Genomic DNA, 57671 nt, shown 5'->3' with positions numbered 1-57671 from the left:
CGCCATTACCGGGCTTGACGGCTCGGGCTTCTCCGGCATCTCGCTGGCCGGTTCGATCGCCCACCTGTTCGCGGCCGCCATCGGCTCCGGCATCGCCACGTTGACTGCTCTCGGCCAAATTGCCGCCATATGGGTCGGAGGCGGTACGCTCGTGCCGTGGGCGCTTATTCCGGCGGCGGCCATTTGCGGCATCGACCCGTTCGAGCTCGCGCGACGGAATTTGAAGCCTGTCGTCATCGGTCTTGCCGTAACCACGATCGTTGCCATGTTTCTCATCTGAGGAATCGGGTGGAAGCTCCGGTTTATCGCCGGAGCTTCTTCGTTTCGTTTCCGAACAATTTGTGTACTAAATAATGAATCCAACCGCATATTTAAATAGTAAGACGAGCTCTCCCGCCGCTTGCGCGTCATACCGGATTTGCAGCCGTATGAGGGTCAAGCTCGCAAAGGAGGAATTCGAATGTGGTGGTACTCGTTAATCGTCTTTCTGGTTACATATTGCCTCTTCGCCTTACCCGGATTGTTGTGGCCGATTGACCGGACGTGGTATGCAGGCTTGAACAAGCCTTCCTGGACGCCGCCGGCAAAATGGTTCGGCATCGCCTGGAGCGTGCTCTACGCGCTTATTGCGGTTGCGGTTGCGCTCGTGTTCGTCGGCACGGATTCCTTTCAAGACGTTTCCGCTCCATGGTTGTTCGCCTTCGTCCTCAATTATGTACTGAACCAAGCGTTCAATTACTTCGAATTCAAGCAAAAAAAATTGTTTCTCGGCTTTCTCGACAGCTTTGCCATAGCGATTACCGCCTGCTGGCTGCTGATCGAAACCGTCCCCTATTCCCTCGTGGCCGCTTGGTTGCTCGTACCCTACCTGCTGTGGAGCAGCTTCGCCACATTGCTTTCATGGACGATTTTTATTATGAATCGGGACGACGGCGAGGCCGATTGATTGTCACCGATCATTTCTCCGGCAGCGCCAGGTCGCCCATGATTTTCGCGAGCATGGCGTCGCAGCTTTCGTCGACCATATCGTACACTTCTTCGAAATTGCCGGTATAGTACGGATCCGGTACGTTTTCGAGCTGTTGCGCCGGCACGAAATCAAGCAGCCTGTAAAGCTTCGGGGCAGAGCCGTTCCCGAGCTCCCGGGCCATCGACTGCAGATTGCCCAGATTGCTGTTGTCCATGGCCACGATATAATCGAACTTCCGCAGATCTTCTTTCGCTACTTGTCGCGCCTTGATCCCTTCCCAAGAAATCCGCTTCTCGTCCAGCAGCCTGCGCGTCCCTTCGTGCGGCGATTTGCCGATATGCCAGTCGCCCGTTCCGGCAGAATCGATGACGATCCGATCGTCCAGCCCGGCCTCCCTCACTTTGTGTCGCAGCACCGCTTCGGCCATCGGCGAGCGGCAAATGTTGCCCAAACAAACGAACAGTACCCTTATCATAGCTACAGCCCCTTTATTATTCGATTCCACATTTACAAAACATAAAGCCGCTCTCGAAGCACGACGACGTCCGCAGGCGTCTCTCCTCCGAATTCCCCGTCGGCATGTATCGTCATCGGTGCCGTGCCGACGATCCGGATCTTGCTTCCCGACAGCATATGGACAGCGGGATGCTCCACATGGGTTCCTTTGAACACCCGGGGAAAAAAGCGCAGGAAATGGAGCCGTCCAATGTTTTCAACCAAACACATATGCAGCGTTCCGTCATCGTCCCGGGCATCCGGACAAATTTTCATTCCGCCTCCGTAATAGGGCATATTGGCGACCGCAAGCAGCCATACGTTTTTGTAGGACGTCATGATGCCGTCGACCTCCAGCCGGACGTCGCAAGGCCGGTACGTTACTAGCAGACGCAAGACGGTCACGACATAGGACAAGCTGCCGGCCCCGATCCGGTTCAACCATCGCTTGTACCAGGACCCGTTCGTTATTTTGGCAACATCTCCGTCGAAGCCGATCCCGCTCGAGATCACGAATATTTTTCCGTTAATGACTCCCGTATCGATCGGTCTGCTCTTCGATGCAAGCACCCGCTCCAATGCGGATTCCCAACTTTGCGGAATCGACAAACTGCGGGCATAATCGTTGCCCGAACCGGCCGGTATGCAGCCGAGCGGCACGGCGGTACCGGCAAGTCCTCCGGCAACCTCGTGAACGGTGCCGTCTCCGCCTACCGCAACGACGGCGGACGTATTCGCATCTCCGGCCAATTCCATCGCAAGCTCCCGGGCATGGCCTTGCCGTTCGGTGAACGTGCAGCCGTATACCACGCCTTTATCGCGAAGCGCCCGCTCGACTTGCTGCCATACCGCTTCGCCTCTGCCATTTCCCGAATACCGGTTGATGACAAACTTTATCATGCGCCAGGACGCCTCCTCGCCAATCATCTCGCCAAAAAAAATACAATGCTTTACGACGCCGATTGCCATCGTAAAACATTGTACACCGTTATACGCGTCCAGGTCACTTCCGTTTTTGCGGGCGTGTCAATCGCTGCAGTTGCTGTCAGCCTCGACAGCGGCCTGCTCCACCTCGATTTTATCCGAGACCGTATCGCGAATGACGCCGACGATAAGCTGCAGCAAGTAGTTGATATCTTCCTGGGCCTGCTTGAACTGGGTGACGATCGGGTAACCGTCGAGCTTGTCCTGCAGCTCTTCGATTTCTCCGTTGATTTTCGTTACCATTTTCTCGTTTTGGAACGACTCGAACGCAACCGCTTCTTTTTGTCGTTTTTTGATCACCTTGATCAGATCTTGGATTTCGCTGTTGCCCTGCACTTGCTTTTCGGCTTTTTGGTAAAACCGGACCTCGTCAGATGTCGAAATCAGAGCCGCAAGCTCCTTCGCTTTTTCCATAATGTCGGCCCGGACGATCAGTTCCGTCGCCGTAAATTTCTCCATATTGCGATGCGTATCGCAATCGTGTCCATGCTCATGCCCATGGTCGTGAGCGTGCGCTCCGTGTTGACCTGCCATCATCGATTCACTCCCGTATATTCCGTCTCTTCGAATTCGAGCCATTCCCGGTTATACCACTTTGGCAGGCTGAGCCGTGACGAGTTGGCCTTTCAGCACCCACGTTTGCGGTTCCGTAATCGTTACATGGACAAACTGGCCGGACAGCTCCTTCGAGCCCTGGAACAGAACCAGCTTGTTCGTTCTCGTCCTGCCGGACAGCACATCCGGATTCGTCTTGCTCTCGCCCTCGACGAGAACTTCGACCGTTTGCCCCCGCAGCAGCTCATTTTGCTCTCGGCCGATCTGTGTCATCAGATCGTTCAAACGTTTCAAACGATCCTTCTTCACGTCTTCCGGCACGTTGTCGTCCATACTGGCGGCCGGGGTGCCGTCACGCGGCGAATAGCTGAACGTATACGCCGAATCGTAGCGGACCTGGCGAACGAGCGACAGCGTTTCCTGAAACTGCTCTTCCGTCTCCCCCGGAAATCCGACGATAATATCGGTCGTAAGCATCGCGTCCGGAATGGCCTGCCGGATTTTGTCCACCAGCTCCAAATAATGCTCGCGCGAATATTTCCTGCTCATCCGTTTCAATACCTCGGTGCTGCCCGATTGTACGGGCAGATGGATGTGCTCCACCAAATTGCCCCGCTTGGCCAACACGTCGATCAGACGGTCGTCGAAATCACGCGGATGGGACGTCGTAAACCGGATGCGCGGAATGTCGATTTTACGCACGTCGTCCATCAAATCGCCGAACGAATACGCAAGATCGGTAAAGTCTTTGCCATACGCGTTCACATTTTGGCCCAGCAGCGTAATTTCTTTGAAGCCCTGTCTCGCCAAATCGCGGATTTCCGCAAGAACGTCCTGCGGACGGCGACTCCGCTCCTTACCGCGCGTATACGGCACGATACAATACGTACAAAACTTGTCGCAGCCGTACATGATATTGACCCATGCTTTCATGCCTTCGCGCTTTTTGGGCAAATTCTCGATGATGTCGCCTTCCTTGGACCACACCTCGACGACCATCTCTTTGCTGTAATACGCTTCTTTCAGCAGCATCGGAAGCCGGTGAATATTATGCGTCCCGAATATGATATCGACGAACGCGTGCTTCTTCATGATCCGGTTGACGACGGATTCCTCCTGCGACATGCAGCCGCAGACGCCGAGTATGAGTCCCGGCTTTTCCTGCTTCAGCGTCTTCAGATGGCCAAGCTCCCCGAACACTTTGTCCTCGGCGTTTTCCCGGATGGCGCACGTGTTCAGCAGGATCATGTCGGCCTCCAGCTTGTCTTCCGTAGACTCGAAGCCCATATCCTCCAGCATGCCCTTCATCACTTCGGTATCATGCTCGTTCATTTGGCAGCCGTAGGTCCGGATAAAGTATCGCTTCCCGACGCCGATCGCCTTCATATCATCCGGAATCGCCGATTCGTAATGGACGGAAATATCTTCTTTGCCGCGTTTTTTCGCATCCTTCAAGGAAGGCGGTTGGAAATATATCGAATAGTCCTTGTCGGACTTCGCTTGTTTCTCATCCATAATAGGCAATTCTTTTTTCATTCGCTGCACTTCCTTTCCGCGTTCAGTCATTCCTTCATTATAGCATCGAACCTCCCCGCCTGACAAAAAAAATAAGGCCGACGCGCCGTTAAAATGATGAATTTGCCCGATTTTCGGACAAAAAGCCGACACTGATTTCTCTAAGTTACTTATCCAGAATAACGGCGGTATCGCCGGAAGCAACGCCGGCCGCGTTTGCTTCGTCCGTATCGATATGCATGTCCAGCGCAAACTGGTCGGACACGCGGGCAATCACATCCTCGAATACGAGCGGCCTTTCCCCTTGTACGCGCACGCGAAGAAGCTGCTTGTCCTCGATTCCCCATTCGGCGGCTTCCTTCGTATGAAAATGGATATGACGGGCTGCGACGATGACTCCCCGCTCCAATACGACTTCTCCCGCCGGTCCTTGGATCGTTATGCCCGGCGTATTGTCGATGCTGCCCGATTCTCTCACGGGCGGACGGACGCCCAGTTGAAACGAATCGGTTTTCGATATTTCAAGCTGCGACGCTTTTCGGGCCGGACCCAAAATGCGCACTTTATCGAATCTGCCCTTCGGACCGATAACCGCTACCGTCTCTTCCGCGGCGAATTGGCCCGGCTGCGAGAGCGGCTTCAGTACGTTCAATTCATAACCTGATCCGAACAAGATGGCGATATGCTCTTCGGTTAAATGGATGTGGCGGGCGGATACGCCGACCGGTACGTTTTTCTCGTTCATAGTCTCGCTCCTTTTCCGATTCCTTCGGTCTATGTAATGTTCAGTTTCGGGACTACACGATACAATTATAACCTACAAACAAAAAAAGTTCGATCCGCGCAGCATGCTGCATCGAATCGAACGCCCGTATCATATAGCTGGTCTGGGAAAAGGAAGCTCGAGGCTATCCGGCGAATTGTGCCGGGTCCGTTTGAAACAAATACTTTTGAATCGCCTTCGCCACTCCGTTACGCTCATTCGTATCCGTGACCCCGTCGGCGGCAAGCTTCACGTCTTCGTCCGCATTGCCCATCGCTATGCCGAGTCCGGCCGAAAGCAGCAGCTGCAAGTCATTATGGTGATCGCCGACCGCCATAACCTGGTCCATCGTAATGCCGAGCAGCTTGCATACCTTTTGTACGCCTGACGCTTTGCTGATGCCCGACAGCGATATTTCCATGTTGATGTCCGCGGATCGGGTAATCTCCAGGTGCCCCCAGCTCCGAACTTCCTCGCGCAGCTTCCGAATGACCGCAAGATCCTTGTGACTGATGCCGAATTTCATCCAATCCCGGTTGAACATGTCCTCGTTCCAATGCCGGTTGTTCGTCAAGCTTTCCACGCTGTAGCCCCAGTAAGACGCTCCCGCATCGACTGCCAGTCCGTGGAGACGGCGTATATCCTCTCTTCCGAGATATACCCGTTCATGCAGGCGACCCGGCCCCTCCCATATTTCCGCCCCGTTCAGCAGCACCATCGGGGATTGCAGGCCTAGCTCATCCCAAAACGATCCGGCGGTCTGCATGCCGCGGCCCGTCGCGAATATGACCTTGACGCCCGCTTCCTCCGCCAGCCGAATCCAACGGCGCGTTTCCTCCGTTATTTTCTTGTCGTCGGTCAACAACGTACCGTCCATATCCAGTGCAAGCAATCGATAAGCTGTAATGCTTCCCTCTCCTTTCGTTGTCTCCCTTACGGAACGATTTCCCATTCATCCGGGACAGCCGTGCATGCCGCACCAGCAGTCACCGGTCAGCTTCCAAGCTCTTTGGCTTGCGTCCCGACTTTCCTGACTGCGGCTCCCATCATCTCGCCGGGGGCTTGCCGCAGCGCCTTCTCCAGCCAAGGCAGCGTCAGACGGAAAGCGCGAATTTCCTGAAACGTGATCCGCCACTGCCCGATAACCTTCATCGGCTCGCGGTTGGCATAAAAAAATGCCGGCATGTCCAAGGCGTTCATAATATATTTCATGCGCCGGATATGAAAGGAATTGGAGACGAGCAGGCAAGATTTCATGCCGTGCCGCTCCATCAATATTTTGCAATTGACCATGTTTTGAACCGTGTTGCGCGACTTCTGCTCCAGAAGCAATCGTTCCTCCCGTATGCCGTTCCGGATCAAATAGTCCCGCATAATGTCAGCCTCGCTCCGACTGGAGGCCACCGCTCCGCCCGACAAAATCACGTATCGATACCGGTGCCGCTCCATGAGCCGGATCGCCGTATCCAATCTATCCTGAAGCAGAGGATGAATCTGCCCTTGATCGCATCGATACCCCAAAATGATTAACGCATCCGCGTCTCTTTCCCGCAGACGGGAAGCATGCATCCATATAAAATATACAGCCGGCACTGCCAATACTACCATACCCGCCAAGCTTATAGTAACGTACAATTCGAACTTCCTTTCATGACGACTTTGGGGCCCCCGACAGGAGCCCCTTGCTTCTACTTTAAAACGTCCACGGCTTCTTATCTCGCTTTTACTTCGTCGATATATTTATTCGCTTTCTCATTGGCCGTACGCAGCGCGCTGTTGATGTCCACTCCGTTAAAAATCATGTTCTCTGTCGCTTCACGCAAATACTTGTAGTTCTCATTGTCGTAATCGGACGCAATCGGCGCCTCGGCCGGCTTGACGGAAAATACGCCCGCCAAATTTTTTCCTTTGAAGATGTCCGTGTTCGAGGAAAATTGATTTTTCATCTCCGACTTGTTCAATATGGTCAAGTTGCGGTCTTTGTTCATGACCGACTGCGACTGTTCCCCGATCATCGTGAGAATGACGCGATAAGCGGCTTCTTTGTTTTTCGCGGTCGGCGGCACCATGAGCGATTGAAATTCGATTTCTCTGCCGATACCCGGTTTGTCCGCGAACACCGGATGCCCCGCGACATCCCAATCAAATGCTTGCCCGGCTTCTTCGACCGCCTTCAGACGGCTTGTAATCGCCGCGAGCCAGGAAGGAAACATTGCCAGCTTCTGGTCCTTGATCAAATAATCTACGCCGTATGTGTATTTTTTGTTATCCCCGATCATCCCCGGAATATCGTACACGTTCTTCATCAGAGTCAATGTTTTCTTATAGCCGTCCGAATCGAAGGCAGCCTTTCCTTGACTATCGACGGTGCCGAGCGAATATCCGCGGGCCAACGTTCTGTCCGTACCGAGGTCCAGGCCGATAAATTGCGTCCCGCTATCCATACGGGTCACGCGTTTGCCGAGATCGATCGCTTGCTCCCAGGTCATGCCATCCTTCGGATACGGGACTCCGAATTTGTTGAAAATATCTTTATTGTACAGCAGCACCCCGTAATTCAACGTATAAGGAATGCCGTACAACTCCCCTTTTTTACCGTAGCTTTTCACCGCATTGATCGCTTGGGGCTCGAACTGCGCCAGATCGACTTTGTATGTTTTGACGAACTCGTTCAAATCGCCGGCAACACCCAGCTGGAGCAGTCCGTTCATATAGAAGTGGGTAGTCGCCACCAGATCGGGAACTTCGCCGGCCGCTATCATGTCCGTAAGCGTAATGCCTTTGATCAGCTCGATTTTAATGTTCGGGTGCTTTTCGCGTACGGTGCTGAACAGCGCCTGAAGATCGTTTTCGTTGTTGATCGCCGCATAGTGCGAGTACAGCTTCACGGTTACCGGTTCCGTAATCGCAAGCTCGGGTACAGTCGTCTGGGAAGCTCCGGCTTCCGATGCTCCGGTTGTCGGCGCGCCTCCCTTATCGCTTTGGCCGCCACAGCTTGTAAGCGCAATCACGGCAGCTAACGCCATCGAGCCATACATTGCTTTCTTCTTCTTTGTCAAACTCAATCACTCCCGATCCTTATTAATCAATTTGATTTATTAAGATAATAACGAATTTTACCCGATTTCGCAATACAAAAGTTTTCCTTGCGAAGACGACACCCCCGGCGGATCATCGTCTTCGCTATGCTCAGAGAGACAGTTGCTCCAGCGGAACCTCGAAAAACTCGTTTATGACAAGCCCCGCCGCGGAAATAGACTCATTCGGGGTCATCGGCAAAACGATCAGCTCGACGCCCTTGCACGTCTCCGGAACGGTAATTCCGATCCGTTCTCTCAAGACGGGCAGCAGCTCATCCTTCAGTTCGTCGACGAGCGCACCGGTCAACAGCACATGCTCCGGATTTAGAAACGTAATCACGTTACTTAGCGCAAGTCCTATCGCATCGGCGATGTGATTGAATTTGGCCGCCGCTTCCGGCTCCTGCTCCCTCACGCCGGAGCGCAAAGCTTCCAGCTTCCAGTTGGCGCGACGCAGGCCGCTGATCGAAGCGATCGTCGTCAGGCAACCTTTGGCGCCGCAATGACACTTTAGAGCTCTCTCGCCGGTCTCGACCTTGAAATGGCCAAATTCGCCGGCTACATGATTGGCACCCGAGCAAAGCTGACTATTGACAACGATCGCGCCGCCGATGCCGTAATCGAACTTGAGTGTAATATTGTTTTGCGATGCGGCCAGCGTACCCTTCAAATTTTCCACCAGCGCAAGCAAGTTCACGTCGTTCTCCAGAGAGACGGGCAGCCCATACGCTTCCTCCAGCCGGTCCCTGAGCGGATAATTGCGGAACCCGAGTCCCGGAGAGTAAATGACCGTTCCTTGACTGGAATCGACCAACCCCTGGATGCTGCAGCCTATTCCTTTCAGCCGGCTTCTGTCCGGGACGTGCAGCAGCAATTCGTCCACGGCTCCGATGATGTAGTTTAACGGATAGCCCTCGGGCCCTTCTTTCCGCTTCGTCACTTCATGGATTCGATTGTTCTGGAAATCCATTAATGAGCCGCGCACATATTCGACGGCCACTTCGACGCCGATGGCGTACATGCTGCTTCCGTCAATGACGAGCGGAACCGGTTTGCGTCCGCCGCTGCTCGCTGCCGGAGCCATCTCCAGAACGATATCGTCCTGCAACAGACGATTTACTATATTCGTAATCGTCTGCTGGGTCAAGCCGGTTTTATCCGCAAGCTCCACTCGCGAAATAGGGCCGTCCGTGTAAATCAGGCGCAGCACCTTTTGCTGGTTAATCGATTTCAACAATTTGTTGCTGGTCGGTTTATTGGCCTGCATAGATTCCTCCGGTTTGGTACAGCTTTTCTGTATTATAAATCAAATGATTTGAATAAGAAAGGCTTCAACCGGAAGAGGATGAACATCCTACTGATTTTTCAAAAAGTCCGGAGGATCCTGCCACTCTTTCTCGGTGAGCACGTTCATCCGCTCACCGTCGAACGCAAGCAAAATATTGCCGTGCTTTTCCGTAATGTACACCTTCGTTTTCTGTGCATCGTACAATCGGAGCAAATCCCAGTTTTTGAAATGGTTGTTGCTGATAATGGCTGCCTGCGGCTTTACGGCCTGTATAAAAGCAAAGCCGGACGAGGTCGTGCTTCCGTGATGGGGAACATGCATCGCCAAGGAGTGAAGCTCCCCTCCCATCGACTGGATCAGCTCCAGTTCTCTGTCCTTATAAATGTCGCCGGTAAAAAGGAACGATTGTCCCTTATAGTGCATCTTCAAGACGAGGGAATGTGAGTTCACTGCCGGCAAATCGGACGGATTTACCTTGCCCGGGAGCGCCCCCTTCGGAGGATTAAGAACCTCGAACCGGACCTCGTCCCCTAACTGGAACGTATCCCCTCTTTCCAAAAACTTGATCGGTATTTGTTTGCCCTCGAATGCTGCAACCGCTTTCTCATACGATTGGGAGCCTGCATAAGGCAAGTTTTCCATGTAAAGCTGACCGACCTGCAACATATTCGCGATAGCCGCGAACCCCCCGATATGATCGGTATGCGGATGCGTATTCAACGCGATATCGATCCGCTCGAGTCCGAGCTTTTTGGCATAAGCCACAACTTGCCCGCCTGCGCCGGGAAGCCCTCCGTCGATGAGCATCGACTTTCCGTCCGGCGTCTGGATCAGGATACTGTCTCCCATAACCTCCTTGCCCGTCAGATGTAGGTAACGGATCCGCAGCACATCGTTGTAACGGTTGCGGTCGAATAGATGGTCCGTTCCCACTGCCGTGCTTTTTGAGTACGAGCTCTCCGGATTCGCCCCGTTCTCAGGTGTCGACCGCTTCTCGACGCTGCCCGATTGACCTGCAGCCGCTCCCGTGCCAGCAACCGCATTCCGGCTATCCGTCGAGCATGCCGGGAATATCGCCAGTGCGAGCAGGACGAGAACAAGTACCGCGGCAATTCGCCGCCTATTGAGTTTGCCCATGGAATCACCTCTTGTGGTAGTATCTCCTCTGTGGTAAGGAATAACGACCTCCTTATTCTTAGTTAATCAATTTGCTTTATTAAGTTACATCTTTATTGTATATGAGTTTTGTTAAATTACAATGCCGTATTTATCATCGCTGTGTAAATTTTTTTGGCCTAACGTTTCTCAAAATCGTATCTTGTGCGGATTTCAATTTCAATTCTTTATATTCCTTGACAAGTATATTCCAGTTAAGGTATATTCGAATCAAGACAAACGGGTTCAGTCCATGAAAACACCAAACCTTGGGAGGAATGTAATAATGAAAAAGATTAACGTATTGTACTGGAGCTTTACCGGGCTGTTGTCAGCCTTGATGGTTCTCGGCTCGATCCCGGATATTATTCTCGTTCCCGACGCAGTCGCCTTATTCGAGCATTTGGGTTATCCGACTTATCTGCTGCCGTTTCTCGGGATTGCCAAATTGCTCGGGATCGTGGCGATACTCGTGCCCGGATTCCCCAGAATCAAGGAATGGGCTTATGCCGGGCTGTTCTTCGATTTGCTCGGCGCCATGTACTCCAGCATTGCTGTAGGCGATCCCGCCAGCCAATGGCTGCTGTTCCTGATCGGATTTGTATTGATAGGCGGCTCGTACACGTTTTATCACAAAAAAAGGAAAATCGTCGCAGAGCTCTCCCATGAAACTACTCAACGGCAATCTGTGCTGCCTAACGTATAAGAAAGTGCTATTGCGCCAAAACGGCTCAAAAAAAACCTCCATCACCACGTTCATTCGTGGGCATGGAGGTTTTCGCTGCTATTGTACCAATTATCTGAATTCCGCTACCAGCTTCTCGAATTCGGCTTCGGTAATTTTGAGGTCTTGTTTCGCCAGCGCTTCCTGCTTGAAGCCGGGAACGAGCTGCTCGTAGCTTTGTTTTTCTTTGTTTTGGTAAATGATCCCGGTCAGCATGCCGTTCGTTTCCATAATTTTCGTCATCGCCATTACCCGGTCGTTCGGATTGTAGTCCGGGAACTCGTCGAGATCGACGATGTTTTCCTTGAACCACTCGTACGTGTTCGTCTTGTTGAACGTCACGCACGGGCTGAAAATATTGATGAACGAGAAGCCTTGATGCTTCATGCCTTCTTCGATAACCATCGTCAATTGCTTCAGGTTGCTCGAGAACGATTGGGCTACGAACGTAGCTCCCGCGGCAAGCGCCATTTCAAGCGGAGCCAGCTCGGTCTCGATTGAGCCTTGCGGCGTATACTTCGCGTTGACGAATCCTTTCGCGCTGCGCGGGGAGTTTTGCCCCTTCGTCAGCCCGTAAATTTGATTGTCCATAACGATGTAAGACATGTCGATATTGCGGCGGATTGCATGCATCGTATGTCCGAGTCCGATGGCGAAGCCGTCGCCGTCGCCGCCGGATGCGACTACCGTAAGCTCGCGGTTGGCCATTTTCAAGCCTTGCGCGATCGGCAGCGAACGGCCGTGGATACCGTGGAAGCCGTAACAGTTAATATAGCCGGAGATACGGCCGGAACAACCGATACCGGAAACGATAGCCAAGTTTTCAGGCTCCAAACCGACGTTGGCGGCCGCTCTTTGGATGGCGGCTTGTACGGCGAAATCGCCGCAGCCCGGGCACCAGTTCGGTTTTACATTATTTCTGAAATCCTTTAATGTAGCCATCTTATTTCAGCCCCTTGCATTGAGAATATACTTCCGAAGGCAGGAACGGCGTTCCGTCATATTTAAGCATGCTGACGATTTTGTCGTGTCCGACATGCAGCTTGATTTGATCGGCCAATTGTGCGGTGGCGTTATTTTCCACGACAAGCACTTTATCGGCTTTTGCGATTTGGGCGGCGACTTCTTCGGCAGGGAACGGATGGATCAGACGTACCGTGACGTGATTCGTCGTGATGCCGTCTTTATCCAGTCGACCTCTTGCCTCGTCGATCGTTCCGCCTGTCGAGCCCATGCCGATAATCAGCAAGTCCGCTTGATCGTGCGGCGCGTCCGCTACGATCGCGTTAGGCAGCTTCAAGCTTTTCAGCTTGGCCAGACGTTTATCCATCATTTTCTGACGGTTGATCGGGCTCTCGGAAGGGCGTCCGGTCTCGTCGTGCTCTACGCCCGTAACGTGATGGAGACCGCCAAGCTCGCCCGGCAGCACGCGCGGAGAGATACCGTCTTCCGTAAATTCGTAACGTTTGAACAGCTTGCCGTCTTCGATCTTCTCCGTACCCGTAACAAGGTTGCCGCGGTCGATCACGATTTTGTCATAATCGAGCAGCTCGGACGATTGCTTGCCGAGCGACAGCTGAAGGTCGGTCATCAGAATAACCGGGCATTGGAACTTCTCGGCCATGTTGAAAGCTTCGATCGTATCATAGAAGCATTCTTCCACGGTGCTTGGCGCGAGGACGATTTTCGGGATTTCTCCGTGAGTTCCGTATACCATCGCGTTCAAATCGCTTTGCTCCTGCTTCGTAGGAAGCCCCGTGCTCGGTCCGCCGCGCTGCGTATTGACGATGACGACAGGCGTTTCCGTCATTCCCGCGAGACCGATCGCTTCCATCATGAGAGACAAGCCGGGACCCGCGGATGCGGTAAGCGCGCGTACGCCGCCGTAGTTGGCGCCGATCGCCATCGTGACTGCCGCGATTTCGTCCTCGGTTTGGATTACCGTACCGCCGAATTTCGGCAGCCGTTTGATCAAATACTCCATAATCTCGGATGCCGGCGTGATCGGATACGCTGGCATAAAGCGGCAGCCTGCGGCCACTGCGCCAAGACCGATCGCATCGTTCCCGATGATGAACAGCTTTTGTTTGCCATCGGCAGGAGCAAGCTTGAACTCTTCCAAAGGACCGCCGGCAAGCTCGATGACGTAGTCGGCCGCGCGTTTTACCGCTTCGACGTTTTTCTCTACGACGGCAGGACCTTTGCGTCCGAATTCTTCCTCTACCGCTTGGTTGAACACTTCAAGCGGCAATCCGAGCAAAGCCCAGGATGCGCCCGATGCGGCCATATTTTTAAACAGCGCCGTTCCCAGATCTTCGGCAATCGCCGTAATCGGCACCGGGAACAAACGTGCATCTATTCCTTCGGGTAAGGTCGGATTGAATTTCGCGTCTGCAACCACGACTCCGCCGGGACGAAGCTCATGCGCGTTCAAATCGATTGTTTCTTGGTCGAAAGCGACCAAAATGTCCAGGTCGTCGGATATCGCTCTCTTAGGCTTCGTGCTGATACGGATTTTATTGTTCGTATGTCCTCCCTTGATCCGGGAAGAAAAGTGTCTATAGCCGTACAGATAGTAGCCAAGACGATTTAGGGCTGTAGAGAAAATGCGGTCCGTACTCTCGACACCTTCCCCTTGCTGCCCCCCGACTTTCCATGACAATTGCTCGATCACAACGTCCACTCCTTTGAACTGTGTCCTAACATTTTGAACGTTACAGAAAGTGTTGCATTCTTTAAAGCATGAAAGCGTTTTGCGTCCGCACAGCAAAAAAACTCCCGCAAGCAAATGGGCCCCGCGAAGCAATTAGGAATAATCTTCAAACCTATCGTTCACTTTTTTGGGGGAAAGCTGCGGTGTGCCTCTCGGAAATAAAAGCTGCTGGTTGTACAAATACGCATAACTCTTCATAATTCCTTATCATTCCCTACGATTTTATGCTTTCGCACATGAAAAAGCAAGCGAATTCAAAACTTTTAAACATAGTTATTTTAGATCGAACCGTTCTCAAATATAGATTGATTTTTATTCTAGTATTCTGATTTCGGCAGCTCCGTCACAAAAAATTCATACCAGTTCCGATATAGTATCCGCTCGACCTGGTCGTCCGAGAGCCTTTTGGCCAACGCTTCGCTCAATCGGGCGATCCCCGCCGGATCTTCCAGGCCCTCCACTTTTTTGCCGATCCCGTCGAAATCGGACCCTAACGCGACAGCGCGCTCACCGCCCCACTCGCACGCCTTCTCGATATGTCGGACAACATGATCGATTGTCGCATTGGCGTCCGAACTCAGGAACGGAGGATAGTAGTTGATTCCGATTACCCCTCCCCGTTCGCCGATCCGGGCTATTTGCCGCTTGTTCAAGTTTCTCGGATGCCCGCACAATTCCAGCACGTTCGAGTGGGACGCGATGAAGGGCTTGTCGCTGAGTTCGTCCAACTCCCAGAAGCCGCGCTCGGCCAAATGGGATACATCCATTATTATTCCCAAATGATTGCATTCTTTAACAAGCCGTCTTCCTTTCACGGTAAGTCCGGCCTTCCTGGGCTCCGCAACGCCGTCAGCCGCCCAATTGGCGTAATTCCACGTCAGGCCGAGACAACGGACTCCTTGCCGGAACAGCGTCCGCAGATGATCCATGCTGCCGTTTAGCCCGTCAGCGCCCTCGACAGTCAGGAGTGCCGCCAACTGCCCATGCTCGATCGCCGACCTCAAATCCTCGGCTGTCCGCACGCCTTTCATTCCCGCCTGTCCCGCGATCCGTTCCCAAAAAAGCTCCACCCCGGAAAGCAAATGCTTCATCCCCGGATCATGGACCGTTTCCGGAATCCAGATAGCGAAGCATTGCATCAATGCCCCGGCTTGACGAAGCTTTGGCAATGTCACGTCGAGCCCCGATTCGTTCAAGCCGAAATCGAGCCCCGGGTCAAGCATCAGCTTACTCAGCACATCGCAGTGCCCATCTATAATGCCGCTCATCGTCACCGCTCCTTATTTCCGACGCATATATGAAAGTACAGCAAAAAAGCTCCTTTCGGGAGCTTTCATCCGTTCATTCGGTAATCGTGGAAATCGATCCGCCTATTATCGAGGTTCTACAATCAATTTGATTGCAGTCCGGTCTTCACCGTCAATGACGATATCGGTAAATGCCGGGATGCAAATCAAATCGACGCCGCTGGGTGCTACGAACCCTCGTGCGATCGCTACTGCTTTAATTGCTTGATTCAGTGCACCTGCGCCGATGGCTTGCAGCTCAGCCGCCCCGCGTTCGCGCAAAACGCCGGCCAATGCACCAGCTACGGAGTTTGGATTGGACTTTGCTGAAACTTTTAATACTTCCATGGCAAGACCTCCTCGGGAATGTTGGATGAATTCCACTACTACACTATTCGTGCAAGCGTTGAATAATTCCTTCTTCCCGAACGCCGTTCGGACTATTATTTTCGAAAGTTTCAGTCAATTCGCACAATTCCGCGCAAGTTTCCGGTTCCGTACGTACCTTTTTATTCGAAAACGGCTTCCGTCTCAAATCTGCGGATAAGCTCGATTTTTTTGGTAAAACCCGTATCATTGTCCAGATCGACCACGACAGCATGGAACATCCATTTGCCTTCATCCGCCGTAAAACGGACGGGCAGCTGCGTCTTGAACTTCTGCAGCACCGCATCGCGTTCCATCCCTAGCACGCCATCGCGGGCGCCGGTCATTCCCACGTCCGTCACGTACCCGGTTCCCTTCGGAAGCACGCGCTCGTCATGCGTTTGTACATGGGTGTGCGTTCCGACTACGGCGGATACTTTGCCGTCCAGATGCCAGCCCATCGCGATTTTTTCCGAAGTCGCCTCGGCGTGGAAATCGACGAAAATAAACTTATGCTTTTTTTTGAGCTTGTCCAGTATGCCGTCTATCGTTTGAAACGGACAATCGAGCGGCGGCAGGAAGGTGCGTCCCATCGTGTTGACGATAACGAGCTCTTTGCCCGAGGCGTTTCGCAGCACGGCAACTCCTTTGCCGGGCGTTCCGGGCGGATAATTCGCCGGCCTGATCATCCGTTCGTCCTCGTCGATGAAATTGAAGATGTCTTTGTTATCCCATGTGTGATTGCCCATCGTTATGCCGTGCACGCCTTGATCGTACAATTCTTTGGCGATTTGGGCCGTAATGCCGCGCCCCCCGGCCGAGTTCTCGCCGTTGGCCACGATAAAAGCCGGATCGTATTTTCGTTTGAGCTCCGGCAATAAGGTTTTGACGGCTCTCCGACCGGAGCCTCCGACAATATCGCCGATAAACAGGATGCGTATGGAACTCTCCTCCTCTGGTAAGCCGGTTATTGGCAAAAGCAAGCGAGAAGTGGCTGAGCAGCCACTTCTCGCTTCATTCGAAATCGTTATAACTTATTTTACTTCGCATACTCGACCGCACGGGTCTCGCGTATGACGGTAACCTTGATGTGACCCGGGTAGTCCAGCTCGCTTTCGATCTTCTTCGTAATGTCGCGCGCCAATCGGAACGCTTCCGTATCGTCGATTTTCTCCGGCTGCACCATGACCCGCACTTCGCGTCCTGCCTGTATCGCGTAAGACTTCTCGACACCCTCGAACGATTCGGTGATTTCTTCCAGCTTCTCGAGACGTTTGATGTACGTTTCGAGCGTCTCGCGCCGTGCTCCCGGCCTTGCGGCGGATAGTGCGTCGGCGGCTCCGACGAGCATGGCGATAACCGAAGTAGCTTCGCAGTCGCCATGGTGGGAAGCGATACTGTTGACGACTACCGGATGCTCTTTGTATTTCTTGCCGATTTCGACGCCGATCTCGACGTGGGAGCCTTCGACTTCGTGGTCGAGCGCTTTGCCGATATCGTGAAGAAGTCCGGCGCGTTTCGCGAGCGTCACGTCTTCTCCCAGCTCTCCGGCCATCAGACCGGCCAAATAAGCGACTTCCATCGAATGCTTCAGTACGTTTTGACCGTAGCTTGTACGGAATTTCAAACGGCCCAAAATTTTGATCAGGTCCGGATGCAGTCCGTGCACGCCTGTCTCGAACGTCGCCTGCTCGCCGTATTCGCGAATGCGCTCGTCCACTTCCTTGCGCGATTTCTCGACCATCTCTTCGATCCGCGCCGGATGAATCCGGCCGTCCGCGACGAGCTTCTCGAGCGAGGTCCTGGCAATTTCCCTGCGAATCGGATCGAAGCCGGACAGGATAACCGCCTCCGGCGTGTCGTCGATAATGAGGTCGATCCCGGTCAACGTTTCGAGTGCGCGAATGTTGCGGCCTTCGCGTCCGATGATGCGGCCTTTCATTTCCTCGTTCGGCAAAGCGACGACGGAAACGGTCGTTTCCGCGACATGGTCCGCCGCGCAACGTTGGATCGCAAGTGTAATCACCTCGCGGGCCCGCTTCTCGGCTTCTTCCTTCGCCTGGTTCTCGATATCCTTGATCAATTGAGCCGTCTCGTAACGAACTTCCTGTTCGACGGAGGACAAAATGATATGCTTCGCTTCATCCATCGTCAAACCGGATATACGTTCCAGCTCGGCGACTTGACTGCGGTACAACTGATCGATTTGCGCTTGCGTTTCGTCGATTCGTTTCTCTTTGTTGGCGATCTGTTCTTCTTTACGCTCCAGAGATTCCAGCTTTTTATCCAGCGTTTCCTCTTTTTGCAACAATCGTCTTTCTTGCCGTTGAGTTTCATTCCGACGTTCACGAATGTCTTTTTCAGCTTCGGCGCGAAGTTTATGAATTTCGTCCTTCGCTTCCAGCACCGCCTCTTTTTTCTGAGCGTCGGCTTCTTTCTTCGCCGCCTCGATCAGCTGGCGGGCCGCCTCTTCGGCGCTGGAAATTTTCGCCTCGGCGAGGGACTTGCGGATAAAATAACCAATCCCAAAGCATATTGCGCCAACAACGAGAACGATGACGATCCAGATGAAAGTCTGCATCTTGTTCACCTCCTCGTTGAAGCCTCCAAGGGTTAGCTTGGGATATTCGGTTTTTTATTCCGGTTTTGTTTCGTTTCAATCCAAGTTCCGGTTGTACAGGCCGGATGATCATGCATTTGCGCGGATTTCAGCCGATGCCGCGGTGAAAACTGCAATAAGGAAAAAAGGTGCGAAATCCGGCGAAAACGGAATGTACACACCCATTTTATCGTTTGCAAAAGAGGCTTGTCAAGCAACAAGAAAGCGCTTCGTCATCCGGCTATAAAGTGAGTCTGTCAATCACCATCGCGGCAGCTCCGACGGCCAGCGCATCGTCCGACAGCTTGCCTCGCGTAAAGGTGACCGGATACGCCGGATAATACAACGTATTTTTCAATGCGACCTGCGTGCTGATCTGATAAAACAGCTCGTTCGTCGTAATGAGCGGACCGCCTAATATGACTTTTTCCGGATGCAAAATGTTCAACAAATTGGATAGTCCGATCCCAAAATAAGTCGCGGCTTGGGTAAACAGCTCCGTGACGAGCCGATCATCGGCAGATAAAGCTTTCAGCAATTGCGGAAAGCCGACTTCGTCGGGTTGGTCCACCCATTCGGTCAGCACGCTGCGTCTGCCTTGCTTTAATCGGACGGCCGCTTGCTTCTCCAGCACCGGAATGGATACGAACGATTCCAGGCAGCCGAACACGTGCGGACGTTCTGGATGCGGCGGACCGTCGGTCTGGATAATCATATGCCCGACAGAGCCTTCCATATCGACTGCGCCGTATACGAGCTGACCGTTCGACATCATCGCGGAACGCAAGCCGACACCCGCACGAACGTACAGCAGATGCCTGTACTGCTGGGATCCCGCCCAATATTCGGCCAGAAGCGCCGTATTGGCCCCGTTATCCAGCATGACGGGCACCCCGAGCTCGCGCTCCAGCTTAGGTCCGATCGGCAGCTGACTCCAGCCTTCGGCCGGAAAATACAGCGGGTTGAGCATCATGCCTTTCGCCCGGTCTACCGGACCGACGGCTCCGATTCCCATCCCGAGAATCTTATCCGGTTCAAGCGCATGCTTGGCCGTCATCCTTCTCGTCGCCTGAACGACTTCCTGCAGCAGCAGGTCGGGGGTCATCCGTTCCGTCATTTGCCAAGAGGCGGAATCGATCTTTTCCAGGTGCAGATCGCATAATACAAGACGGGTCGTTGCACGGGACACATCGAGACCGAGCACATAGCCTCTGTCGTGCTTCAACCGGTATAAGAGCGGTCTTCTGCCGCCCGATGATTCGCCCAGTCCGCTTTCCTCGATCCAGCCCGTGGAGGTCAGCTCCTCCAGCATCCTCGTCAGCGTGCTTGACGTCAGCCCGCTTAAATCGAGCAGATCGAATTTCGATACGATACCCCTTTTCCGGATTTCGGCCAATATTTGCTTCGCTTTCCGGTTCGGGATCCATTCTTCCAAATTAGGCATACAAGGCTACACCCACCAGACCGGAAACCGTAATCACCGCCAAAGGATGAACGCGATAGCGCATCAGGGCGATTAAAGCACCGGCGAATATGGCGAGGAAGCTGACCGTTTTCCAATCGATCGCAAAAGCCGTGCCGCCGGTCATCAGCAGCCGGTACGCCGCATAAAAAATCAACGCGGCAACAATCGGCCGCAAGCCGTAAAACGCCGATTCCACCATCGGATGATGTTGAAATTTGGCAAACAGCAAACCTGCCGCGATAACGAGCAGCAGCGAGGGCAGCGTCATTCCGATCGCGGAAACGGCCGCGCCGAGCCAGCCATGCGCATGATACCCTACCATGATGGCGGTGTTCGTGGCAATCGGACCCGGCGAGGCTCCCGCTACTGCAATCATATCAGAAAACGTTTCCCCATTCATCCATCCGCGTGAAATCGCCTCGTGCTCGATGACCGGTACCATCGAATACCCGCCGCCTACCGATACGAAGCCGATCAGCATGAACGTGACGAACATTTCCCATAGCATCCCTCATGCGCCTCCTGCTGCTTTCGTCTCTTCCATTCCTCTGCTAGATGCCGTCTCCGATAAAATAATCGGGATCGGTATAACGGCGGACCGGAGCCGCATCGATGCCGCGCTTATGCTTCCAGCTCCCTATGACGATCCCGGCAATCGCACCGATCACGATAACCGTAATGGGCGAAACGAAATTTTGCAGCAAAAGAAGAGCGGCAATCAAAGAAATCGCAATAGTTGCCTTATCGACAAGCGCGGTTCTCGCCATCCGAAACCCCGCGAATACGATCATCGCGATGACGGCCGGCTTCATTCCTTGCAGCGCTGCGGCGACCTTGGCATTATCGCGGAACGTTAGCAGCAGCGCCGCCAATCCGATCACGATCAGGAAGGTGGGGATCATCATGCCGATTACGGCCGTCACAGCGCCTGCAACTCCGGCTACCCGGTAGCCGACGAACGAGGCGGCGTTAAGCGCGACCGCTCCCGGTATCGTTTGCGAAACGGCAAGCACGTCGGCGACATCCTCTTGTTTGATCCACCGCCTCTTGTGTACCGCTTCCTGCTCCAAAACCGGAATCATTGCATAACCGCCGCCGAACGTGATGGGAGCAATACGGCAAAACGTCCAAAAAATCGGCCACAGCCGCTTCAACTGCGATCTCATGTCGGTCATCCCCATTCTGTCCATTCCATCCATAGTTCCATTATAACCGACTTTAATTCATTTTGGAATAAAGATGTTCGCCTTTTCCGAAAAATAAAAGATGATCATCCGAAAACAAAGAGTATAGCAGAGGTTTTCTTTGTCCTTTAATTCAAAATGATTTTTTATCACATCATTCACATCAATTAACTCGGAGAAAAGTCAAAAAAGAAAAAAGCCGGGATTTCTCCCGGCCGCCAATCCGATATACAGTTTCGCTTGCTCGACTAGTTCAAGGCCGATTGGAGTCATCAACAGGCTCACTTCCATCCGGCTAGATTTCCACTTCCGCTATTAACGCATGCTCGCCAGCTCGTCCATCACTTTGGCCGTACGCAGGGCCGACACTCCCGTACTGGAGCAATTCCCTTTCCCCAGCAGCTCATTCACGATCGTCTGGATAAGCGGCTGCTGGATATGCTTGGGCTGCTCCAACGAATACTCTCCGATACCGTCCGCCGTCGTCAATCGGATCGGTTCGCTGCCGAAGGTGGAGAAGGTCAGCTTCCCCCTTGATCCGACGATTTCGTTTATTTCGCCGCCTTGGTAAGCGGTAAAGCACCAAAGCCCGGTTCCTTGGACACCGGATTCGAACACGTATGTACCGCTGACGATATCCTCCGCCGCGTACGCTTTCCCTTGATTGGACGCCCTGCCCGAAGCATCGCGGATCGGACCGAGCAAAAAGTCGAGCAAATCGAGCGTATGGCTGGCCAGATCGAAAAAGTGTCCGCCGCCCGACAGCTCGGGAATGACCCTCCACGGCAAATTGGCCGGATCCTCCGTCAGCTTTTTCGTATGTACGGTCGTGACGAACCGGATGTCCCCGATCGTCCCCATCTCAAGCAGCTGCTTCACTTTCAAAAACCGCGGAAGCGCCCTTCTGTAGTAAGCAACGAACAGCGGTACGCCTGCGTCCCGGCATGCTTCGATCATATCGACGCATTCCCTTGCATGCAGCGCCATCGGCTTCTCCACATAGACGGGCTTGCCGGCTTTGGCCGCTGCCAATGCGTACGCTTTGTGGGTCGAAGGCGGCGTTGCGACATAGACCGCGTTCACTTCGGGATCGGCGATAAGCGCATCCGCATCGTCATACCACTTCCGCACTTCGTGCCGGCGGGCATAATCGGCCGCCAGCTCCCCGTTGCGCCTCATGACCGCGATCAGTTCCGACCCTTCGGCCAATTGGAAGCCCGGTCCGCTCTTCACCTCTGTAACGTTTCCGCAGCCGATTATTCCCCATTTGATCGTATCCGTCATAACGAATCCCCCGTTCGTCCGAATTAAAGACAATGCCGGCTTATACCGGCATGCCGCTATCATGGCTACGCTTCCGGCCAATCCCACAAATCCGCATCGTCGGTTCCTTCCGATTCTTCCCGGAATGTTTCCGTAACCTTGCGTATGACATTTCCTACGATTTGCGCGGAATAGCCCCTGCGCATCAGGAAGGCGGCCGTTTTCCGTTTTTTATCCATTACGTCTCCCGACGTCACCTTCCACTTTTTCGAGGCAAGCTCGAACGCGAGACGCTGCTCCTCATCGACCGGAACCTGGTTCAATGTTTGTTGGATCGTCGCCGGGGCGACGCCCTTCAGCTGAAGCTCCTGCTTGATGAGCCGGCGCCCCTTTTTCTGCGAATATATTCGTTGCTCCGTCCATTGCGCGGCGAAGTCGGCATCGTCCAAATATCGCTGGTCCTTCAATCGCTGCACGATCCGGTCGATCAGCGGCGGCAAATACCCTTTCCGCTTCAAATATTGGCGGATTTCCTTCTCCGAGCGGGGACGCCGCCCTACCTGCTTCAACGCCTCGGACCAAGCCTTCTGCTGCTCTTCGTCCTCCATCACCAGACGAAGCCTTTCGGGCTCCACTTGTTCCCCTCTCAGCAGCCGGTGCTTGATCAGCACATCCTCGTGCACGGTAAACGCATATTGCCCGTCCACGAAAATGAGATAACGGCTCGCCGTTTTCGGATGCCGCTCTACGGCGGTTATGACGGATTCGGGTGTGCTCATACTTCCTCCCTTGGAACGATTCGAATTCCCCGACAAGCGGAGCCTTCGCTCCATCGCATAATCCGAATACTCGGCGGGGCCCCCGAACAAAACCGAAAGCGCACCTTGTAATCGCAAAGGTGCGCGGTCGATTCGTATCTCTTAGTTGTAATTATTCAAATGCGGCCAATTCGTCTTCGTCCTCATCGTCATCCGAAGCGGCCAAAAGAACTCCGGCGTTCGCCATATTGCTCGCATCGCGAATCTTCTTCTCGATGGTGGAAGCGATCTGCGGATTATCTTTCAAAAATTGCTTCGCGTTCTCCCGGCCCTGACCGAGTCGGTCGCCGTCAAACGAATACCAGGCTCCGCTTTTGTTGACGATATCCATTTCCGTGCCGATATCGACGATGCTGCCCTCGCGGGAAATGCCTTCCCCGTACATAATATCCACTTCGGCTTGCTTGAACGGAGGTGCTACTTTGTTCTTGACGACTTTAATCCGGGTACGGTTTCCGACCATGTCGTTGCCCTGCTTGATCGTCTCGACGCGCCGCACTTCCAGCCGGACCGTGGAGTAGAACTTGAGCGCGCGTCCGCCAGGAGTCGTCTCGGGATTGCCGAACATGACGCCTACCTTCTCGCGCAATTGGTTAATAAAGATGGCGATGACCTTCGACTTGTTGATCGCGCCCGACAGCTTGCGCAGCGCCTGCGACATGAGACGGGCCTGCAAACCGACGTGGGAATCGCCCATTTCCCCTTCGATTTCCGCTTTCGGTACGAGTGCGGCTACGGAGTCTATAACAATGATGTCGACCGCTCCGCTGCGAACGAGCGCTTCGGCAATTTCAAGCGCCTGTTCGCCGGTATCCGGCTGCGACAAAAGCAAATCGTCGATGTTGATGCCCAGTTTGCTGGCGTATAACGGGTCCAGCGCGTGCTCGGCGTCGATAAAGGCGGCTTGTCCGCCGATTCGTTGCACTTCTGCAATCGCATGCAGCGCCACAGTCGTTTTACCGGACGATTCGGGGCCGTATACTTCGATAATTCTACCCCGGGGGAATCCGCCAACTCCGAGTGCAAGATCGAGTGCAAGCGCTCCGGTAGAGACGGCTTCCACCTGCATGTGAGCGGATTCGCCCAATTTCATAATCGATCCTTTGCCAAATTGCTTCTCGATTTGACGAAGGGCCACTTCTAACGCAGCACGGCGATCTGACAACATACTCACTTCCTTTTATCGTTTCTATTTGTAATGATACATCGTTTTCCGCCGTTTGCCAAGTGTTTTTTCGAACATACATTCGCATTTTTTCGCGAAACGGTCGTCCATTCCATTCCGGATATGGCACGAACGGATTCATCCGTTTCCCGAATATGCGCAAACGCACGCGAAGACGGCAAAAGAAGCACCGCTACAAAAGGCATTGCCGGCCAGTTGTAACGGTGCTTCCGTTCCAATAATTTCAGTATAAGCTAAAGGAGGACGCGAGGCAATACGAACTTTCCGCCGTCCTCTCCCCGCATTACTTCAGCCGCTGCCACAGCAAATACAACGCCTGCTTCGCCGCCTTCAAACGGATCGAGCCGCGATTGCCGGAAAGCTGCAGCTTGATCGCCTCCGGGGAACGCCCACGTTCGGCCACCCCGATATACACGAGCCCTACCGGCTTGCCTTCGGACTCGGCCGGACCCGCGACGCCGGTGACGGACAGCCCGTAATCGGAAGAATTCCGCTCCAGCACCCGCTCGGCCAACAGCGCGGCCGTCTCGGCGCTTACCGCTCCGGGTGCGCCCTCTCCCTCCAACAATTCCGACGGAATGCCCAGCAGCTCATGCTTCGCTTCATTCGTGTAACAGACGATTCCTCCGCGAAGAGCGGCCGAGCTGCCCGGAATCGCCGTAATCATTTCGCTCACCATCCCGCCCGTGCAGCTCTCGGCCGTCGCCGCCGTCTTGCCGGAGCGAATCAGCAGCGAGACGATCTCGTGTTCGATCGGAACGTCCCGATCGGCATAGATGTATTCGCCGACCCTGCCGCGGATTTCCCGCTCGGTCTCGGCAAGCTTCCGCTCGGCCTCCTCCGGAGAAGTCGCCCGGGTGGTAAGCCGGATGCTTACCTCGCCTTCCTTCGCATAAGGAGCGATCGTCGGGTCTTGCTGGCCGTCGATCAGGTCGATCAGCCGGTGCTCCAGGCTGGATTCGCCGATCCCGGCGAATTTGAGCATTTTCGAATGCAGAGGCGCCGCTTCCTCTCCCATGACCGAACGGATCCACGGGATGGCGCGAAGGTCGAACATCGGCTTCATTTCTTTGGGCGGTCCCGGAAGCAGCACGTAATGCGTGCCGTCCTTCGTCAGTCCGATGCCGACGGCAAGCCCGTTATCGTTGTCGAGAGGCGTACAGCCTTCCAGAACATGGGCCTGTCTTTCATTGCTTTTCACCATCTCGAGACCGCGCGATTGAAAGACGGACGTTATTTTCTCCATCGACGGCCCATGAATCGACATCGGCAAGCCGAGCAGCTCGGACAGCGCGTCCTTCGTCAGGTCGTCCTGCGTAGGTCCGAGACCTCCCGTAACGATGATGACGTCGGCTCGGGCGGCGGCCAGGCGAAACGCCTCGCGAATCCGCTCCCGGTTGTCGCCGACTACGGTTTGATAATAAACGTTAAGCCCAATACCCGCGCAGCCTTGCGCGATGTATTGGGCGTTGGTGTTCACGATTTGACCGAGCAGCAGCTCGGTGCCGACGGCAATGATTTCTGCTCTCATCCGTGCTACCTCCGCATAGTCGGGGCCGGAATGCCGGCCCGACCTCCGTCAATTGTCGAACTGAATGACGTGCCAGTTTTTCGCAAAATAATCGATACCCGAATAAATCGTAATAATCGCGGCGATCCAGCTCATGATCAGATCGAACGGGATATCGAGAAACGCAAACGGAAAATTGTTGATAAGCAAAGCGATAATGGCCGTAATTTGCGCTGCCGTCTTCCATTTCCCCAGCTTGCTGGCCGCTATCACGATTCCTTCCGCCGCGCATATCGAACGCAATCCGGTTACGGCAAACTCGCGGCTGATGATGACGACGGCAATCCAGGCATCCAGCTTGCCCATGTCCACGAGGGAGACGAGCACCGCCGTTACGAGCAGCTTGTCCGCCAACGGATCGAGCAGCTTGCCCAGGTTCGTTATCAGCTTATGCTTGCGGGCAATATAGCCGTCCAGACTATCCGTACTGGCCGCGATAATGAAGATCAGCACCGCGATGATCTGGTTGTATGTAATGCTGAACTGCTCGATCCGGATCGGGGGAAGATCGAGCTTGACCAGCAGAAAAAACATGATGATAGGCACGAGAAAAATTCTCGCCAGCGTGATCCGGTTGGCCAGATTCATGCTATTCCCTCCCCGGACAGGTCGAATTCGAAGGAATGCGTGATGCGTACTTTTTGCATTTCTCCAATGCCCGCGTTACAGCGGGTCACGAATACTTCCCCGTCTACGTCCGGTGCGTCGAATTCGGAGCGTCCGACATATACATCGTTGCGGCCATCGTAACGCTCGATCAATACGTTCAATTCCTGACCGATTCGTTTGCCGTTCTCCGCGCGGGATATTTCCCGCTGAATTTCCATCAATGATGTTGCCCGATACTCCTTCACGTCATCCGGAATTTGATCCGGAAGCCGCGCTGCCGGCGTATCGTCCTCTTTCGAATAAGCGAACACGCCGAGACGGTCGAACCGCATTTCCTTGACGAATTCGCACAAGTTGGCGAAATCCTGCTCCGTCTCTCCCGGAAAGCCGACGATCAGCGACGTTCTCAATGCTACATCGGGAATGCGGGACCGTATTTTGTTAACAAGCTCTCGCGTATCCCTCTGCCGTCCCGGGCGACGCATCCGCTTCAAGATCGCGTCTTCGCTGTGCTGCAGCGGCATGTCGATATATTTGCATACTTTCGGATTGCTGGCGATCGTTTCGATCAATTCGTCCGTGAAAAAGCCGGGATACGCATAATGCAGACGCACCCATTCGATTCCGGGAACCTCGGTAATTTTGTTCAGCAAGCCAGGCAGCATGAACCCGTCGTACAGATCGGTCCCGTAGTTGGTAGAATCCTGTGCGATCAGACTGATTTCCCGGACGCCCTGCGCGGCCAATTGCTTCGCTTCGGCGACGACCGATTCGATCGAGCGGCTGCGGAATTTGCCCCGCATAAGCGGAATGCTGCAAAACGTGCAAGCGTTGTCGCAGCCTTCGGCAATTTTGACGTATGCCGTATAGCGCGGAGTCGTCATCCTTCGCGGCAGCTGCTTCTCGTAATTGAACGCCGGATTGCCTACCAGAATCGGTTTTCGGCCTGCCAACGCTTCATCGATAATATCGTTGATTTTGTCGAAGTCGCCGGTACCGACAATTCCGTCAATTTCCGGCATTTCGTTCATCAGTTCTTTTTTGTATCGCTGCGTCAGGCAGCCGGAAACGATAAGCGCCTTCAAGTTCGCCGTTTCCTTCAAATCCGCCAAATCCAAAATCGTGTTGACCGACTCTTCTTTGGCCGCATCGATGAAACCGCACGTATTGACGATAATGACGGTCGCTTCCTCCTTGTCGTCCACAAGCGAGTAACCCCGTTCGTGAATGAGACCGGACATGATTTCCGAATCGACCAAATTTTTCTCGCAGCCGAGCGTGACCACTTTTACTTTTTCTGTCATGAATGCTTATCCCCCAAACCCGTATCCTATCCTGTTTATCCACACAAGTATAATATAATCGACTTTGGAGTGTCAAAAATGCGAAAATCCCGCCCTCGCCGCAAACCCGTTTAACGGAAATTGACGAACTGCAGCTCGAGAGGAATATTCGCTTGCCTGAGCAGGTGAATCGCCTGCTGCAGGTCGTCCTTGCTTTTGCCGGTCACGCGAATTTGATCTCCTTGAATTTGGCTTTTGATTTTCAGCTTCGAATCGCGGATGAGCACGTTAATTTTTTTGGCGTTATCCTGATCGATTCCCTGCTTCAGTCCGATGCGCTGGCGTACCGTCGACGAGGCGGCCGGTTCGATTTTTCCGTAATCCAAATTTTTCAGCGCGATGCCCCGCTTGGACATTTTCGAATGCAGCACATCAATGACGTTTTTCAGCATGAATTCGTCATCGGACACGATGACAAGCTCGTTTTTTTCCAGCGTCATGCTGCTTTTCGAGCCTTTGAAATCGAAGCGGCTGCCGATTTCCTTCTCCGCCTGCTGGATGGCGTTATTCAATTCCTGCATATCGATCGCGGATACGATATCGAACGAACTTTCCGAACTCATTGGTTATCCCGCCCTCCTATATTTTCCCTCTCTTATTATAGCAATCGTTTTGATCGAAAAAAAGACATCCGCGGAAGTCGCAGATGCCCCGTTGCTGTCCATGAATCCGGAATCGGGCTCTAAACCGATTTTTGCAAATCGATTTGGATGCGCTTGACGTCTTTTTTGGTCCCTAGCGAGATCGGGATGCCGTTTACGATCAACTCGGCGGCAGGAGGGAAGCCTACCGTCAAATATACGCTCGAGTCGGAAGTCCAGTCGCGGGCATCGCCTTTTTTGTACAGCTTCTCTTCGATCACTTGCCGCTCCTGCTTGCGGTTTTCGGTTGCCGGGACGATTTTGTCGATACGCAGCCAGCATTCCTCGCCGGGTATTTTCAGCTGTACGCTGAGCTTGTCCGCGTTCGTCGCAACATAGTAGTCTATGTTGTTCTCCGTTCTGGAGAGCGTCACGACCGGGACCATCGCCGGCGGCTGCACGGCGGATTGTCCGGACTGCTGCGACTTGTCTCCGTCGATCTTATTGCCGGCGATCGTCTCGCCGGGCTGCCCTCCCGCCGCGTTCGCGGGGTCCGGCAATTTATCGGTTATTTTATCGCTCGGATTGACTTCATTACCCGCGTCTCCGTTGTACGAATTGCCGATAAAATAATAGAGGACCCCGAGTATGAGCAAGACGAACGACAGCATTAAAATGGTGGATGCCCATTTGCTCAATTTCTCGGTCGTGCGCGAATCGTTCCGCTTCCGCCTCCGGATCGGCTCCGCCACGGTTTCGACGGCCGGCGCCGGGATGGCATTTCCGTATAGCCCGAGCACTTCGTTCGGATCCAGCCCCACGGATTCCGAATAGCTTTTTATAAAGGCGCGCACGTAGAAGCTTCCCGGCAATATTTTATATTCGCCTTCTTCGATCGCTTCCAAATACCGTTTCCGAATTTTCGTCATTTCCTCCAGCTGATCCATCGATATTCCTTTATCCAGACGCGCTTTCTTCAACACCTGCCCCAAATCCGACACTGTTCAATCACCTCCCGGTGTGCGTAGCGTAACGATCGCTGCGGTTCAAAACTTGTCGCCGTCGAAGTTGGTAAACGTTTCGTACGTTATTTCCTCGTCCGGAGAATTGCGAAGCTCGATGATGACGTTAAACGTATCGTATGTATATTCCGATTCCCGGATGAAAATATCCGGATGCTCGATTACTTTCGTGGAAGGCATAGCCATAATTTCGCGAAGCAGCATATGGTGCTTTTCATTGGAACGCATAGTCGAGACGATCCCGTCAATAATAAATACGTTGTTCGGACTCATCTCGTCCTCGGACATTTGGCTCCGCACCGTCTGTCTCAGCAAAGTGGAGGACACGAACGTCCAACGTTTTTGCGCGCATACGCTTCCGGCGATAATCGATTCGGTTTTGCCGACTCTCGGCATCCCGCGCAGGCCGATCACCTGATTGCCTTCCATCTTGCAAATCTCGCCCAAAAAATCGACCAGAAGTCCCAATTCGTCGCGAGTAAATCGGAACGTCTTCCGGTCGTCGGAATCGCGTTCGATGTAACGTCCGTGCCTGACGGCCAATATATCGACAAGTCTCGGCGCGCGAAGAGCCGATACAGTAATATTATCCACTTTTTTCAGCATCTTACCCATCAATTCTATTTTTTCGTCGTCGTTCGTCTGCAGCAGCATGCCGCGCGTGCGGTCCTCGACGCCGTTGATGGTCAAAATATTGATTTCCAGCATGCCCATAAGAGACGCTATATCACCGAGCAACCCCGGACGATTCTTATGTATTTTGTATTCCATGTACCACTGCTTCGTTTCCATCTGATCTCACCTTTCGCGTAGTTGGCCCGATAACGATTAATTCTACAATATTCGCCATTATCCTCCTTGCTTCGCTTAAAAAGTTGCTCCACGTCGCAAAAGCCCCCTGCTTGAGGAGGCTTTGAGAAATCGCATCTGAAAGGATACGGTTTTCGTCGGTCGGTTTGCTTCGCGATTATTTATTCTTTGCTTACGAGCTTCACCATACAGCGGGCGAGCGTTTGTCTTTCTTGCTCGTCGGCCACGTCCCACAGCTCTTTCAGGACGCGTTCTTCATTATTCTCGGGATCGATTTTGTCGGCCAAATATTCGCCGACTTGCGCAGCCAGCTTGGAAATCGTTTCGTCACTCATGCCGACTTTATGAGCTTGCTCCACACGCTCGGACAAAAATTGTTTCCAACGCTCGAAACTTTTCAGTACAGTTGCCATCAGAGGTTCCTCCTTGTCGGTATGGGGTAACAACAATTGTAGGATGTGCCGATTGAGTACCCGATATGCGGAGGAACCGTCTCCAACTTCAGGAAGGAGCATGCCAAGCTTGATTCTCAAGTATGCCAGCCGCCGTTGGGGCTGATGATCTGCCCTGTAATATAGCCCGATTCGGGCAGCGCGATAAAATAAACGAGCGAAGCGATTTCATCCGGATGGGCGAATCGGCCTGCGGGAATATCGTTCTGCAGCGCTTCCTTCTCCGCACTGTTCAAATTGGCGTTCATGGACGTTTCGACTACTCCGGGAGCGACCGCGTTCACCGTAACGCCCGAAGGCGCCAGCTCTTTGGCCAGCGCTTTCGTGAAGGCGTTGACTCCGCCTTTGGCGGTCGAATAGACGACTTCGCAGGACGCTCCGGATAGTCCCCATACGGAGGATACGTTAATGATCCGTCCGTATTTCTGCCGTACCATCGAATCCATGAACAGCTGCGTGCATAGAAACATGCCCTTCAGATTGACGTCCATGACACGCTCCCACTCCTGCTCGGAAACGTCCTGCAGCATGCCGTAATGGGCGACTCCCGCGTTGTTGACCACAATGTCGGGAATCATCCCGTGCTTCTCCATTTTTTCCTTCATGCGCAGCAATTGTTCTCTGGACCGCACGTCCGCCGTTACCGTCAACACTTGGGCTCCGTAATTCAGGCAAGCTCGCGCCGTTTCGTTTGCCGATTCGTGGGAATTCAAGTAATGGATAACGACCTTCATCCCGACCGAAGCGAAGCGTTGGGCGATGGCGGCGCCGATACCGCGGCTCGCGCCGGTGACGAGCACGGTCGTATCGGCAAAAGATTTGATCATCCTTGCGGGCTCCGTACGATCGATACGGCGAACCGGCCAAAATCCGCATGCTCGTTCAGTCTGCGATTGGCTTCTTCGAGCGTGACGGATTCGTATGCGTCCAGAACGTCAAACAGGCTCGTATCCTTGAACTCGTATTTGGTGAATTCGTTCGCCATCGCTTCCGGCGAATTCATCATCCGCATAAAGCCGCCGATCTTTTTCCGTTTGCTGCGCTCGAACGATTCGGCGTCGATTCCGTTCCTTTTCGCCCGTTCCAGTCCGTCCGTGACCCGCTTCACCAGCTCATCGGGACTTTTCGTCTCGCCGCCGATTACCGAGAACGCATAATTGGAGTTCGAGTTGTATTCGTGTCCGAATTGGTCCGAGATGAGACCTTCGTCGTACATATCCTGATACAAACGGGAGCTTGGGCTCAGCAATGCGTCGAGCACGAGCTTGGTCGTCATCTCCCTCTTGAGCGCTTCGCTTCCTCCGCTTTGCCGGACCGGCTCTTTAAAGCCGAACAAACATTTGGGAAGCGAAACCGGAAGCTCCGTCACTTTGATCTCCTCATGCACTTGGTCCGGCTCCTGTTCGAAAAAGCGGCGGATTTCCCCTTGGGACGGAAATGTTTTGGCCGCTTGGTTATCGCGCACAAGCTGCATCACTTCCTCCGTGTCGACGCCGCCGACGACGAACAGGCTCATATTGCTCGGGTGGTAAAACGTATGGTAGCATTCGTACAACGTATCCTTTGTGATTTCCGCGATGGAATCTACCGTACCCGCTATGTCGATGCGCACCGGATGCTTCCGATACAATGCCTCGATCAAGCCGAAATAAGAACGCCAGTCCGGATTGTCCCGGTACATGTTGATTTCCTGGCCGATAATCCCTTTCTCCTTCTCGACGTTCTGTTCCGTAAAGTACGGATTTTGCACGAAATTGATCAACGTAGTCAAGTTTTCCTTCACCTGCTCCGTTGCAGAGAACAGGTATACGGTCCGGTCGAAGCTGGTAAACGCGTTGGCGGAAGCGCCTTGGGATGCGAAGGTAGCGAAAATGTCGCCTGTCGGCTCCTCGAACATTTTATGCTCCAAAAAATGGGCAATCCCGTCGGGCACTGTCGCCTCCGGCTTGCTTTCCACCTGGAAATGATTGTCGATAGAGCCGTACTTGGTGGAGAAGGTGGCATATATTTTATGAAAGCCGGGCTTCGGGAGGATGTATACTTTGAGTCCGTTCGGCAGCTGCTCGTAATAAAGCGTTTCTTTCAATCGGGTAAACGGTATCGTTTGCATGCGTCACTCCCCCTTCCGGTCTCGTAAGAAATAAACGGTATCCAGCTTAACCCGTTCGGCTACCCGACGAATCGCGTCGACGTCGATCCGTTCCACCTGATCGATCAATTCGGATGCGGTACGGGTTTTGCCCGACAGTTGGTTGTTGAAGTCGAGCGAGATCGTTTCGAAAGCCGAGTCCTGGCTTTCCCGCAGCTGGTTCGCGATCATCGCCCGCGTCTGCGACATTTCGAGATCGCTGATTTGCCCTTCGGCCATTTGCCCGAGCTGCTGCTTGATAATGTCTACCGCTTTCTCGTAGTTGGCGAATTCGATGCCGGACTGTATCGTCAAAATTCCCTTATGTCCGTCCAGACGCGACGAAGCGTAATAGGCCAGGCTTTCCTTCTCCCTGACGTTCAAAAACAGCTTGGAATGCGGATATCCGCCCAAAATGCCGTTATACATCAACATGGCCGGATAATCGTCATCCGCATAAGTGACATAGGTGCGAAGCCCCATATTAAGCTTTCCTTGCGTTACGTCCAAACGTTCGACGACCGTATTGACCTGACCCACCTCGCGGTGCTCCGGCTTCAAATCATAGGCCGCGGAGCCCGAGCGCTTCCAGTCGAAGGCGGATTCCAGCAGCGGCTTCACTTGCGCAAGCGTCGTATTGCCTGCCACATATACGTCAATAGGCGAGTCGGCCAGCCATTGCTGGTAAGACGTATACAACGACTCGGGCGTAATGGCGGCCAAATCGTCCGTTTTCCCGAGCGGATGAAGCCGGAATGGCTCATTTTTGCACATTTCTTCGATACACCGTTCCCCGGCGTAACGGATTTTATCGTTTACGATCGCGGCTATGCGCTTGCGCAGCGTTTCCTTCTCCGCTTCGACGTATTTGGCCCGGAACACGCCATTCTCTCGAACCGGATCGGTAATCGCTTCGCCTACGAATTGCAAAGCCTGCTCCAGCATGGAGCCTTGATCGGATACGAAGTCGTCATGAATCATATCCATGCGGAACTGGACGATTTGATAATCTCCCCGTTTGTATACGTCGAAGCCGAAGCCGGCCCCGTACAAATCGTCCTGCCGTTCGCGGAATTGCTTCGTTTCCGGCAGCTTGGACGTTCCTCTGCGCAGGACGAATGGCGCAAGGGCTACCGGCGTTACGGTCGATTCCCTCAAAGGAGTGCCTATGTATACCGAGATGGCGTACGTCTTAAACTGGTCGGTAGGCAAGACGTGCAGCCTTACGTTGCCGATCGTGTCTCGCTCGAAATTGGACTTGTTCAACGGCAATATGCTCCCCTCCTCGATTAATGGTTGACGTGCTTCTACTGCCATTGTATCGACCTCATTTCCATTATATTCTTCCAGAAACAGAAGAAGCAACCTGACCGGTTACTTCTTTCGCCATTCTTATCGTTTATTACTTGCAGAAAATATGCTTGCCGATTTGTTTGACTTGCGGGCGCGTCCAAATCCATTTGGAGGTTGCCGTTTCGGGATTGAAATAGTACAGGCATCCGCCGGAAGGATCGTATCCGTTCAAAGCGTCCTGCACCGCTTTTTTGGCCACATCGTTCGGCGTCAGCCATATTTGCCCGTCCGCGACCGCGGTGAAGGCGCCCGGCTGAAAGATGACCCCGGATATCGTATTCGGGAAGCTGGCCGATTTGACCCGGTTAATAATAACGGCGGCAACGGCGATTTGTCCCACATAAGGCTCGCCGCGCGATTCGCCGTACACGGCATTGGCCATCAGATTGAGATCCTGGTTCGACAATCCGAGCTGATTCGAACCGGAGTACAGCTCGCTTTGCCCCGCTGACGCAGGAGGAGTTTGCTGCGCTTGCCCTTGACCTTGACTAGGTGCGGGCGACGGGGCTGCCGCTCCTTTGCGAGGCGTCCGGTCAGGCGACCATTCCTTGGTCGCTTCCCACAGCTTTACTTTCGTTTTGCCGCCCGCGATGCCGTCCACCTTCATACCGAACTTGTATTGAAAGTTTTTCAAAGACTGCAGCGTGCTGTAGCCGAAATCGCCGTCCACATCTCCGTTGTAAAAACCGAGCATTTTCAACCTGCCTTGAAGCTCATAGACGTCCCCGCCCTTGGTACCGTATTTCAGCTCCGCGTTTCCGAACGTTTGTTCGGAATAAAACTTGTGTTTGACCTGAACCGCGGCCATCAGCAATAAGACGGCGCATATCGTTATGACAACAAGTCGTTTGTTCATGTGGCTATCAACCATCCTCCGCACTGTATTTGGGCCATATTCACGCCTTATTATGACAAAGGGATAGCCGGATTATTCAAAAAAAGGGGGAGCCGGGCCATGCGGAAACCATTCGCGGAAAAGGTTGGGAAACAATGCCGTTCGCGCAATGCTTTTTTACTATCCGTGAACTTTGGTAAAGTAGCTTTGAAAATCGTCAAAAAAAAGCGTTCCGTCTAGTGACGGAACGCAGTAACCTTTCAAGAAGGAATTCGGCTGTGCTGATATTGCTCCATCGTCACAAGCACCTCGCGCGGCTTGCTTCCCTCGTATGGCCCGACAACGCCTTTCGCTTCCAAGGCATCTATGAGGCGGGCCGCCCTTGCATAACCGACCCGCATCCTGCGCTGCAATAACGATACGGAAGCCTGCTTCGCCTCGATGACGACTTGTACGGCCTGATCGTACAGCTCGTCTTCGTATTCGTTCTCGGCATCGGATTGCTCCTCCACCTCCGGCACCATTTCTTCCTGGTAATTGGCCTCCTCCTGATTTTTGCAAAAGCTGACGACAGCTTCGACCTCCTGATCGGACAGAAAAGCGCCTTGCACCCGGATCGGCTTCGATGCCCCCACCGGCAAAAACAGCATATCTCCGCGGCCAAGCAGCTTCTCCGCACCTACCATATCGAGAATCGTACGGGAGTCGACTTGGGAAGAAACGCCGAAGGCGATCCGCGAAGGGATGTTCGCTTTGATCAACCCGGTAATGACGTCTACGGACGGCCTTTGCGTAGCGATAATCAGATGGATACCGGCGGCACGGGCTTTTTGGGCCAGACGGCATATCGAATCTTCCACGTCGCTCGCAGCCACCATCATCAAGTCGGCCAGCTCGTCCAAAATGACCACGATATACGGCATCGACTCGCCTTCCTGCTTCTCGGCGATCATATTGTTATAGCCTTCGATGTTGCGCGTGCCGAATTTGGAAAACAGCTCATACCGTTTTTCCATTTCGCCGACGATTTTTTTGAGCGCGAGCGACGCTCTTCTAGGATCGGTGACGACGGGTGCGAGCAGATGCGGAATACCGTTATACATATTCAGCTCGACCATTTTCGGGTCGATCATCAGAAATTTAACTTCATCCGGCTTCGCTTTGTACAGGATGCTCGTTATGATCCCGTTTACACAGACGGATTTACCGGACCCGGTCGCCCCGGCGACAAGCAGATGGGGCATTTTGGCCAAATTGCCTACGATCGCCTGACCGGATATGTCCCGTCCGAACGCGATCGACAGCTTGGCGTTCGATTCTTGGAAGACGGAGCTTTCCATGACTTCCCGCATCGTCACCATGGCAACCTCGGAATTCGGCACTTCGATGCCGATCGCCGATTTACCCGGGATCGGCGCTTCCATCCGGATATCTTTGGCGGCGAGCGCTAGGGCGATATCGTCGGTCAAGCTCACGACTCTGCTTACTTTGACACCGACATCGGGTTGAATTTCGTATCGGGTAACCGCCGGTCCGCGGACGACGTCCAGCACTTTCGTACGCACGCCGAAGCTCTCCAGCGTCGTCTCCAGTTTGCGGGCAATCGTCTTGTAATCCACCCCGTCGCCGCTCTTGCCCGAATTGCCCGGTTTCGCCAGCAGCGAGAAAGCGGGAAGCACGTAAGGCTTGGCCGGAGGCCGCTCCGGCGGTTGCGCGAACGCAACATCGATTTCTCCCTCGCCTTCTACCGGCAGCTTGATCTTCATCTGATTGGAAGGCGGCTGGTACGCTTGCGGCGCCGGGAGAGCATTTGCCGGTACCGGCGTCATCGGCGGCTCTTCCATCCCAACGTCGGGAAGCTGATCCGGTATATGCTCTTGAAAGTCCCGGATACGCGGAAATTCCGTATCCTCTTCGTCTTCGTCGTCCTTCTCGAATCGGTCGCGCACCGGCCCCGGCCCTTTTTGCGCATCCGCGGAATACACAACCTGCTCGATTGCCGTCTCTTCGGATTCCTCCGTACTCGGCGCATTCTTTTGTTTTTTTTGCAGCAGTTGGAAAAAAACAGGCTTCTTCTTTTCCCTCAAGACGACCGGGCCGGCCAGCTCGTCCTCAAAATCGTCATCTTCCAACGGAATCTGGGGCTGCGTCGCCTTTCGCGTACGAACCGGCTTCGGCTTCTCCGGGCTTTTCATCAGCTGGAACATTTGGGACAGCGTATCCCGCATCCTCATGCCGCTTCCGCGGAACAAGCGCTTCACCTTGCTTGCCATATCGACATAGGACATGCCCGTTACAAGCAGAAAGCCGATCGCGAAAAACGAATATTCGATCAAGCGCGCCCCCAAGTTGTCGAACAGGAAGAACAGACAGGCGTACAATACCGCCCCGATCATGCCTCCTCCGACCTGATTGGACAGCACTTGCTGGTTTTGCGGGCTCAAGCCGTCCAGCAAACTGGACCACGTCTGCCCGACGATCCAGGAGGCGGTCGTGAACTCGCCGTTCGGATCGAGCAGCTGAAACATTGTTATATGGTTCATGATGAGAAACCCGAGGACGATGAGCAGGAAGCCCGATTTGCGAGCCGTCCAGCCGTAGGGCCACCCTCGCCGTATCATGACGTGCAGACCTATGTATATGAAAAAAACAGGAATGACCCAGTCGAATACGCCTAGAAAAAACCGGAATAAATACATCAGCGAACGGGCGACGGATCCTTCGTGAGACAAAGCGATGACGGCAAATATGAGGATGAGGATGCCGTAAAGCTCGAATTTCAGTTGTGTTGAGATCGATCCGTTTCTTCCGCTTTTTTTCCGCCTTTTGGCCATAACCCACACCTCCCGTTCCATGTTAAATGAAGCTGCGCCTTCGCGTTGCTCCGGCTAAAGCGTTATTATTATATCATACTTTCCAAAAAACGGCTCGATTAAAAACACTTGTTCGCTTTTAGGCAAAAAAAAGAGGAGAATAGTCCCCTCTTAGGCAATACCTTGTGATCGCAGCACTTCAACCCGGCTTGAATTCGATCAATTGTCCCGGGGCATAAGACGGATTCAAATAATGAAACGGATCGGGGCTTAATAAACGCACGATTTTACCCTGATAGGAGGATGTCGCCTCCACCTGCATAAGTACCCCGTTCACCGTAATTTCCGTAGTCGCCGGCGGCGGATTGTCCATTCCGTCCAGTACGGTTTCAATGGGAACCTGCGTATACAAAATCATTGAACGAGCGCCCCTTTCATGCTGCGGTATTGCTCGATCCGCGCATTAAGCTGCTTCAACGCCTCCCCTACGCCGCCTACGGCGTCGATGAGCCCGTGCTTTACCGCGTCCGCACCGATTACGGTCGTACCGATATCCCGCGTCAGCTCGCCGGTTTTGAACATCAGCTCTTTCAGCTTCTGTTCGGTTATACCGGAATGGTTCGTTATGAATCGCAGCACGCGCTCTTGCATTTTGTCCAAATATTCGAACGTTTGCGGCACGCCGATCACCATGCCGTTCAACCGGATCGGATGGATCGTCATCGTGGCCGTTTCCGCGATGAAGGAATAGTCTGAAGAAACGGCAATCGGCACTCCGATGCTGTGTCCCCCGCCGAGTACAAGCGTCACCTTCGGTTTGGATAAGGAGGAGATCATCTCGGCAATGGCCAAGCCCGCTTCTACGTCCCCCCCGACCGTATTCAAAATGATCAATATTCCCTCAATCTTGGAGTTTTGTTCCGCTGCGACAAGCTGCGGGATCAGATGCTCGTATTTGGTCGTTTTATTTTGCGGAGGCAGCACGATATGACCCTCCACCTGCCCGATGATGGTCATGCAGTAAATGTTCGATTCCGACGCGGGCGTCGTCGTTTGACCCAACTGCTGGATCGCCTCGACCGTGGCACTTCTTTTCTTGTCCTCGGAAACGTCAGGCTGCTCGGTTTCATTGTTCGGCTTCATAGGCATAACAAACCCTCCTCATGTTGTCTACCTTAGTATGAATGGGGCCGGGATTTTTATCCGATGGTAAAAGCTGGGCTCTATCCGTGCCGTGTTAATCGTCAGGACACAAGAAAAAAGCTTTCCCGGTCTGGCCGAGAAAGCTTTGCATAAACGTGTTCGGGTATCAATGGATTCAGTGACTAGCGCTTTGCCTTGTTACACTTCCATAATTATCGGCAAAATCATTGGTCTTCTTCGGGTTTGTTCATATAAAAATCGTCCGAGTGCATCTTTTACATGGGTCTTCAGCGAAGCCCATTCATTTACATTTTCGGTCATCAACCGGTTTAACGTGCTGCTCACGATCCGGTTTGCTTCGTCGAGAAGGCCTTCGGATTCGCGAACGTATACGAAGCCTCTCGAAATGATATCCGGTCCGGACATGATGGTGCCATCCTGCTTGCTCAGCGTCACGACGACGACCAGAATGCCGTCCTGCGACAGAAGCTTGCGGTCGCGGAGAACGATGTTGCCAACGTCTCCTACGCCCAGTCCATCGATCAGTACGTTGCCGCAAGGAACTCTCGGTCCCCTGCGTGCAATTCCGCCTTGAATCTCAACCGTATCGCCGATATCCACGATGAAAATGTCTTCCCGATCGATTCCGACCGACTCCGCGAGCAATGCGTGCTGGCGAAGCATCCGATATTCGCCGTGAATCGGAATGAAATATTTCGGCTTCATCATATTCAGCATGAGCTTCAATTCTTCCTGGCTTCCGTGCCCGGACACGTGAACGCCGGAAACCGATCCCGGCCCGTATATGACGTTGGCGCCGATCCGGAACAATTCGTCGACCGTACGTCCCACATACCGTTCGTTGCCAGGGATCGGAGTCGCCGCGATGACGACCGTATCTCCCGGCAGTATGTCCACTTTCCGGTGATTGGCGCGAGCCATCCGAGTCAAAGCGGACATCGGCTCGCCCTGGCTGCCGGTAGACAAGATAACAACCCGATCGGCTGCAAGCTTATTTACTTCTTCCGGTTCAATCAGCATGCCGTCCGGTATATGCAAATAGCCGAGTTCGCTTGCGATATTTACGACATTAACCATGCTTCGTCCGATGACCGTCATTTTGCGGCGGGTTGCTTCAGCGGCATTGATAACCTGCTGAATGCGGTGCACGTTCGATGCGAACGTTGCCACGACAACACGCTGCTTCGCCTTGCGGAATACTTCCTCCAGCTCGACGCCTACCGTACGTTCCGAGCCGGTATACCCCGGGCGCTCGGCATTGGTACTGTCCGACAGTAAAGCAAGCACGCCACGGCTGCCGAGATGGGCCATTTTGTGCAAGTCCGCATACTGATCGTTGACAGGGGTCTGATCGAATTTGAAGTCGCCCGTATGAACGACGAGCCCTTCCGGCGTATCGAGACAAACACCGACCGAATCGGGAATGCTGTGATTCGTCTTGAAGAAGGTAGCTTTCATCGAGCCCAGCTGCACTTCCGAATCCGAGTTGATCAAGATCCGTTTCGTTTCACCAAGCAAATTCGCTTCCTTCAGTTTGCCTTCGATCAAGCCGAGCGTAAGCTTCGTTCCGTAGACGGGAACGTTCAACGTCCTGAGGATGTAAGGCAAGCCGCCGATGTGATCCTCATGGCCGTGCGTAATCAAAATCCCTCGGACTTTATCGCGGTTCTCCGTTAAATAAGTGATATCGGGGATTACGATATCGATGCCAAGCATGTCCTCCTCCGGAAACTTCAATCCGGAATCGATTACGACGATGTCGTTGGCATACTGCACGACATACATATTTTTACCGATTTCGCCCACGCCGCCCAGAGCGAAAATGGATACTTTATCTATATTCTTTTTTGACAAGACTAACCCTCCTAGGTTTTTTTGACGACGATCTTTATATTTCCCAGACCAAAGATAACCCGAACCAGTCACTTGTGTCTAATTATACATAAGCGTAATGACGAATACAAGTCGGGTAGTTTTAGCCTCCACCAAAACAAAAAACCGATGCCAGCGGGCATCGGCAGTACTATTCGGAAGGCTGCGACAATCCTTTTATTTTTGGAAAAGAGCCGTAATGAAGCGGCCTTCCTCTTCCGTAGCGGATACGAGGGGCAGTCTCACACCGCCTACCGGGACGCCGCGCAGCCCGAGCGCGTACTTGACGGGAACCGGGTTCGGCACGCGATGCGGGCAATTGAACAGACCGTTGAAAATCGGGCGAAGGCGCGCATGCCATTCCACCGCTTTCTGCACTTCTCCTCCAACGAAAGAACGAACCATCTGCTGCATTTCTTTGCCGATCACATGGCTGGCCACGCTGACGATACCGTATGCTCCGACCGACAGCATCGGCAGCGTCAAAATATCGTCTCCGCTGTACACTTTGAAGCCGTCAGGCGCTTTCCCCGTCAATTCGGATATCAAATCAAAGTCGGAATGGGCTTCCTTCGTCGCGACCACATTCGGCAATTCGGCGAGCTTCAACGTCGTCGAGGCGGAGACGGTTATGCCGGTGCGCGAAGGAATATTATAAAGCATGACCGGAAGCTTCGTCGCTTGAGCGGCCGATTTGAAATGCTCGTAAATTCCGTCCTGGGACGGCCTGTTGTAGTACGGAGCCACGAGAAGTACGCCGTCCACTCCGATTTTCTCGGCCGCCTGGGTCAGATGGATCGTATGGGCCGTATCGTAGCTGCCGGTACCTGCGATAATTTTGCAGCGGCCCTGCGCCTGTTCTACGGCCAGCTTGAACAACCCGAGCTTTTCTTCCTCGGTTAATGTCGGGGACTCCCCCGTCGTGCCGCAAATAACGAGGCTATCGGATTGCTGTTCCTCAATCAAATAGTCGATCAACCGTTTCGCTTGGCTCCAGTCGACCTGAAGCTCCTCATCAAACGGGGTCACCATGGCGGTTATGACTCTTCCGAAATCCACTGCAAGTTCCTCCTCATAGGTTTGCGCAGCAAAGCCGCTTCGATAACTTTTTCTGGCGCAGGCGTCGCGGGCTGCTTTGATCGTAATTCCGAAGTGCCGGAGCAACGCCCTTTTGCATAAATGAGAGCTGGTATGGCATGGGCCCTGTTACGTTCTATCCAGTTGAAACGAGTGATGCAGCGCTTGAATGGCATTTACCATATCCGCTTCCTTCACCAGCACCCATATCGTGGCGTTGGAATCGGCCGACTGCAGAATCGGAATATCCCGCTCGGTCAGAGCTTCGACTATGCGCGCCATAATTCCCGGCACGCCGTTCATGCCTCCCCCGATTACGGACACTTTGGCGCATTCGGTCACGAACTCCGGCGAGTATCCCATACTTTGCAGGACGGCGATTGCACGATCCGATTCATGATGGAAAACCGTATAGGTTACACCCGATATATTCACATTAATAAAGTCTACGCTTATTTTATGGATTGCCATAGCCTTGAAAACGTTCAGCGATAAGTCATACTGGCCTTCCTGCGCGGCTACCTTGATTTGCGTAACCGGAGAGACGTGGGCGATTCCCGTCACGAAACGGTCCTTTAACGACCGGTTGGCAAGTTCCTCATTGTCAGCTTTTGCGACCAGCGTCCCTTCGCCATCGGAAAATGTCGAACGAACGCGAATCGGAATATTGGCCTCCATCGCGATCTCGACCGCTCGCGGGTGAATCACTTTGGCGCCCTGATAAGCCATATTGCATATTTCCGCATAGGTTACTTGTTCAATGGGCTTGGCTTTGTGGACAATTCTCGGATCCGCGGTGTAAATGCCGTCGACGTCCGTAAAAATGTCCACTCGCTCCGCCCGAAGCGCGGAACCGAGCGCCGTGGCGGTCGTATCGCTTCCGCCCCGCCCCAGCGTCGTAATATCGCCCTGGGCCGTCTCGCCTTGAAAGCCCGGAACGATTACAACCTTGCCCTCCGATAAGGCTTGAACGATGCGGGAAGGCTGAATCGATTCGATGCGGGCATCGCCGAACCGATCGTTTGTCCTGATGCCCGCTTGGGCACCGGTCAGCACGACCGTCGGCACGTTGTCCGCTTCGAGCAGGCTGCACATCACGGCGGAGGATATAAGCTCGCCGCAGTGAAGCAGTAAATCTTTTTCCCTTGCGGGAAGGCAGTTTCCGTTGTGGCGAATAAGCTCCAACAATGAATCCGTGGCGTATGGCTCCCCTTTTCTGCCCATTGCGGAAACGACTACGACAAGGTTGTAGGAATCGGCCAATGCCCGTTTGATATGACCGATGGCATAAGATCTGGCTTGAGCGTCGGAGAGGGAAGTTCCGCCGAACTTTTGCACCAAGGTGCGCATAAGCTTCCCTCCAAGCCGGAAAAATCGATTCGCTTTCGACTGCGAACCGACATTCCTTTAGGTACCTCTATTTTTGTTCGATGGCGATATATTCGGCGATTTGCACGGCATTCCATGCGGCACCCTTCAATAGATTGTCGGAGACGATCCACATATTGAGCGCGCGCGGGTTCGACAGGTCGCGGCGGACGCGGCCTACGAACGTTTCCAGCTTGCCCGTCGCATCCGTGGCAAGAGGATATTGCTGTTCGTCCGGATTATCGACGAGTTCGATGCCTGGCGCTTCGGCGATCAGCGACTTCGCTTCCTCCAAATCGAAATCTTGCTTCAATTCAACGTATACGGACTCCGAATGACCATAGACGACCGGAATACGCACGCAAGTCGCCGTTACTTCAAGCGATTCGTCGTCCATAATCTTCTTCGTCTCGTTGATCATTTTCATTTCTTCGTAAGTAAAGCCGTTTTCCGTAAACTTGTCGATTTGCGGAATCGCGTTGAAGGCGATTTGATGTTTGACCGGCAGCGAAGAAACCGGCAAAATGTCCGGACTCGCGTCACGGCCGTCCAGCACTTCCTTCGACTGGCGCAGCATTTCTTGAATCGCCTTGGCTCCGGCACCGGATACGGCTTGATAAGTCGAGACGATAATACGGGAGATGCCATAACGATCGTAAAGCGGCTTGAGCGCTGCAACCATTTGGATCGTAGAACAGTTGGGGTTGGCAATGACGCCTTTATGCTCGCTGATTTTGTCGATATTCACTTCCGGCACGACCAGCGGAGTCTCCGGATCCATGCGGAATGCGCTCGTATTATCGATGCATACCGCTCCATCCTCTATCGCATGGGGTACGAGCTTGCGACTAACGTCACCGCCCGCGCTGAACAAAGCGATATCGATCCCTTTAAAACTTTCAGGAGTCGCTTCCTCGATCGTAACTTCGCGGTCTTTGAACTGTATCTTCGTACCGGCCGAACGCGCGGACGACAGCAGCTTCAGCTCGTTCACCGGAAATTCCCGCTCAGCCAGCAGCCGGATGATTTGCTCACCCACCGCGCCGGTTGCGCCGACTACAGCGACATTGAATCGTTTTTGGTTCGACATTGACTTCGTTCTCCCCTTATGAGTTTGTAAGATGATTATGAGATGATATCCTGGTACCTTTCGATCAGCAGCGGTTGAAGCTGCTTGCCCGAGAGCGCCGCCGCACACGTGTCCATAATCAATTCCATTCGCGCCACTAGCGAATTCGGCTTTTGCGCCGGATTGTCTTGACCGAACGGTACGAAATATATGTTTTTGGCTACGAGGAGCTTGGCGATGTTCGCGGCGTTCAAACCGAGACCGTCGTTCGTGGAAATAGCCAAGACGAGCGGACGCTGGTTTCTCATCTGCGCCTTGGCGGCCATCAGTACCGCGCTGTCTGTCATTGCATTGGCCAATCGGCTGGTCGTGTTGCCCGTGCACGGTGCAATAAGCAAAACGTCCAGCAGTTTGGAGGGACCGAGAGGCTCGGCATCCACAATCGAAGAAATGATATCATTCCCCGTTATATGTTTCAACTGTTGCTGCCAATTTTCCGAGGTTCCGAATCGGGTATCCGTCGTCATGAGCGTGTTCGATGCGATCGGAATGACCCGTGCGCCCGCGTCAACGAAACGTTGTATATGGGGCATTGTCTCGGCAAACGTACAGTGAGAGCCGGTCAAGGCGAACCCGACCGTTTTCCCTGTCCAATTCATTGCGCATTCCTCCCGGTTGTTACGTCTTCCAAGATCAGCTGACTTACGGTGTTCGCAATAATGCGGCCGGCTGTTTTCGGTGCGACGATTCCGGGAAGTCCGGGTGCAAGCATTGCCTTGACGCCACGCTTTTCCGCGAAGCGGAAATCGGTGCCGCCGGGTCTCGACGCGAGGTCGATAATAACGGCTCTGTGCGGCATGTTGGCAATAATTTGCGCTGTGACTATCATAGTCGGAATCGTATTAAAAAGCAAGTCGATATTGGCCACCTCGTGCGACAATTCGCCCAAGTAAAACGGCGTAAAACCCATCTCCCAGGCCCTCGCAAAATGCTCCGCCCGGCGGATGCCCACGCTCACTTTTGCCCCCAAACCTTGAAGCGTGCGCGCCATCGTCAGACCCGTCCGCCCCAGCCCCAGCACCATGCAATTGGAGCCGTGAATCGTGATGTCGGTATTTTGAATCGCCATCATGAGAGCGCCCTCTGCCGTAGGTATGGAGTTGTAAATAGCGACGTCATCGCGATCCAGCAGCTCGACCAACTGGACGTTGTGGTCGGAGCACAGCTTCTTCAAGTATGGCTTTGCCATTCCGGTGTATACTTTCGCATGTTGCGGCAATGCGGCCAGATGCTCCTCCTTGAATACCATATCCGTCGTGGAAAAAATGGATTCGACGACACCGCTGTCGTCCGTACCGACAACGGGCAAAATGACCGCGTCGGACTTCTCCAACGCTTCCGGGGAAAATGCCGCTTTCGTGACCCCGCTGTACAAATTTTGCAAATTGTCAAACCCGATCAGGGTGACGGCCGCGTCCAGCTCCGAAAACTTCTGGATCACTTCCAGTTGGCGAGCGTCTCCTCCGATCAACGTAACTTGTATGCCGGTCAGCATGTTTACACCCCTTTCGTTCGCCAAGTATACGACATCTTATGCTCGCGGTACGGAATGGGTTACAGCCTACGACTCTCTCAACGTATATTCGATAGCCTCGTTACGGCACAAAAAAAATCGCCTATCTTCCTAATAAAAGGAAAGGCGATTTTATCGTCTATCGATTGAACGTTCTTACTGCACCCCGGTATGACCGAAGCCTCCGGCCCCTCGGACCGTTTCGTCCAAATCGGCAACTTCCGCTATGCCGACGGAAGGCACCGCTTGAAACACCATTTGGGCAATCCGTTCGTTCCGTTCGATCGTAAACGGCGATTGTCCCAGATTGATCAGCAGCACTTTAATTTCCCCGCGATAATCGGCGTCGATCGTCCCCGGCGTGTTCAAGCATGTAATGCCGTGTTTCAAAGCGAGTCCGCTGCGCGGACGAATTTGCGCTTCCAGCTCTCCGGGCATTGCAATCGCGACCCCGGTAGGGACTAGCTTCCGCTCTCCGGGATTCAACGTGACTGGCTCCGGTACGGCAGCGTATAGATCGAAGCCGCTTGCGAGTGCGGACATTTTCTGCGGGAGATGCACGTCTTCGCAGCCGGGCAACCGTTTCAGCTTAACTTGGAATGACAAGGGAATCCCTCCTGAACGACTGGATCGCTTTATCCGATTTGCCTACCATGGCCAACGCGAACGGCTGCGCGAACAATTGATTGACCAGCGTTCTGATATCTTCCTGGGAAACACCGTCGATCATCGCCAATATTTCGTCCAGCGTGTGATGTTTGCCGAGCATAAGCTCGTTTTTGCCGAGGCGGTTCATCCGGCTGCTCGTGCTTTCCAGGCTGAGGATAAAGCTGCCTTTCAGCTGCTCCTTTCCTTTGCGGAGTTCCTCCTCCGTCAACCCGTTAGCCGCTACGCCAGCCAGCACGTCCATCGTTACCTTGAGCACTTCATCGGTTTGCTTCGGCGCGGTGCCCATATAGATCGTAAACAGGCCGCTGTCGATATGCGCGGAATGGTACGAGTATACGGAGTATGCCAGCCCCCGTTTCTCGCGGATTTCTTGAAACAAATACGAGCTCATTCCGCCACCGATCAGATTGTTTAGCAGGATCATCGGATACAGCATCGGATCGTGCAGCGAAAAACCGGGAAGTGCAAGGCAAATATGGTTTTGCTCGGTTTTCTTGGAATGAAAAAGCGACTGGCCGGAATATTGGGGAGCGATCAAATTCGCTTCGATGCCTACGTTCCGGTAAGAACCAAAGTGACGCTCGAGCAAATCCGTGACGCTCTCGTCAATATTGCCGGCCATGCCGATTACGATATTCGGAATCGAATAGTAATCCTTCATATATTGCCTGAGCGTCTCCGGCTGCATCGCACGCAAATTTTGCTCGGTGCCGAGAATCGAATAAGCGAGCGCGTGATCGTTGTAGGCCGCTTTGGAGATCATATCGTGCACCAAATCGTCAGGCGTATCGTCATACATCGAGATTTCCTCTAAAATGACGTTGCGTTCTTTATCCAATTCCGCTTGATCAAACTTGGAGTTGAAGAACATGTCGGAAAGCACGTCGACGGCGATAGGCAAATGCGTATCGAGCACTTTGGCATAATAGCACGTGTATTCCTTTGCCGTGAAGGCGTTCACGTTCCCGCCGATACCGTCGAATATTTCCGCGATATCTTTGGCCGAGTAACGCTGCGTACCTTTGAACAGCATATGCTCGATAAAATGCGATATCCCGCTGTTCGCCGCTCCTTCATTCCGCGAACCGGTTTTTATCCAAATTCCGAATGAAACGGAACGGTAGGTCGGGATTTGTTCCGCGACGATTCGCAATCCGTTGCTCAACGTCTTTTTGATCAAAATGGGGCTCCCCCTTATTGTGGAAACGTAGTAGTCGAATACTGCAGCTTAGGATGAATACGTTGTTGAATACAACAACGAAGGGCTGTAGATTTGGAGTGGACGCAATATCAGTAAGCACTTTCGTTCGCTTCATTATGTCGGTTCCTTTATCGTAGCAATTCAAGTTGCGGGACCGCGCTTCAAGGGCTGGAACCGACGCAATATCAGTAAGCACTTTCGTTCTTACTGATATTATCAAAAATATCACTCAGTCTCAACCTTTGGGGCCCTGTCCGAGGAGATTAATTCGGATACGGTTCCCAAACTGAGATTTTTGCGTTTGATTTCGGCGATCATCCCCGCCAAAGCACCGGACGACGAAGCCGTAGGATGCATCAGGATCATCGAGCCGGGCTCCACGCGCGCCGCGATTTTTCTGACGATCGATTCCGATGTGGGCTTCATCCAATCAACCGTGTCGACCGTCCACAATATCGTCTTCAAATTCATTTCGTGGGCCACTTTGACCGTCAAATCGTTGAAATCCCCGGATGGCGGCGCAAAAAGAGTATTGTCGACGCCCAGCTTCTCCTTCAACAGCTGCTGGGTGCGGTCGATTTCCTTGACCATTTCTTCACGCCCCAGCGTGCTCATGTTTTTATGAGAGTAGGCGTGGTTGGACAGCTCATGCCCTTTTTGCTGAATGACCTGGGCGGTCTCGATATTTTTATTCAACCAGGATCCGTCGAAGAAAAAGGTTGCGCGCACTTTCTCTCTCTCCAGCACGTCCAGCATAGGACCGATAAACTCGTTGCCCCAAGCCACATTGATCATAAGCGCGGCCATCGGCTTTTTGGGGTTGCCCTTGTAGATCGGCTGAGCGCCCAGATCCTCCAATCGAACGGACGGCGCAACCTCTTTGTATACAAACGGGATTTCCTTCTCCCCGCGCTGCTGCTTAGCCAAGCTCAATGTTTTCTCTACGTCTACCTCAATGCCGTTATAACCCGGAATAGCCTTCCATACCCGATCCAGTCTGGCATCGACAGGAGCTTCCTTCCGTTTCTCCGCTTCTTCCATAATCGTCGCGAGCAGCTGCTCGTCGTTCGGCGATGTCGCAGTCATTTTCGATTCAGGATCGGATACAACCCACGGCTGCACGTATTCGTAAGCGGTTCCCGATCGCTTGTCGAGCGAGTTGACGAAGGTGTCCAAACTGCTCGATTGGAGTAAGCCCCAGGTGACTAGACTTAGCGTTCCCCCTACAAAAATCCATTTATTCCATGACATATTCGATACCCCGATCCAAAGGTTTGTACCATATTATGCCGGACAACCCCGGGTTATGTCCAAGTTTTCCTTTATGAACCGACTTGCGGCGCCAGCCGGTTATAGCTGCAATAAGAAAAACGTCTATCGACGTATTTCAAGGATGAGCAACCGCGATTTAGTGGTAGTTTTCCTTGGTTCACAATTTCACAGTCCGCTTTATCGAAGAATCGCTTTGTCGCTTTAGCGAACTTAAACATTCTGAAACGATAAAAAAAGAGACAGACTGCTCTGGCTCTTTGTATGGATCGATTGTATTCGGTTTTACCGCCTTATTAGCTTTGGGCAGGAACTTGAGGCGCGGCCAACGTTGCTTTGCGCGACAAATTGACGCGGCCTTGATTGTCGATTTCGGTTACTTTAACCGTAATTTGATCGCCGATCTTCACGGCATCTTCGACTTTGGCTACACGCTCGGTGGACAGCTGGGAAATGTGGACGAGTCCGTCTTTGCCCGGTAAAATTTCCACGAATGCGCCAAATTTCTCGATGCGTCTGACCGTCCCGAGGTAAGTTTCCCCTACGACGACTTCGCGGACGATTCCTTCGATAATCGACTTGGCCTTCTCGTTCATCTCCGCGTTGGACGAAGCGATGAACACGGTGCCGTCCTGCTCGATATCGATCTTGACGCCCGTTTCCTCTATGATCTTGTTGATGATTTTGCCGCCTGCACCGATAACCTCGCGGATTTTGTCCGGGTTGATGTGCATGATAATAATTTTCGGCGCGTATTGCGAAAGTGCTTTTCTCGGCTCGCTGATCGATTCCATCATTTTTCCGAGAATGAAGATGCGCCCTTCTTTAGCTTGAGCCAGCGCTTGATTCAAAATCGCGCGATCGATGCCGTCGATTTTGATATCCATTTGGATGGCCGTGACACCAGCGGGAGTTCCTGCTACTTTAAAGTCCATATCGCCGAGGTGATCTTCCATGCCTTGGATGTCGGTCAAGATCGAGAAGTGGCTTCCGTCCTTGATCAATCCCATGGCTACGCCGGCTACAGGAGCCTTGATAGGTACTCCGGCATCCATCATGGCAAGCGTGCTTGCGCAGATGCTCGCCTGCGAGGTGGAACCGTTGGATTCCAACACTTCGGATACCAGACGGATCGTGTACGGGAATTCGGCTTCCGGAGGAAGAACTTTCGAGAGGGCCCGTTCACCCAAAGCGCCATGTCCGATTTCGCGGCGTCCCGGTGCGCGAAGCGGTCTTGCTTCGCCTACGCTGAACGGCGGGAAATTGTAGTGGTGCATAAACCGTTTCGTTTCTTCCAAGTCCAAGCCGTCCAAAATTTGCACGTCGCCGAGCGCGCCAAGCGTACAAATGCTCAAAGCTTGAGTTTGCCCGCGGGTAAACAAGCCGGATCCATGCGTACGAGGCAAAATCGCGGTATCGCAGTCGATCGGACGAATTTCAGCCAAAGCGCGGCCATCCGGGCGCACTTTGTCATGCGTAATAAGGCGGCGCACTTCTTCTTTGACGATATCGTAAAGCACTTCCTTGACGTCCTTCAGCTTCTCGGGCGCCTCGGCATACGCTTGAGCAAAATGCTCGACCGCTTCCGCATTAATGGCATCGATCGCCTCTTGACGCGCATGCTTCTCCGGAATGCGAATCGCTTCGACAAGTCCGGCGCTGGCGTGCGCGCGTACTTCGGCATTGACCTGCTCGTCTACGGCGTGCAGTCTTACTTCCATTTTCGGCTTGCCGGCTTCGGCAACGAACTGCTCCTGAATGGCTACGATTTTTTTGATCTCTTCGTGTCCGAACATGATCGCTTCGAGCATATCCTCTTCCGAAACTTCGTTCGCCTCGGCTTCCACCATCATGATGGCGTCTTTCGTACCGGCGACGACCACGTACATGTCGCTCTTTTCTTCCTGCTCGTGATTCGGATTAATGATGAACTGGCCGTCGATTCGACCGACGATAACGCCTCCGATCGGACCGTTAAACGGAACGTCGGAAACGGATAACGCAGCCGATGTCCCAATCATAGCGGCAATCTCCGGCGAGCAATCCTGATCGACGCTCATGACCATGGCGACGATCTGCACGTCATTGCGGAAGCCTTCCGCAAACAGAGGGCGAATCGTACGGTCCGTCAAACGTCCCGCCAAAATAGCCTTCTCGCTCGGACGGCCTTCCCGCTTGATGAAGCCTCCAGGAATTTTCCCTACGGCGTACAACCTCTCCTCGTAGTTCACCGTCAACGGAAAAAAGTCCAAGTCCTTCGGTTCGCTCGAAGCGGTAACGGTACAAAGCACCACGGTCTCGCCGTAGCGGACCAGTACGGCGCCATTCGCCTGCTTGGCAAGACGTCCCGTCTCCATTTCCAATGGGCGTCCTCCAAGGTTCATGCGCACCTTCTTTTCCATATAATCCCTCCTGCTCTTATGTAAGTTTTGGTTGCGACTCTCCCTAATTCTGCATACCAACCAGTATTTCCTTCTTGCACAAGAAAATTCCCCCGAAAGCGACGGAGGCGACCGAAGCAAATTCCGATTTCTTTCTGGGGGGTTCCCCAAGCTCGATTTTTAAGAAAAAAACAACCGTTCGGCGCAGGCCGACAAGGTTGTTTTTGTCCTAAACACATTATCTGCGAAGTCCGAGACGTTCGATCAATGCGCTGTAGCGGCTAACATCTTTGTTTTTCAAGTATGCCAGCAGCTTGCGGCGTTGACCTACCATTTTCAACAGCCCGCGACGAGAATGATGATCCTTCTTGTGCGTGCGCAGATGGTTGGTCAAGTTCACGATGTTTTCCGTAAGGATAGCGATTTGCACTTCCGGAGAACCCGTATCGGATTCATGGTTTTTGTAATCCTGGATCAATTGCGTTTTGCGTTCTTGGGTCAATGCCATCCTGTTCACCTCCCTATTCGTCAAATAATCGCCGTTAGCCCAGAAGAAGACGGTGAGATCAAACTACCGAGCCAAGGTTCAATACTCATTGCCTTGCAACAGTCATGGCAACGAAAATTAGTATAGCACATTTGCCGGGGCAAAGTAAATGTCCGCCGTCGGCGGATTATTCGGGAGTCGATCAAGACAATCCGTTCATAAGAGGATTGGCCGTCTTCTGTGCCGAATACCCGATCCGCTCCTTCGCCGTTATCACGTCATTGGCGATTTGGGCGATCAGCTCGTCGATCGAGGCGAACTTCCGTTCGGGCCTGATATAGGAGAGCAGCTCCAGCTTGACGGATTCTCCATAGATCGTATGGCCGAAATCGAAAAGATGAGCCTCCAGCGATCGTTGCGCCGCATCTTCGAACGTCGGCTTCGTCCCGATATTCATAACTCCGTAATAGGCTTGTCCGGACCATTCTAAACGTATCGCGTAGACGCCGTTCATCGGGACGACGTACGGTCCGTCCAGCTCGATATTCGCCGTAGGAAATCCGATCTGTCTCCCTCTGGCGGCCCCGTGCACGACTTTTCCCGACAAGGAATAGCGGCGTCCGAGAAGATGCTCGACTCTGGCTACGTCGCCCCGCTCCAGATGATCTCGGATAAGCGTACTGCTTACCTTGACGCCGTCCATATGATAGGGACGCACGACTTCTACGGCAAATCGGCCCGCAGCCAGCTCGCATAAAATATCGGGATCGCCGCTGACGTTATGGCCGAACCTGAAATCGAATCCGACGACAACGGTACTAACCTGAAGCTTTACAAGCAGCTCTTCGACGAATTGCGAAGGGCTTATTTGCGAGAAGGACGTGTCGAAATTCATAATATAGGCGACGTCAACCCCGGCTTCCGCGAACAATTCCAGCTTCTCCCTCAGCGGGGTGATGTGCCGGACGTATTTGCTCTGCCCGAGCACCTCGCGCGGGTGCGGATGGAACGTCATGATGGCGGCCGGCAAACGAAGCCTCCCGGCCGATTCCACCGCTCTTCGGATGACCTCGCGATGCCCCAGATGGAACCCGTCGAAATCCCCGATCGCCAATACTTGTCCGCCCTCGGGCATACCCGGAAGCGGAAACGATGCCGGATAGTGTACAGTTATAGATTGCATGTCAGCTCTCACCTGCTAATCGGCGTCATTCCGAGATCCGCTTGACGCAAACACTTTCTCGGGACGCAACATTTCGCGTTCGCGATCGACCTGAAACAGGCCGATGAACGTTCCTTGCGGGCCATACATACGAACCAAATGTCCGGCTTCCGGCAATACCCGGCTTGCCGGAAAAGGGATCGTCTTGCCTTGCATCGCATGAATCGCTTCCTCTTCCGTTACGGTACATTCAGGCAAGTGGGTAGCGAGGCGATCCGCCGGGATAATGACCGGCGCCAAACTTCCCGATCGGTGCAATTCTTCGATTTGCTCCAGACTCAAACATCGGTCAAGTGATATGGAGCCCGCACGACTGCGCACCAAATCGGTCATTACGGCCGGATAGCCGAGCGCTCTGCCGATGTCCACGCAAAGCGTGCGGATATAAGTGCCTTTGGAGCATAGGACGCGGAAGCGGATCTTCGGATATTCGGCTTGCAGGTCGAGACCGAGAGTCTCTATCTCGTAAATGTCGACCTTTCTGGCTTTCCGTTCGATCTCTTTTCCTTCCCTCGCCAACTCATATAGCTTTTTTCCGCCGACCTTTACCGCAGAATACATCGGCGGCACTTGCTCAATCGTTCCTGCGAAAGAGGCTAGCGTCCGGCGAATCTCATCTTCCGTCAAGAAGACTTGTCCCGGCTGATGCCGTTCGATCGTCTCGCCGGTCCAATCCTCCGTATCGGTCGAATATCCGATACAAAGCTCGGCTTCGTACTGCTTGGGCAGCTCTTGTATGTACTCGACGAATCGGGTGGCTCTGCCCAGACAAAGCGGCAGAACGCCGGTCACCTGGGGATCCAACGTGCCGGTATGGCCGATCCGTTTCATCCCGAGTACCCGGCGCATTTTCGCCACCACATCGTGCGAGGTGAAGCCGGCCGGTTTGTTAACCGGCAATACACCCTCGTATATCATTGCAATGATTGCCCTACTTCCTTTATAACTTGCGCGACGATATCCTGCAGCTCTCCGACAAGCGTACAGCCGGAGGCGCGAACATGCCCTCCTCCGCCGAACAGCTTGGCGATGGCGGCCACATCCGCAGTGCCGTTGGAACGAAAGCTGACCTTAACCGTTTGCTCATCCGTTTGCTTGAACAACAGCCCTACCTCGACCCCTTCGATGTTGCGGGGATATAGGATAAGTCCTTCCATATCTTCCGATGTGGCTCCCGTAAGGCGTATATCGTCCTGCGATACGGTAATCCAGCTAACTTTATTATCGAAAGCGAACGACAGCGTGCCGAGCGCCCGCTTCAATACGGTAATGTGCGAAAACGTAATCTTCTCCAGCACCTGCTCCGCGACGCGGTGACCCGCAACTCCGACGGCAAGCAGCTCCGCAGCGATTTTCATCACTTTAGGCGTCGTATTGGAATAACGAAACCCTCCCGTATCGGTTAAAAGCCCCGTATATAAGGCTGTCCCGAATTCGAGCGTCAGCGGCACGCGCATTTCCACCGCCAAATCGTAAAGGACTTCGACGGTAGCGGCCGCATCTTCGCGAATCAGATGAACGTCGCCAAAATAATCGTTCGTCGCATGATGATCGATGTTGAGTACTTGTACATCTTCCGCGAACAGCTCCCGAACTTTGCCGATCCGCGAGGCGTCTGCGCAATCGACGCTGATGACGAACCGGAATCGTTCTTCCGGCTGCTGTTCATCGTAACGCAGCAACCGGTCGAACCCCCATATATAACCGAACTTGTCCGGAGTCTTGCCCTCGTTGATCATCACATACCGTTTGTCTAGGCATTCCAGCAGCCATCCTACCGCCAGCGTAGAGCTGGCTGCGTCGCCGTCGGGGTTTACGTGCGCAACGACCAGAAATCGGTCGTTCGATTCGATGAACGCCCGGGCGGCGGCCAGCTGTTCCGGATAAGGACGAGCGTGGAGGGAGGCCGTCATACGCCCGTATTCCCGTTATTGATTTTATTCAACAGCTCGTCGATACGGCTGCCGTACTCGATGGAAGAATCGAACTGGAACTGCAGCTCCGGCGTAATGCGAAGCCGGATCCGCTTGCTGAGCTCGGAGCGGATAAATCCGGTCGCTTTCGCAATCGCTTTGAGCGAATCTTCCTTTTGCTGCTCGGTTCCGAGTACGCTCAGAAACACTTTGGCTTGAGACAAATCGTTCGTCACATCGACTCCGGTTACGGTTATGAAACCGACGCGCGGATCTTTCAGCTCCGATTGCAAAATTTGACTCAATTCTTTTTTAATTTGCTCGCCGACACGGCCGACACGTACTTTTGCCATCCGTCATCACCTTTCTACGGTTTCCATCACGAACGCCTCGATGACGTCCCCTTCTCTAATATCGTTAAATTTCTCGATGGAAATACCGCACTCATACCCTTGTGCCACTTCGCGCACGTCGTCCTTAAATCGCTTCAGCGAGTCGACTTTGCCCGTAAATACGACAATGCCTCCGCGGATGACGCGCAGCTCCGCAGCACGGGTGATTTTGCCCGAAGTGATCATGCATCCGGCAATCGTACCGATTTTGGTCACTTTGAACAGATTGCGCACTTCGGCCTGGCCGATGACTACTTCCTTGTACACCGGATCCAGCATGCCCTTCATCGCTTGCTCGATCTCTTCGATCACTTTGTAGATGATGCTGTGCAATCGGATGTCGACCTTTTCCTGCTCCGCCGTTGCCATCGCGGCCGGCTCCGGACGTACGTTGAAGCCGATGATGATGGCATTCGACGCCGACGCGAGGATGATATCCGATTCGGTGATCGCACCGACGCCGTTGTGAAGAATTTTGACGCGGACGCCTTCGACTTCGATTTTCGCCAGCGACCCTTTGAGCGCTTCGACGGACCCTTGAACGTCGCCCTTGATAATGACGTTCAAATCTTTGATCTCGCCGTCTTTGATGTGTTTGTACAGATCGTCGAGCGTGACGCGGCTGTTCGCGCCCATCGTCGATTGGCGATGCGTCGTCATCCGTCTTTCCGCGATCGCTCTTGCTTTCCGTTCGTCTTCGAACGCCAGGAACGGATCGCCGGCCTGCGGCACCTCGGTAAGACCGGTTATTTCGACCGGCGTGGACGGTCCCGCTTCTTTCAGACGGCGGCCCTTGTCATTAACCATTGCCCGAACGCGGCCGAAACATACGCCCGCCACGAAGGCGTCTCCGATTTTCAACGTACCGTGCTGGATCAATATACGGGCAACCGGGCCCTTTCCTTTGTCCAACTCCGCCTCGATGACCGTACCTCTCGCCCGTTTGTTCGGGTTTGCTTTGAATTCTTGTACTTCCGCGACGAGCAGGATCATCTCGAGCAGTTCTTCCAAGCCCTGCTTTTGCTTCGCCGAAATGTTGACGAAGATCGTATCTCCGCCCCACTCTTCCGGAACGAGGTTGTACTCGGTCAATTCCTGCTTGATTTTGTCCGGATTGGCGTCCGGCTTGTCGATTTTGTTCACCGCTACGATAATCGGCACGTTAGCCGCTTTCGCGTGGCTGATCGCTTCGACCGTTTGCGGCATGACACCGTCATCCGCCGCAACGACGATAATCGTAATATCCGTAACTTGGGCTCCGCGCGCGCGCATCGAAGTGAACGCTTCGTGCCCCGGTGTATCCAGAAACGTAATTTTTTTGTTTTTGATCTCGACCTGATAGGCTCCGATATGCTGGGTAATGCCTCCGGCTTCGCCTTCCGACACGTTCGTCTGGCGAATGGCATCGAGCAGCGTCGTTTTACCATGGTCAACGTGACCCATAATCGTTACGACTGGCGGCCGCTCGAGCAAATCCTCGGCCTCGTCCTTCTCCTCGATCGTCTCGAAGTTATCTTCTTCGACCGGAAGCTTGACTTCGACTTCGACTTTGAACTCGCCCGCGACCAGCAGGATCGTATCGAGCTCCAGCTCCTGGTTGATCGTCGCCATCGTGCCGAGGAACAGCAGCTTTTTGATAACCTCGGAAGCGTCCTTATGAAGCAATTTGCAAAGATCGCCTACGGTCATCGAACCCCGCACGATTATTTTCTTCGGCGTGTTGTCGATTTTTTCTTTGCGCACTGGCTCCTGACCTCTGCCTCTGCCGCCTTGCTTGCCGCCTCTGAAGCCTGCTCCGCCCGATCTGTTGTTCTGGGTCGGCTTCGGCTTTTTCGACGTTTTCACGTTTGAATTTACGTTAATGTCGTCCAGATTCTCTACGGTTGTACGGATTACTTCCGCTTTATTGAATCGTGGATCGGCATTTTTCAATGCACTCGCCCGGTCTCTGTCTTGATAGCTCCGATCGCGGTCGGTACGAGGAGGCGCTGTACGCGGAGCCGCTGTAGGCTGGACGGCTGCCGGCGGTCTTGCTCCACCTGCTTGCTGCGGACGGCTCCCTCCTTGACCCCCTTGCGGGCGATCTCCG

At 53.5% G+C, this 57671-nt stretch carries 54 protein-coding genes and 1 pseudogene (1 of these 55 running past the window's edge); 3 read left to right on the top strand and 52 right to left on the bottom strand.

Going from position 1 to position 57671, the window contains the following annotated elements; genetic code table 11:
- Positions 1 to 280 carry the 3' end of a hypothetical protein gene (locus FE784_RS11020; protein WP_139602251.1) on the top strand. It extends 1130 nt beyond the left edge of the window, so the window shows 280 of its 1410 coding nt (coding positions 1131-1410); its start codon lies beyond the left edge, outside the window; it ends in the stop codon at positions 278 to 280.
- A gap of 180 nt (positions 281 to 460) precedes the next feature.
- Complete coding sequence (locus tag FE784_RS11015; RefSeq protein ID WP_139602250.1) at positions 461 to 946, top strand: TspO/MBR family protein; 486 nt, start codon at positions 461 to 463, stop codon at positions 944 to 946.
- 10 nt (positions 947 to 956) lie between these two features.
- Here FE784_RS11015 and FE784_RS11010 read toward each other — a convergent pair whose 3' ends face one another.
- The 10 genes from FE784_RS11010 to FE784_RS10965 all read right to left on the bottom strand — a co-directional run bounded on the left by FE784_RS11010 (position 957) and on the right by FE784_RS10965 (position 10787).
- Complete coding sequence (locus tag FE784_RS11010) at positions 957 to 1445, bottom strand: low molecular weight protein-tyrosine-phosphatase (protein ID WP_139602249.1); 489 nt, start codon at positions 1443 to 1445, stop codon at positions 957 to 959.
- Between the two features lie 32 nt (positions 1446 to 1477).
- Positions 1478 to 2365 (bottom strand): diacylglycerol/lipid kinase family protein, encoded by an 888-nt coding sequence (locus FE784_RS11005; RefSeq protein WP_176706114.1) that lies wholly within the window; start codon positions 2363 to 2365, stop codon positions 1478 to 1480.
- A gap of 126 nt (positions 2366 to 2491) precedes the next feature.
- A complete protein-coding gene (locus tag FE784_RS11000; protein ID WP_425465540.1) occupies positions 2492 to 2983 on the bottom strand; it encodes a YlbF/YmcA family competence regulator in 492 nt (163 codons plus the stop codon).
- 51 nt (positions 2984 to 3034) lie between these two features.
- Entirely contained in the window at positions 3035 to 4540 is a 1506-nt protein-coding gene (miaB, locus tag FE784_RS10995) for a tRNA (N6-isopentenyl adenosine(37)-C2)-methylthiotransferase MiaB (RefSeq protein WP_425465537.1), read from the bottom strand.
- 145 nt (positions 4541 to 4685) lie between these two features.
- Positions 4686 to 5264 carry a phosphate propanoyltransferase gene (gene pduL / locus FE784_RS10990; RefSeq protein ID WP_139602246.1) on the bottom strand — a complete coding sequence of 193 codons (579 nt, stop codon included), beginning with the start codon at positions 5262 to 5264 and terminating at the stop codon, positions 4686 to 4688.
- 163 nt (positions 5265 to 5427) lie between these two features.
- Positions 5428 to 6234, bottom strand: coding sequence for a Cof-type HAD-IIB family hydrolase (locus tag FE784_RS10985; protein ID WP_246131983.1), 807 nt, complete (start codon positions 6232 to 6234; stop codon positions 5428 to 5430).
- A gap of 41 nt (positions 6235 to 6275) precedes the next feature.
- Complete coding sequence (locus FE784_RS10980; RefSeq protein WP_139602245.1) at positions 6276 to 6917, bottom strand: YdcF family protein; 642 nt, start codon at positions 6915 to 6917, stop codon at positions 6276 to 6278.
- Between the two features lie 77 nt (positions 6918 to 6994).
- Positions 6995 to 8341 (bottom strand): ABC transporter substrate-binding protein, encoded by a 1347-nt coding sequence (locus FE784_RS10975; protein WP_139602244.1) that lies wholly within the window; start codon positions 8339 to 8341, stop codon positions 6995 to 6997.
- Between the two features lie 130 nt (positions 8342 to 8471).
- Positions 8472 to 9629 (bottom strand): ROK family transcriptional regulator, encoded by a 1158-nt coding sequence (locus FE784_RS10970; RefSeq protein WP_139602243.1) that lies wholly within the window; start codon positions 9627 to 9629, stop codon positions 8472 to 8474.
- Positions 9630 to 9716: 87 nt separating this feature from the next.
- A complete protein-coding gene (locus FE784_RS10965; RefSeq protein ID WP_139602242.1) occupies positions 9717 to 10787 on the bottom strand; it encodes a ComEC/Rec2 family competence protein in 1071 nt (356 codons plus the stop codon).
- A gap of 304 nt (positions 10788 to 11091) precedes the next feature.
- Here FE784_RS10965 and FE784_RS10960 point away from each other — a divergent pair, with 304 nt between their 5' ends.
- Complete coding sequence (locus FE784_RS10960; RefSeq protein WP_139602241.1) at positions 11092 to 11511, top strand: DoxX family protein; 420 nt, start codon at positions 11092 to 11094, stop codon at positions 11509 to 11511.
- A gap of 90 nt (positions 11512 to 11601) precedes the next feature.
- On the opposite strand, the gene FE784_RS10955 is transcribed toward FE784_RS10960, so the two are convergent.
- The 42 genes and pseudogenes from FE784_RS10955 to infB all read right to left on the bottom strand — a co-directional run.
- On the bottom strand, positions 11602 to 12471 hold the full coding sequence (locus tag FE784_RS10955; RefSeq protein WP_139602240.1) for a 2-oxoacid:ferredoxin oxidoreductase subunit beta: 870 nt from the start codon (positions 12469 to 12471) through the stop codon (positions 11602 to 11604).
- Position 12472: 1 nt separating this feature from the next.
- Positions 12473 to 14203, bottom strand: coding sequence for a 2-oxoacid:acceptor oxidoreductase subunit alpha (locus FE784_RS10950; protein WP_139602239.1), 1731 nt, complete (start codon positions 14201 to 14203; stop codon positions 12473 to 12475).
- Positions 14204 to 14559: 356 nt separating this feature from the next.
- The gene (locus tag FE784_RS10945) at positions 14560 to 15510 is read right to left on the bottom strand and encodes a dipeptidase (RefSeq protein WP_139602238.1); all 951 of its coding nucleotides are present in this window, start codon (positions 15508 to 15510) and stop codon (positions 14560 to 14562) included.
- Between the two features lie 105 nt (positions 15511 to 15615).
- Positions 15616 to 15876 carry a stage V sporulation protein S gene (locus FE784_RS10940; RefSeq protein ID WP_006286829.1) on the bottom strand — a complete coding sequence of 87 codons (261 nt, stop codon included), beginning with the start codon at positions 15874 to 15876 and terminating at the stop codon, positions 15616 to 15618.
- 161 nt (positions 15877 to 16037) lie between these two features.
- Positions 16038 to 16835 carry a TIGR00282 family metallophosphoesterase gene (locus tag FE784_RS10935; RefSeq protein WP_139602349.1) on the bottom strand — a complete coding sequence of 266 codons (798 nt, stop codon included), beginning with the start codon at positions 16833 to 16835 and terminating at the stop codon, positions 16038 to 16040.
- A 98-nt stretch (positions 16836 to 16933) separates the two neighbouring features.
- Positions 16934 to 18475, bottom strand: coding sequence for a ribonuclease Y (gene rny / locus FE784_RS10930; protein ID WP_138878030.1), 1542 nt, complete (start codon positions 18473 to 18475; stop codon positions 16934 to 16936).
- A gap of 259 nt (positions 18476 to 18734) precedes the next feature.
- A complete protein-coding gene (locus FE784_RS10925; RefSeq protein ID WP_139602237.1) occupies positions 18735 to 19937 on the bottom strand; it encodes an ROK family transcriptional regulator in 1203 nt (400 codons plus the stop codon).
- Positions 19930 to 20466: a chromate transporter gene (locus FE784_RS10920; protein WP_139602236.1), complete on the bottom strand. Its 537-nt coding sequence runs from the start codon at positions 20464 to 20466 to the stop codon at positions 19930 to 19932. Before FE784_RS10920 ends, FE784_RS10925 begins: the two co-directional genes overlap by 8 nt.
- Positions 20467 to 20509: 43 nt before the next feature.
- Positions 20510 to 21124 (bottom strand): chromate transporter, encoded by a 615-nt coding sequence (locus FE784_RS10915; protein ID WP_139602235.1) that lies wholly within the window; start codon positions 21122 to 21124, stop codon positions 20510 to 20512.
- A 333-nt stretch (positions 21125 to 21457) separates the two neighbouring features.
- Positions 21458 to 22426, bottom strand: a complete 969-nt coding sequence (locus FE784_RS10910; protein ID WP_139602234.1) for a Gfo/Idh/MocA family protein — start codon at positions 22424 to 22426, stop codon at positions 21458 to 21460.
- Positions 22427 to 22491: 65 nt separating this feature from the next.
- On the bottom strand, positions 22492 to 23184 hold the full coding sequence (locus FE784_RS10905) for a regulatory protein RecX (protein ID WP_176706113.1): 693 nt from the start codon (positions 23182 to 23184) through the stop codon (positions 22492 to 22494).
- 151 nt (positions 23185 to 23335) lie between these two features.
- Positions 23336 to 24388, bottom strand: a complete 1053-nt coding sequence (recA, locus tag FE784_RS10900) for a recombinase RecA (protein ID WP_139602348.1) — start codon at positions 24386 to 24388, stop codon at positions 23336 to 23338.
- Positions 24389 to 24692: 304 nt separating this feature from the next.
- A complete protein-coding gene (locus tag FE784_RS10895; protein ID WP_139602232.1) occupies positions 24693 to 25940 on the bottom strand; it encodes a competence/damage-inducible protein A in 1248 nt (415 codons plus the stop codon).
- Between the two features lie 48 nt (positions 25941 to 25988).
- Positions 25989 to 26567: a CDP-diacylglycerol--glycerol-3-phosphate 3-phosphatidyltransferase gene (gene pgsA / locus FE784_RS10890; protein WP_139602231.1), complete on the bottom strand. Its 579-nt coding sequence runs from the start codon at positions 26565 to 26567 to the stop codon at positions 25989 to 25991.
- Entirely contained in the window at positions 26564 to 27892 is a 1329-nt protein-coding gene (gene rimO, locus FE784_RS10885; RefSeq protein ID WP_139602230.1) for a 30S ribosomal protein S12 methylthiotransferase RimO, read from the bottom strand. Before rimO ends, pgsA begins: the two co-directional genes overlap by 4 nt.
- Before the next feature lie 110 nt (positions 27893 to 28002).
- Positions 28003 to 28494 (bottom strand): YajQ family cyclic di-GMP-binding protein, encoded by a 492-nt coding sequence (locus FE784_RS10880; RefSeq protein ID WP_139602229.1) that lies wholly within the window; start codon positions 28492 to 28494, stop codon positions 28003 to 28005.
- A 119-nt stretch (positions 28495 to 28613) separates the two neighbouring features.
- Entirely contained in the window at positions 28614 to 29513 is a 900-nt protein-coding gene (locus FE784_RS10875; protein WP_246131981.1) for a helix-turn-helix domain-containing protein, read from the bottom strand.
- A gap of 45 nt (positions 29514 to 29558) precedes the next feature.
- Positions 29559 to 30326: a DUF3388 domain-containing protein gene (locus FE784_RS10870; RefSeq protein ID WP_139602228.1), complete on the bottom strand. Its 768-nt coding sequence runs from the start codon at positions 30324 to 30326 to the stop codon at positions 29559 to 29561.
- 179 nt (positions 30327 to 30505) lie between these two features.
- The gene (locus tag FE784_RS10865; RefSeq protein WP_139602227.1) at positions 30506 to 30757 is read right to left on the bottom strand and encodes a DUF3243 domain-containing protein; all 252 of its coding nucleotides are present in this window, start codon (positions 30755 to 30757) and stop codon (positions 30506 to 30508) included.
- Between the two features lie 116 nt (positions 30758 to 30873).
- Positions 30874 to 31623, bottom strand: coding sequence for an elongation factor P 5-aminopentanone reductase (gene ymfI / locus FE784_RS10860; protein ID WP_139602226.1), 750 nt, complete (start codon positions 31621 to 31623; stop codon positions 30874 to 30876).
- A complete protein-coding gene (gene yfmH / locus FE784_RS10855; RefSeq protein WP_139602225.1) occupies positions 31620 to 32906 on the bottom strand; it encodes an EF-P 5-aminopentanol modification-associated protein YfmH in 1287 nt (428 codons plus the stop codon). Before yfmH ends, ymfI begins: the two co-directional genes overlap by 4 nt.
- Before the next feature lie 3 nt (positions 32907 to 32909).
- Positions 32910 to 34190: an EF-P 5-aminopentanol modification-associated protein YfmF gene (gene yfmF, locus FE784_RS10850; RefSeq protein ID WP_139602346.1), complete on the bottom strand. Its 1281-nt coding sequence runs from the start codon at positions 34188 to 34190 to the stop codon at positions 32910 to 32912.
- 136 nt (positions 34191 to 34326) lie between these two features.
- Positions 34327 to 35133 carry a spore cortex-lytic enzyme gene (gene sleB / locus FE784_RS10845; protein WP_139602224.1) on the bottom strand — a complete coding sequence of 269 codons (807 nt, stop codon included), beginning with the start codon at positions 35131 to 35133 and terminating at the stop codon, positions 34327 to 34329.
- Between the two features lie 239 nt (positions 35134 to 35372).
- Positions 35373 to 37946 carry an FtsK/SpoIIIE family DNA translocase gene (locus FE784_RS10840; protein ID WP_139602223.1) on the bottom strand — a complete coding sequence of 858 codons (2574 nt, stop codon included), beginning with the start codon at positions 37944 to 37946 and terminating at the stop codon, positions 35373 to 35375.
- 178 nt (positions 37947 to 38124) lie between these two features.
- Positions 38125 to 38343: a YlzJ-like family protein gene (locus FE784_RS10835; RefSeq protein ID WP_139602222.1), complete on the bottom strand. Its 219-nt coding sequence runs from the start codon at positions 38341 to 38343 to the stop codon at positions 38125 to 38127.
- Positions 38340 to 39068: a ClpP family protease gene (locus tag FE784_RS10830; RefSeq protein ID WP_425465539.1), complete on the bottom strand. Its 729-nt coding sequence runs from the start codon at positions 39066 to 39068 to the stop codon at positions 38340 to 38342. Before FE784_RS10830 ends, FE784_RS10835 begins: the two co-directional genes overlap by 4 nt.
- A 198-nt stretch (positions 39069 to 39266) precedes the next feature.
- Complete coding sequence (locus tag FE784_RS10825; protein ID WP_139602220.1) at positions 39267 to 40943, bottom strand: ribonuclease J; 1677 nt, start codon at positions 40941 to 40943, stop codon at positions 39267 to 39269.
- A 195-nt stretch (positions 40944 to 41138) separates the two neighbouring features.
- Positions 41139 to 42020, bottom strand: a complete 882-nt coding sequence (gene dapA / locus FE784_RS10820) for a 4-hydroxy-tetrahydrodipicolinate synthase (protein ID WP_139602219.1) — start codon at positions 42018 to 42020, stop codon at positions 41139 to 41141.
- A gap of 147 nt (positions 42021 to 42167) precedes the next feature.
- Positions 42168 to 43388 (bottom strand): aspartate kinase, encoded by a 1221-nt coding sequence (dapG, locus tag FE784_RS10815; RefSeq protein WP_139602218.1) that lies wholly within the window; start codon positions 43386 to 43388, stop codon positions 42168 to 42170.
- A 67-nt stretch (positions 43389 to 43455) separates the two neighbouring features.
- The gene (locus FE784_RS10810; protein ID WP_139602217.1) at positions 43456 to 44496 is read right to left on the bottom strand and encodes an aspartate-semialdehyde dehydrogenase; all 1041 of its coding nucleotides are present in this window, start codon (positions 44494 to 44496) and stop codon (positions 43456 to 43458) included.
- Between the two features lie 35 nt (positions 44497 to 44531).
- Positions 44532 to 45134 (bottom strand): dipicolinate synthase subunit B, encoded by a 603-nt coding sequence (locus FE784_RS10805; RefSeq protein WP_139602216.1) that lies wholly within the window; start codon positions 45132 to 45134, stop codon positions 44532 to 44534.
- Complete coding sequence (dpsA, locus tag FE784_RS10800) at positions 45131 to 46030, bottom strand: dipicolinate synthase subunit DpsA (protein ID WP_139602215.1); 900 nt, start codon at positions 46028 to 46030, stop codon at positions 45131 to 45133. Before dpsA ends, FE784_RS10805 begins: the two co-directional genes overlap by 4 nt.
- A 174-nt stretch (positions 46031 to 46204) precedes the next feature.
- Positions 46205 to 46654, bottom strand: a complete 450-nt coding sequence (gene dut / locus FE784_RS10795) for a dUTP diphosphatase (RefSeq protein ID WP_139602214.1) — start codon at positions 46652 to 46654, stop codon at positions 46205 to 46207.
- Positions 46638 to 47897: a M16 family metallopeptidase gene (locus tag FE784_RS10790; protein WP_139602213.1), complete on the bottom strand. Its 1260-nt coding sequence runs from the start codon at positions 47895 to 47897 to the stop codon at positions 46638 to 46640. Before FE784_RS10790 ends, dut begins: the two co-directional genes overlap by 17 nt.
- Before the next feature lie 246 nt (positions 47898 to 48143).
- A complete protein-coding gene (locus FE784_RS10785) occupies positions 48144 to 49169 on the bottom strand; it encodes a polysaccharide deacetylase family protein (protein WP_139602212.1) in 1026 nt (341 codons plus the stop codon).
- Between the two features lie 314 nt (positions 49170 to 49483).
- Entirely contained in the window at positions 49484 to 51589 is a 2106-nt protein-coding gene (gene pnp, locus FE784_RS10780) for a polyribonucleotide nucleotidyltransferase (RefSeq protein WP_139602211.1), read from the bottom strand.
- Positions 51590 to 51806: 217 nt separating this feature from the next.
- A complete protein-coding gene (rpsO, locus tag FE784_RS10775) occupies positions 51807 to 52076 on the bottom strand; it encodes a 30S ribosomal protein S15 (RefSeq protein ID WP_139602210.1) in 270 nt (89 codons plus the stop codon).
- Between the two features lie 181 nt (positions 52077 to 52257).
- Positions 52258 to 53238, bottom strand: a complete 981-nt coding sequence (locus FE784_RS10770; protein WP_139602209.1) for a bifunctional riboflavin kinase/FAD synthetase — start codon at positions 53236 to 53238, stop codon at positions 52258 to 52260.
- A gap of 15 nt (positions 53239 to 53253) precedes the next feature.
- Positions 53254 to 54195: a tRNA pseudouridine(55) synthase TruB gene (gene truB, locus FE784_RS10765; protein WP_139602208.1), complete on the bottom strand. Its 942-nt coding sequence runs from the start codon at positions 54193 to 54195 to the stop codon at positions 53254 to 53256.
- Positions 54192 to 55190 carry a DHH family phosphoesterase gene (locus FE784_RS10760; RefSeq protein ID WP_139602207.1) on the bottom strand — a complete coding sequence of 333 codons (999 nt, stop codon included), beginning with the start codon at positions 55188 to 55190 and terminating at the stop codon, positions 54192 to 54194. The genes truB and FE784_RS10760 overlap by 4 nt, the downstream gene beginning before the upstream one ends.
- Complete coding sequence (rbfA, locus tag FE784_RS10755) at positions 55187 to 55543, bottom strand: 30S ribosome-binding factor RbfA (protein ID WP_139602206.1); 357 nt, start codon at positions 55541 to 55543, stop codon at positions 55187 to 55189. Before rbfA ends, FE784_RS10760 begins: the two co-directional genes overlap by 4 nt.
- Before the next feature lie 6 nt (positions 55544 to 55549).
- Positions 55550 to 57367 (bottom strand): annotated as a pseudogene (gene infB, locus FE784_RS10750) (translation initiation factor IF-2); the annotation flags it as partial.
- Between the last annotated feature and the right edge of the window lie 304 nt (positions 57368 to 57671).

This window comes from Paenibacillus hemerocallicola, from assembly GCF_006265175.1.
In the GTDB taxonomy this organism is placed as follows: Bacteria; Bacillota; Bacilli; order Paenibacillales; family NBRC-103111; genus Paenibacillus_AB; species Paenibacillus_AB hemerocallicola.
This window is presented reverse-complemented; position numbering and strand designations above follow the sequence as displayed.

Excerpts from the sequence above, each read along its gene's own strand:
- FE784_RS11015 (WP_139602250.1), top strand. The coding sequence starts at position 461 with ATGTGGTGGTACTCGTTAATCGTCTTTCTGGTTACATATTGCCTCTTC.
- FE784_RS11010 (WP_139602249.1), bottom strand. The coding sequence starts at position 1,445 with ATGATAAGGGTACTGTTCGTTTGTTTGGGCAACATTTGCCGCTCGCCG.
- FE784_RS11005 (WP_176706114.1), bottom strand. The coding sequence starts at position 2,365 with ATGATAAAGTTTGTCATCAACCGGTATTCGGGAAATGGCAGAGGCGAA.
- FE784_RS11000 (WP_425465540.1), bottom strand. The coding sequence starts at position 2,983 with ATGGCAGGTCAACACGGAGCGCACGCTCACGACCATGGGCATGAGCAT.
- miaB (WP_425465537.1), bottom strand. The coding sequence starts at position 4,540 with ATGAAAAAAGAATTGCCTATTATGGATGAGAAACAAGCGAAGTCCGAC.
- pduL (WP_139602246.1), bottom strand. The coding sequence starts at position 5,264 with ATGAACGAGAAAAACGTACCGGTCGGCGTATCCGCCCGCCACATCCAT.
- FE784_RS10985 (WP_246131983.1), bottom strand. The coding sequence starts at position 6,234 with ATGGGAAATCGTTCCGTAAGGGAGACAACGAAAGGAGAGGGAAGCATT.
- FE784_RS10970 (WP_139602243.1), bottom strand. The coding sequence starts at position 9,629 with ATGCAGGCCAATAAACCGACCAGCAACAAATTGTTGAAATCGATTAAC.
- FE784_RS10965 (WP_139602242.1), bottom strand. The coding sequence starts at position 10,787 with ATGGGCAAACTCAATAGGCGGCGAATTGCCGCGGTACTTGTTCTCGTC.
- FE784_RS10960 (WP_139602241.1), top strand. The coding sequence starts at position 11,092 with ATGAAAAAGATTAACGTATTGTACTGGAGCTTTACCGGGCTGTTGTCA.
- FE784_RS10955 (WP_139602240.1), bottom strand. The coding sequence starts at position 12,471 with ATGGCTACATTAAAGGATTTCAGAAATAATGTAAAACCGAACTGGTGC.
- FE784_RS10945 (WP_139602238.1), bottom strand. The coding sequence starts at position 15,510 with ATGAGCGGCATTATAGATGGGCACTGCGATGTGCTGAGTAAGCTGATG.
- FE784_RS10940 (WP_006286829.1), bottom strand. The coding sequence starts at position 15,876 with ATGGAAGTATTAAAAGTTTCAGCAAAGTCCAATCCAAACTCCGTAGCT.
- rny (WP_138878030.1), bottom strand. The coding sequence starts at position 18,475 with ATGCAGACTTTCATCTGGATCGTCATCGTTCTCGTTGTTGGCGCAATA.
- FE784_RS10925 (WP_139602237.1), bottom strand. The coding sequence starts at position 19,937 with ATGCCTAATTTGGAAGAATGGATCCCGAACCGGAAAGCGAAGCAAATA.
- FE784_RS10920 (WP_139602236.1), bottom strand. The coding sequence starts at position 20,466 with ATGCTATGGGAAATGTTCGTCACGTTCATGCTGATCGGCTTCGTATCG.
- FE784_RS10915 (WP_139602235.1), bottom strand. The coding sequence starts at position 21,124 with ATGAGATCGCAGTTGAAGCGGCTGTGGCCGATTTTTTGGACGTTTTGC.
- FE784_RS10910 (WP_139602234.1), bottom strand. The coding sequence starts at position 22,426 with ATGACGGATACGATCAAATGGGGAATAATCGGCTGCGGAAACGTTACA.
- FE784_RS10905 (WP_176706113.1), bottom strand. The coding sequence starts at position 23,184 with ATGAGCACACCCGAATCCGTCATAACCGCCGTAGAGCGGCATCCGAAA.
- FE784_RS10895 (WP_139602232.1), bottom strand. The coding sequence starts at position 25,940 with ATGAGAGCAGAAATCATTGCCGTCGGCACCGAGCTGCTGCTCGGTCAA.
- pgsA (WP_139602231.1), bottom strand. The coding sequence starts at position 26,567 with ATGAATCTGGCCAACCGGATCACGCTGGCGAGAATTTTTCTCGTGCCT.
- rimO (WP_139602230.1), bottom strand. The coding sequence starts at position 27,892 with ATGACAGAAAAAGTAAAAGTGGTCACGCTCGGCTGCGAGAAAAATTTG.
- FE784_RS10880 (WP_139602229.1), bottom strand. The coding sequence starts at position 28,494 with ATGAGTTCGGAAAGTTCGTTCGATATCGTATCCGCGATCGATATGCAG.
- FE784_RS10870 (WP_139602228.1), bottom strand. The coding sequence starts at position 30,326 with ATGGAAACGAAGCAGTGGTACATGGAATACAAAATACATAAGAATCGT.
- FE784_RS10865 (WP_139602227.1), bottom strand. The coding sequence starts at position 30,757 with ATGGCAACTGTACTGAAAAGTTTCGAGCGTTGGAAACAATTTTTGTCC.
- ymfI (WP_139602226.1), bottom strand. The coding sequence starts at position 31,623 with ATGATCAAATCTTTTGCCGATACGACCGTGCTCGTCACCGGCGCGAGC.
- yfmH (WP_139602225.1), bottom strand. The coding sequence starts at position 32,906 with ATGCAAACGATACCGTTTACCCGATTGAAAGAAACGCTTTATTACGAG.
- sleB (WP_139602224.1), bottom strand. The coding sequence starts at position 35,133 with ATGAACAAACGACTTGTTGTCATAACGATATGCGCCGTCTTATTGCTG.
- FE784_RS10840 (WP_139602223.1), bottom strand. The coding sequence starts at position 37,946 with ATGGCCAAAAGGCGGAAAAAAAGCGGAAGAAACGGATCGATCTCAACA.
- FE784_RS10835 (WP_139602222.1), bottom strand. The coding sequence starts at position 38,343 with ATGATTTTGTATACGCAGGTTCCCATTGAAACCGTACTGGACGGAATG.
- FE784_RS10830 (WP_425465539.1), bottom strand. The coding sequence starts at position 39,068 with ATGAAGCCGAACAATGAAACCGAGCAGCCTGACGTTTCCGAGGACAAG.
- dapG (WP_139602218.1), bottom strand. The coding sequence starts at position 43,388 with ATGCGCACCTTGGTGCAAAAGTTCGGCGGAACTTCCCTCTCCGACGCT.
- FE784_RS10810 (WP_139602217.1), bottom strand. The coding sequence starts at position 44,496 with ATGTCGAACCAAAAACGATTCAATGTCGCTGTAGTCGGCGCAACCGGC.
- FE784_RS10805 (WP_139602216.1), bottom strand. The coding sequence starts at position 45,134 with ATGAATTGGACAGGGAAAACGGTCGGGTTCGCCTTGACCGGCTCTCAC.
- dpsA (WP_139602215.1), bottom strand. The coding sequence starts at position 46,030 with ATGCTGACCGGCATACAAGTTACGTTGATCGGAGGAGACGCTCGCCAA.
- FE784_RS10785 (WP_139602212.1), bottom strand. The coding sequence starts at position 49,169 with ATGTCATGGAATAAATGGATTTTTGTAGGGGGAACGCTAAGTCTAGTC.
- pnp (WP_139602211.1), bottom strand. The coding sequence starts at position 51,589 with ATGGAAAAGAAGGTGCGCATGAACCTTGGAGGACGCCCATTGGAAATG.
- rpsO (WP_139602210.1), bottom strand. The coding sequence starts at position 52,076 with ATGGCATTGACCCAAGAACGCAAAACGCAATTGATCCAGGATTACAAA.
- FE784_RS10770 (WP_139602209.1), bottom strand. The coding sequence starts at position 53,238 with ATGCAATCTATAACTGTACACTATCCGGCATCGTTTCCGCTTCCGGGT.
- truB (WP_139602208.1), bottom strand. The coding sequence starts at position 54,195 with ATGATATACGAGGGTGTATTGCCGGTTAACAAACCGGCCGGCTTCACC.
- FE784_RS10760 (WP_139602207.1), bottom strand. The coding sequence starts at position 55,190 with ATGACGGCCTCCCTCCACGCTCGTCCTTATCCGGAACAGCTGGCCGCC.
- rbfA (WP_139602206.1), bottom strand. The coding sequence starts at position 55,543 with ATGGCAAAAGTACGTGTCGGCCGTGTCGGCGAGCAAATTAAAAAAGAA.